Below are 57,671 nucleotides of genomic sequence, written 5' to 3'. Positions count from 1 at the left end.
TGTTTTCGCAGACGAATACGACGGGGAATTTATAAAAAAATGGCTGTCTGTGTTTTACCGCCGTTTCTTCGCGCAGCAGTTCAAACGCAGCTGCATTCCCGACGGTCCCAAGGTCGGTTCTGTCGGTCTGTCACCCCGGGGCGACTGGCGTATGCCCAGCGACGCGGACTCCGCCGTCTGGCTGGCAGAACTGGAATAGGCCGGCCTGATCAGGCCGCGAAAAGAGACCGCCTGCGTACAGGGAAAGGGCGCCGTTTTGCGACGGCGCCCTTCTTTTTTTATTCTCGTGCACATCCAGTCTCGTGTGGAAAAGCGATCCACGGCTCGCACTTCACTTCCAGCATCTTTTGTATGTCACAATAATGAGCTTCACCGGCAACTCGATAATGAAGCCAACCGCCATCGCCACAGGGGTATTTGCTGTCGATACATTCCTGGGTCTCTTTTTCCAGCTGGTCGTATACCAGATGAAATTGTTCATTTGACAATCGTATCATGACGGTAAAGGCGCCATCCTCCGCAAACACATTGCAGATCAGCTTATTCTTCTTTCTGTGAGCAACTGCCCAGCCATAGTTGTTTCCGTAGGGAAATGAAATTTCCTGCGCAGTATTACATACATCTGACAACCATTTATTTATCCGGATAAACAACTCCCTGCCATTGCCACAGTACGCGGCCATGTCATCAAATGCCGGCCTGTTCTGCTTATCAAGCATTCTGCCATACATAGCAACCTCCCCACAAACCGGCGATCTGCCGATTACTCTCTCCGCCGAAGGCTGGCTTTCGCCAATAAGCCATAGCGGCTCTACTTTGTAAAAACGCCGCAGATCGTTTCGCCATCGTCCGTCAATTGTTTTCCTGCTGCGTCGCCATAGAATTCAAAACCGTTAAAATCTGCGGTCTGGATTTCCAATAACAGCTTTTCTTTGGAGAAGAAATGGTCCCATATATTGTAGCAATCTATGGATTCGTCGGTCAAAACAATACATTGACGAAGCTCTGTGGCGTCCTCATCATCGTACTGGTATACAGACTCCAGACAGATATGCGGCTTCTCACACCAAAAACCGCCCTCCTCGTAGAATTGCCAAGTACGGCTTTCATTTTTTCTCATACTCGGTGTAAAAACGTCAACGATAAACTTTCCGTTTTGTCTCAACGCCTTATAAATCTTATTTAATAAAACAAGCCTGTCCTCTTTCGGCAGCACTGCATAATCGCAGTAGATCAGCGTGACGACATCAAATTGATTTTCGTAATCCATGGTCAGATAATTTTGATAATGGTACTCAATATCTCTGTTTTGCTGTATCGCCTGTTCTTTTGCATATGCAATCGAACGTCTGGAAAAATCCACGCCTATGACGGAATAACCGGCCTCGTGAAACCGCTGTGCATAAAGGCCGGGGCCGCAGCCTAAATCCAGCAGGTATTTATATTGGGCTGGCGGTGCAATTTTAGAGATCCATTGAACCGACCGGTCAAGAAATTCATGTTTTCGGGTCGCCCCATCCTCCTGCGGATCGAGATGTGCCTCCAGCATCCCTTTGGATATATGCGCGTCATCCCAGAACTCTCCAGTGCCAGACGCATATAATTGCGGTTTTCCAAGAAAACCGCTTAACTGTTGAATCATAAATATTCCTCCTGAAATTTCTCCCCCTACCGGTCCAGGCGGGCCCGGACGGCGTCCAGATCGAAGGATGCGCAGATCCGCTCGTCCTCCTGATTCAGAGCCCTGTAATGCTGGGACAAAATATTCTGCTGGATCTTGCAGCCGCCGTATTCCTCCACGGTGCGCCACCAGACCTTTCCTCCCATGGTCTTCGGATACTGGGGCTCGTCGCCTTCAAAGGCCAGCGCGAGAATAATATCCGAAGCCTCTCCGCCCAGCACACCGGCCAGCACCTCGCTCTTTGGAAAAATGGAACAGAGCACCACGGCTCCAGACCAGCCCAGGGAGGACCTTCCCTTTTCGATCTCCACCAGAGTCTTCTTTGACATACCCAGGATCTGCGCCATTTTCTCCTGCGTAAAATCGTATTCCGTCCGCACCAGCTTAACCTGCTTATTCATCTTGGATATAAATTCGTTTCTCTTCATCGACGTATCCGCCTCTCTCCTCTGTGCAGCCGCCACGCGAACTTCCGTACCCCCATGACCGCGGCTTCTTTTGTGTAATTCTACACCCGTCTCCTTTCCTTTGTCAACAAAGGATGCTCTGTGGCCGTCTTTCCTATTTTAAATCCACCGGCAATACGTCTGACTGTATAATTTTTCATCTCAAAGGGCAAAATGAAACTGGACACAATTACCTGCGCCGGTCTGCCGCGCCGCTATTCCAAGGGCGGCTGCGCCGCCGGCCGGCGGCCGTTGTGTACTGCTCTGCGGCCCATACGGCTCTGCCGGAGATTTCCCTCCGCGCCAGGCCGGAGGACGGCCGTCAGAAATGTATTACCGAATCTATCCAGTTAAAAGGAGACCCTCATATGATATTTGAAAGAACCGCGATCAAAAAGTTGCTTTCGCAGCTGGACCAGATCCCATTCAGCGTTTGTTTCGAGAACAACGATACGATGAACGTTGGAAAGGGCGAACCTCTTTTTACCGTCAGAATCAACGAGCCCATATCGAAAAAGGAACTGATGACCAGTACCTCTCTGGCTCTGGGAGAAGCCTACATGCGGCGCTCCATCGAAGTGGATGGCGACCTGTTTACCGCGCTGAATGTAGTGCTCTCCCAGATCGACAAATTCTCAGTGAACGCCCGGGCGCTGGACAAGATCCTTCACAGCTCTACCAAGGCGAAACACCAGAAGGAAGAAGTGGGCTTCCATTACAATATTGGAAATGATTTTTACCGCCTCTGGCTGGACGAGACTCTGAACTATTCCTGCGGTTATTTCCCCCGAGGCAACGAAACCCTCTATGAAGCTCAGGTAAAGAAGACGCACCATCTGCTGCAGAAACTGCATCTGCAGCGCGGCATGCGCCTGCTGGATATCGGCTGCGGCTGGGGCTACCTGCTCATCGCGGCGGCAAAGGAATACGGCGTCTCCGGCGTAGGCATCACGCTCAGCGACGAACAGTACAAAGAATGCCGCCGCAAAGCCAGAGAAGAGGGACTTGAAGACCGCGTAAAATTTCTGCTCATGGACTACCGCGAACTGCGCAAATCTCAACTTCTCTTCGACAGGGTGATCAGCGTGGGCATGCTGGAACACGTAGGCCGGGATAATTACGATCTCTTCTTTGAGAACGTGGACGCCGTACTCAAGCCCGAGGGGATCTTCCTTCTCCACTTTATCAGCGCGCTGAAAGAAAACCCCGGAGATCCCTGGATGAAAAAATACATTTTCCCCGGCGGCGTCATTCCCAGTCTGCGCGAGATCCTGCACATCGCCGGCGACTATCATTTTTATACCATCGACGTGGAAAGCCTGCGCCGCCACTACGTAAAGACTCTGCTGTGCTGGTCCGAACGCTTTCAGCAGAACAGAGGGCAGGTCCTGTCCATGTTCGACGATCAGTTCGTGCGCATGTGGGAGCTGTATCTCTGCGCCTGCGCCGCTTCCTTTAATAACGGCGTTATCGACCTGCATCAGATCCTCTTCAGCAAAGGGATCAACAACGATATTCCCATGATCCGGGAAAATTACCGCTGATCATTTCCCGACGTTTTCCCACGAAAAAAAACGCTTCGCAGAATTCATTCCGCAAAGCGTTTTATTTTTTCTCTCATAGGATCAGCGGTGGAAAAGCGCTATTCCTTCTCCTCGAACTCATCCTTGCCTACGTAGCAGAGAGGGCATTCAAAATCATCGGGCAGATCCTCCCACTTGGTTCCGGGCGCGATCCCGCCTTCCTCGTAACCCTTCTCTTCATCGTATTCCCATCCGCAGACCTTGCATACATAAACCATAATCATTCCATCCTTTCTTTTTCTAATCTGATGTAGCTGCGGTCCCCCAGGACCATCTGATGGAACTATTTTACCCGGCTTTTCCAGTTCTTAATCGCCGTTATACCTGCTTTGAAGTGGAAATACCGTATTTTTTCATTTTCTGGTTCAGCGCCTGCCTGGTAATACCCAGGCGGTCCGCCAGCGCCGTCAGATTTTTCGTCTTGCCCAGTTCGGACAGTATAATATGTTTTTCGTAGTCGTCGATGGATTTTTTCAGAGTCTCCCCCATGGCCAGCGGCGCCGGTTCCGGCTCTCTGGCTTCAAGCTCCTCGAATATATACCGGGGCAGATCCTCCTTCTGAATGATCTTTCCGTCGCAGAAATTGAAGGCCCCCTCGATGGCATTCTTGAATTCCCGCACGTTTCCCGGCCAGTCATAGCGCGGGAGCAGCTCCCGCACCTCTTCGGACAGGCCTTCGATGGATTTGCCCATCTCCTTATTATACTGATGGATAAAACATTCCGCCAGAACGTCGATATCGTTGCTTCTCTCCCGCAGCGGAGGGATCTGGATCATCACGCTTCCCAGCCTGTAAAACAGATCGGGCCGCATCTTCCCCTCCCGTATGCACTGCATGGGCGGTTCGTTCACCGCCGCGATAATCCGCACGTCTACCTTCTTGGACTCCAGCCCGCCGATCCGCGTGATCTTTTTCTCCTCGATCACCTTCAGCAGCTTCGCCTGCATATTGATGTCCATGGAATTGATCTCATCCAGAAAGATGGTGCCGCCGTCGGCTATCTCAAAGATGCCGGGCTTGTTCTCCGCACCGGTATAGCTTCCCTTTGTGGTACCGAAAAAGATGCTCTCCAGCAGGTTTCCGGGAATGGCCGCGCAGTTCTGCGAGATGAACAGCTTGCTCTTTCTGTTGCTGGCCGTGTGGATGGACTGGGCCACCAGTTCTTTTCCCGTCCCCGTCTCCCCGTAGATCAGAACGGAGGAATGGGTCCGCGATACCCGCTCCACCTGGGTCCGCAGCGTCAGCACCTGGGGCGAACGCCCCACGATATCTTCCATTGTATATAGATCCTTGCGGTACTTTTCTTCAAAATCAGATATGCTGATCTCCGGCTTGATAAAATCCGGGTACCGGGCGATGCTCACGGCTCCGATGATCTTGCCGCCCTGACGGATGGGAAACGTATTGTCAAGGAGATTCATAGTCATTCCGTCGTAGGTAGTCATGGGTTCCAGCTTGTTGATGGTGGACTCTCCGGTGCGCAGCGCCTTATAGATGGTGCTGGTCTCCTCTGTCAGGTCCGGATAGATCTCAAGTATGTTCTTTCCCACCACTTCCTCCCGCAGCAGAGGCGTGATCCCTGTCCTGTAATTGCGAAAGTATACCACGCGGGCTTTATCATCCACAACCAGTATTCCGTCAGCGAAATTTTCCATGCTTGTGATGACATCCAAATATTCTTCCAGCACGACCCGCTTCACATCCTTTCCCGTTCTTCTTACTTCCCCTTTATTCTAGCATGGCGCCCGGAATATGTAAATTTTATTTTCGCCTGCGGAAACTTTGATTTACAGGAAGCGGCGTCTTTTCCAGTCCCGTCGGATCCGGCTGCCGTCAAAGCCTTGAAACTCATGGGCTTTTGTTTTTGCGGCGCCGTTGGCACACTATTTGCTATTTAAATCTACAACAGACGCTCCGCCGCCTGCCGGCGGAAGGGAGCGGCCCCCAGACTCCGACGTCAAAACATCAGTGCAGCTCAGCAAAGGAGAAGCCAATGAGCCAGATATCAATCAGAGACATTTTATATCGTCTGATCGCCGTGCAGAGCGATACGGGCACCGAGATGGAATGCCGCATGGCGGAGACCATCGCCTGCTGCATAAGCGACGATCCCTACTTCCAGATCCATCCCGATCACTGGGGCTGTGAAACTGCGGGGGACATCATGGGACGGCCTGTGATCTGGGCGCTGAAAGAGGGAAAAAGCAGGAAGACCGTCGTTCTTTCCGGTCATTACGACACCGTGGAGACCGACTGCTACGGTCCTCTGAAACCGCTGGCCCTGAAGCCCGACGAATTGAAAGAAAAGATCCGCACGCTTCCACTGACGGACGATAAGCTGAAGAGAGAACTGGACGGCGACTGGATGTTCGGACGGGGCTGCGGGGACATGAAGGCCGGTCTCGCCGTGGATCTCCACGTCCTCCTCACCGAGGAGGAGCCCCAGGCCTCGATCCTGTTCACCGCAGTCTGCGACGGAGAAAACATCTCGGCAGGGACCCGCCGGTCCCTGTCTCTCTACCGCCGGCTCAGGGACCAGTTCGGCCTGGATTATCAGGCCGTACTCATCGGCGAGCCGCAAATCTGCAGCAGCCGTCAGCCCTTCACCGTCCACTGCGGCGGCACGGGAAAATTTTTGCCCGTCATCGTGGCCAAGGGACAGCTCGCTCACTGCGCGGAGCCGCTCAAAGGCCTGAACGCCGCCCACATCATTTCCGAGATCGCGCGAAATCTGGACCTGAATACGGATTTCTGCACGGATGATCTGGGCGTCTCCACACAGCCCCCTATCGTTCAGCTGGTCCGGGACCTGAAAACCACCTGTGACGCCTCCATCCCGGAATACGCGGCTGCCTGCGTCAATATGCTGTTCTTGAACAGCAGGACACCGCCTCTGATCCTGGAAAAGATCAAAGCTCTCTGCAAAACTTCCGTCTGCTCTGTGATCGAGAAATACGAGACCAGCTTTGCCCACGCCAGATTCCGGGGACTGGTCTCCGACGACTGTTACCAGACATTCGCTCCTGTAGTGGTGGATCTTCGAGAGCTGGAAGAGATCGTCAAGGCCAACAGAGCCGATTTCGACAGCTTCCGCTCAGAACTGGAACAGCGTCTCACCGCCGAGGTGGCGGAAAAGACGCTCTCCCTGCAGGAGGCCAGCCTGTGCTTCATGAAAGCAATGATCGAGGCTTCCGGCCTGCGCTTTCCGCTGGTAGCCGTGGGCGTGGCGCCGCCCTACTATCCCTCCGTCTCCTGCGAATATATGGGAAAAGATCTGACCTCCGTTTTAGGAAGCATCCGCCAGGTGGTGGAAGGCGAATATGGAATGCAGTTCCGACTCTCTCCCTACAGCCCAGGCATGGGAGATATCAGCTATATGACCTGTATCAGCCCGGAGCGCGAGCGGGCGTTTCTCCGCAATATCGCGCTGCCTCCCTCCCTGTACGATATCCCCTTCGAGGAAGCGGCGGCGCTGAATATCCCCTGCCTCTGCATGGGTCCCCGCAGCGAGGATGTGCACCAGTGGAGCGAACGCGTCTATCTCCCCGATGTGGAGCACGTGATCCCCGACGCCATCCGCCGGGTGATCGCAGATATCCGCTGACTTCCTGTTTTCCCACCCTCGCAAACGGGCGATTGCCGCCAGTCTTCCCTGGGTATATAAAGATCTATCTTGTTTTATCCCCGCAGCGCCGAGACGGATAAAGGGTCCGGCCCGCCGCTGGCTGAACTGAATCTGAAAAGGAGACGATCATGGATCAGATATTTTTTAACGGTACGATCAGAACGCTGGATCCGGCCATTCCCCTGTGCCAGGCTTTAGCCGTAAAAGACGGTGTGATCATGCGCATGGGCACGGACGGTGAGATCCTGTCTCTGGCCGGTCCAGAGACAGCGAAGATCGATCTGAAGGGCCGGCTCATGCTGCCGGGCTTCTGCGACTCGCACATGCACCTGCTGCATTACGCCCAGGTAAAGAACTGCCTTTCCCTGTTTCACGCCACCTCTCTGTCAGAGATCATGGAACTGTGCGCAGGCGCTGTGGCTGCGGCGAAGGAAAAGGGTTCCTGGATCATGGGACTGGGCTTCAATGAAAACAACTGGGACGATAAAACGCTGCCCACCCGAAGGGATCTGGACCGCGTTTCTCAGGACGTCCCCATTGTCATCCGCAGAGCCTGCTTTCACATGATGATCGTCAACACGAAAGCGCTGGAACTTTTGGGATTGACCGGAGAAAAACAGGAGACCACGACGCACCGCATCGGATTTTATCCCGACGGAACGCCCAACGGTTTTCTACAGGAGGAAACACAGAATCTGGTACAGCTCTCCATGGGCACGCCCCCTCTGGAACAGATCAAGGAATTGATCCTGTCCGCCGCCTGCGACGCCGCGGCCATGGGCATCGTCCAGATCCACAGCGACGACTTTGAAGCCTTTGCCGGGAATCAGGCCGAACTGATCATCCAGGCTTACCGGGAACTGGCGGAAGAAGGAAAGCTCCCCATCCGTATCTATCAGCAGTGCCTGCTGCGGGATCAGGCGACCCTGGACGCGTTTCTGGATCACGGCCACAGGACCGGCGAGAGCTACGGCGCCGGACTCTTCCGGGGCGCTTACACCCTGGGTCCGCTTAAGATCCTCACCGACGGTTCCCTGGGGGCCAACACCGCAGTTTTGAGAAAACCCTATTGCAACGCACCAAATACAAAGGGCATACATATATATGAAAAAGCGGTACTTCAAAAGCTATTTGACACCGCTCACAGAAACGGAATGCAGATCGCCGTCCACTGTATCGGAGACGGCGCTATCGAACAGACGCTGGACTGTCTGGAGACTGCCATGGACACCTGCCCGCGGGCAAATCCCCGTCACGGCGTGGTCCACTGTCAGATCACCGACATTCCCCTTCTGGAACGTTTCCGCAGCCTGAACGTAATGGCCTATATCCAGCCCATCTTCGTCCGCGGCGATATGGATATCGTGGACGACTGCGTGGGCCCGGAACTGGCCGCCACCAGCTACAACTGGCGGAAAATGGAGGATCTCGGCATCCATGCCAGCGGCGGCTCCGACTGTCCCGTAGAACCCTTCGACATTCTCCCCAATATCTGCTGCGCCGTGACCCGCACCGATCTTGCAGGATCCGCGCCGTGGTATCCGGAGAACGGAGTCACCGTGGAGGAAGCCGTGAAAATGTTTACCATCGAAGGCGCTTACGCCTCCTTCGAAGAAGATATCCGCGGGTCGCTCACCGTAGGCAAACTGGCCGATCTGGTGGTGCTGGACCGGAATATCTTTCAGATTCCCGCCGATGAGATCAAAGACGTCTCGGTGGACATGACCGTGGTGAACGGCCGCATTGTCTACGAGAGGACGCAGGCGAAAACATTTTCAATATAAATTTAATGAAACAGGTATAACCTTTTCATAATATGCTCATACTCATAGTGCAAATGATTGTGCATGTTTAAACCTCCGGAAAGTGAACTCTTGCCGGGGGCAACTCTCACGGGCGCGCAGATGTGGCGCGCGCCCGACTCCTTAAGAACGGCAAAGCCGCCCCCCATGGGGCGGCTTTGTTGTTTTTCTGCGGTTTTCGTCGCGGCTATTCTCCACGATCAAGATCCTGTGCCCCGGATCAAAATCCCATCTTCTCGTTGATGAGCACGATTTCCATATCGACGCACTCCATCTTCTTATAATGGATGATCAGTCCATTGCAGATCCGGTCCGGACTGGAACAGTCATAACAGCGGTCTCCCCGCACCGCACAGGGCGTTTTCAGCTGGAACCGCCGGGCGTTCAGCGGCGCGGCAACGTTACGCGCTCTCCAGACAGCTTCCTCCAGCGTGGGGGCGATCTTGTTGACCCCTAGCACGAAATACACCTTGTCGTGCCCGAACAGAGATCCCGCTATCCGATTGCCCTCGCCGTCGATGTTGACCATCTGACCGGTCTCGCTGGCTCCGTTCACAGAAGTGAGGAAGATATCTGTGGTCAGGCACTCCTTCGCGGTGTCCGTAAACGACCTTCCCTCCGCGCAGTGCTGCGGGTCGGCCACCCGGTTATGCCTGCTCAGCCGCTCAAAAAGTTTCATTTGAAGGAGCGTCTGCGAGTCGCCGAAGCCCACATGTCTGCCGTCGATGGCGCCGTCTAAATAATCCGCCGCCTCCGCTGCCGTTTCAAAACAGGAAACCTTGTAACCGTTTCGTTCAAAATTTGAGATCACTTTCTGAATGTCCATCCTGACTCTCCTTTTCTGTCATCCTTTCACCATCATGGCCGCTCCGGCATCCGTCCCGCCGCACGCCTGTTTTCTTCTCCATTATATCCTCAATCGAAACCTCCTACAAGGATTTACGCCTTAGCAGCGCCCGCTTTTCAAAACGCTTTTGTCCGTCTACTGCGGCGCGCAGCGGCACTGGACTGTCGCTGCATATTGATCAGTCTCTGAGGGCAACTTAATGATGTGCGGACATTGAAGATCCGGCCTGACGCTCTGTATCTGTCCGGGTCTCCACGCAGTTCGCCTATATTTTTTATAAAAAAGGATGTGCCTTTGATGAAAGATACGCGCCCCTCGGCCAATACGCCGTCCACAACGCAAAAGCCCCGTGCGCCCCGCGCCTTTATCGGGACGCTTCGGTCAACATGGAAGACCGGCAGCCGAAACTGGACCACGCTGCTCTGGTTTGAGATCATTTACAAGCTGGCGGGTTTTATTCTGCTTCAGGAGCTGGCCTACCGGATCACTCCCGCCGTCCATCGTCTCAGCGGAACGAGTCTGATCGGTCAGGAAAACATCGGAGTGATATTTACCAATCCTCTCTCCCTGCTCCTTCTCCTGATCGGACTTCTGGCCCTGGTCTACTGTTCATATTTTGAGATCGCCGCCCTGATCCTCTGCTGCGAGGCCGGCTGGAGAGGGGAGACCCTGGCCGTCCGCAGTCTGTGGAAAGAAACGTTTCTTCGTTCGCGTTCTTTTTTTCATTACCGGAATCTGCCCCTTGTTCCCCTGTTATTGCCGCTCCTCGCTCTGGCCGCTTTCCCACTGGCCGACGGTCCGTTGAGAAGCATGGGCGTCCCGGAGTTCATCCGCGATTATCTGCAGTCAGACCCGGCGCTGAAGGCTCTTTTTTTCACAGGGATCGCCCTGCTGAACATCCTGTTTTTTTTCTGTCTGTTTGCGCTGCCCGAAATGGTCCTCCACGGAAAACACCTGACTGCTTCGCTGGGCTCCGCCTGCCGGATCCTGCGCGGTAAAACGGCAAAGACAGCCGTGAGGCTGCTGGCTGTTCTGTGCGCTTTCGCCGCTTTCTCGATCCTGTTCTATTCTCTTTTCACTCTGCTGCTCTGGTTTTTCAGCAAGCTGCAGCCAGCATCTGACGGCGGAATGGCTTTCTTCCAGTTCTACTTTCTGAAATGGAGCGGCCCCGCGACTTTGGCGCTGAACATCTTCGGCTCGGCCGCTCTGTGGGCCGTGGCGGTGGTCCTTTATCATCAGTGCAGAAGTGAAGAACGCCCGCGCGGCGAGAGTCTTCGCAGGACGCCGAAGCGGATTCTGCGCCGGGCTCTGGCCATCACGGCTCTTTTCGTTTTTCTCGTTTTTTTCAGCGAAACGGAACTGGGCAGTAATCCGCCCCAATACCTTAACCCTCAAACGCAGATCATCGCCCATCGGGCCGGCGCGCTCTTTGCCCCGGAGAACACCTTGTCCGCATTAAAAAACGCCATCGCCGCGGGAGCGGATATGGCGGAGATCGACGTCCAGCAGACGCGGGACGGGGTGCTGGTGGTCCTGCACGACACAAATCTGCGGCGCATCACCGGTGTCGACCGGAATATCTGGCAGCTGGATTACGACGCGGTCCGGTCCCTTGACGCCGGCTCGTCTTTCTCCGCTGCTTATAAAGGCGAACGCATCCCTACTCTGGAGGAAATGCTTGACGCCGCCCGGGGACGGATGCCGCTGATGGTGGAATTGAAATCTACCGGACACGAGCGGGAACTGGTAGCGTCCACTGTGCGCCAGATCCGGAAGGCTGGAATGGAAGACCAATGCTCCGTGGCCTCCATGAGCATGGAGCTATTGCGGGAAAGCAAACAACTGGCGCCCGAGATCGCTACCGTTTATATTACCGCTGTTCTGTCCGATCAATTCTCTGATATTCCCTATATCGACGCCTACAGCGTGGAGACCTCCTCCCTCACTGCGGGAATGGCCGTGCAGGCTCATGCGAAGGGGAAAAAGCTGTACGCCTGGACTGCCAACAGAAAGTCCGGTATTGAAAAGATCCTGCGTCTGGGCGCGGACGGACTGGTCACGGACAACCCCGAACTGGCCCGGTATTACCTTGACCATATAGGCGAAGATCTCCTGTTGGAGACGTTGACCGAACTCCTCTATCCCTCTGACGGAACAGTGGGGCCCTCATGATCCTCATACGGAGCAGGCAGCAGTTTTCTCACTTCCGCCAACTCCACGGGAGGACTGTACAGATATCCCTGATACTGAAGGCAGCCCACCTGTTCCAACATCTGACGCTGCTCCTCTGTCTCCACATACTCGGCCAGCACGGAAAAATCCAGCGGCCGCGACAACTGGACGATCGAGCTGATGATCTCCTGATTTCTGCTGTTGGTGATCAGATCTCTGACCAGAGAGCCGTCCAGTTTCACCAGTGAAAACTGCGATCTCTGCAGATATTTTAACGAGGTGAAACCCATGGAAAAGTCGTCGATGCTCAGGCGGAAGCCCAATTCCCGGATCCTCTGAAACTTTTCGTCCAGCTGCTCCGAGAGCAGGGCGGACTGTTCGGTGATCTCAAGAGAGACCTCGATCCCTGTCTTTTCTCCCACCCCGAATCGCTTTGCCTGCGCGTCCAGAAACTCCAGAAATTCTTCCCGTACGATGCTCTTGGCCGTCACATTCACGCAGAAGCGGAAATGATCGCCCCAGCCGCCTTCCATGGTCTCCACCTGCCGCAGTACGTGACTCACCACATATTCCTCCAGCTGAAGCAGCTGATCGGATTCGTCAGCCAGCGCCACGATCAGCGGCGGATAGACGCTGCCTGTCTGCGGATGATCCCACCGCAGCAGCGCCTCCGCTCCGATGCACTGCTTCCGGCTGTCAAACTGAGGCTGGTAAAGGAAATACAGCTCCTCGTCTTCCATGGCGTACTTCAGATCGGCAGCCAGCATTTTCGCCGTCCGCCCTCCCAGCCCGGGGATCTGAAGCAGGGAGACCGGCCGGTTGTTCTCCTCCCCTTCCATGAGCAGATCCCGGAGACGGTTCATCCATCTGGCGGCGTTTCTGTTTTTCTCAAGATCATACTGGAGGACAAAGGGCCGGTAGATGGCAGTCCCAACCGCCAGATTAAAGATCTGCAGCGCCGCTCCGCTCACCGATCCGGAGGCTGCGTATCCGCCCCAGAGAATAGGCGTCGTCCACTCCACAGTCACGGTGGGAATGGGCACCAGTCCCAGAGAAAACGCGGCGTAGGACGTACAGGTACAGACCAGCGGGGTTATCAAAAAAGGGATAAAAAAGAAGGGATTCAGGACTACCGGAAGTCCAAATACCATAAGTTCGTTGATATTGAACAGCATGGGCACAGCCGCCATTCCGGCCAGCCGTCTGCTGCTCCTGTGTCTGCCAAACAGAAACAGAGCGAGAAGCAGGCACAGCGTGGAACCGCAACCTCCCATAAGGACGAACACATCAAAAAAAGTCTTGGTGACGATCTCTGTGGGCGGAGCTCCCGAAGCCAGCAGCTCCGCGTTGACGTGGATCCCCTCCGCAAAGAGACTCTGCGACACATTGTCCAGCACGTCGCTGCCGTGAACGCCGAAGAACCACAGCAGGCTGGAGACTGTCACAAACAGCAGGCCGCTGCCCAGGCTGCGCCCCAGGCCGTGAAAGATATATTCCGCACCGCGAACGAAGACTTCCTGAAGACCAGAATAGCCCAAGATCTGAAAGATCAGCAGATTGACCGCCGAGAAAAACAAAATGACCGATGCGGCGGGAATGACCGCAGACGCGGCGCTGTCGAAGTCCAGATCCGCTCCCTCGCTGAACAGCCGGCGCTCTCCGCGCCGCCGCGATTCCAAAGCCCCGTAAAGAGCCGGGGCGCTCAGGCCGCAGAAAATAGCCAGAAACATTCCCTTCACGCCAAAGGCGCCGGCCGTAAATCCTTCGGTCAGAATTCCGCAGCTGACGGCAAAACAGGCCAGCGCCGAAATGACCGCGTTGTAATCGGCTTCCGCCGCCCTCCTGCTGTTCTGCCTGTAGCTGAAGCTGATCGCCAGTACCATATAGATGGACAGCAGACCGAACGTTCCATTATAGACCAGATCGAATAAGACACGCAGCAGACCTCCCGCAAAGCCGGACACAAATGTCTGCCATGGGCCCAGCGGCAGGGAGCGCAGCACCAGAGAAAAAGAACCCAAAAGCAGAACAGGGATCATCGTGATCAACCCGCTTCTGACCGTCTGTACGATGAAACAGCTCTCCATTCTCCCAAATACACAGGCAAGCCGCCCCCAGATCGCTTCTCTGTCCTTCTCCACTTTACCGCCCCCACAACATTTCCCGCACATTTCCCAAACAGATCCCCACATCGGTTTTATTCTATCACAAATTCATACTACAGGACCACCTGCATTCTGAACCATCCGTCCTCCGCCTTGTAGGAACACACGGCGCCGTGATTTTCACAAAACGCCGCGATGGAACGCGTGCCGATCCCATGCCCCCGGCCTCCGGCCACGGGCATTCCGTTTTCATCCAGCGGGACTTCCCCCGCGCAGGTGTTGGCGACCTCAAACATGAGCCGCGGCTGGTTGATGCACTTGCAGATGATCTTCCGCTTCTCCTCCGGCAGCCCGGCGCAGGCATGAATGGCATTTTCCAGAGCGTTGGCAAACACAGTAGACAGCTCCGCCGCGTCCACCGGCAGCTGGTCCGGTATGGCAAGGGCCGCTTCCACCTGGATCCCCTGCCGTTCCGCCTGACTGAAGTAGGAGGCTAAAATGGCGTCCAGCACCGGGTTTTGGCACCAGCGCACCGGTTTCAGTTCGTCCAGATGAGCCTGGGACGCGCCGATATAGGCGAGGGCTTCCGTCTTTTCCCCCTTTTCCACCATGGCGGCCACCGCCTGGAGCTTGTGACGCAGGTCGTGGCGCTCAATGCGGACCGCCTCGTCGGCGGCGCGGACAGCCTCCAATCGACCCTGCAGAGCGGACACCTGCGTGATCAGCAGGTCATTGTTCCGCTGACTGTCATACTCCTGCTGTACCTTATTGAAAAATAAATAGATCAGTACATAAGAATAGACGCACACGATCAGAAAACCATACATCACCGCCATGATCCCCATCGGATCCGTGCGGATCTGGTGATTCGTGATATACACCAGCGTGAAAAAGGTGGTGGTGGGGACCATGCACAGAACGCCCCAGCCGCGGTCCAGCACCCGGAGCATGCGAAGGTACGGTTGTTTCAGTTCGCGCAGCAGCAGGTAAAGCAGCAGAAAAGAAACCGCTCTGGTCAACGGTTTTATCAGCGCAAAGCCAGGGAGCAGCGCCGCCGCCAGCGCCCCGTTGGTATTTCCGATACAGCCGATGGCAAGGGAGGTCAGAAGATTGAACAGCACCCGCAGACCCTTATAGCGGGAACACCACATCGTCAGCAAAACATAGGGCAGCGTCATGGTGACGATCCCCGCTCTGGTGTAGACTTCCCAATAGCCGCAGCTCAGGATCAGCCCCACGTTGGCAGCTACGACAATGGAAATGAAACAGATCCACCGCTTCCGCCACGTCTGCACCGGCTCCCGGAAGTCAAGCAGCAGCGTGACATAGAAGCCCAGAAAAATCTGCGTCACCACAACGGTGAACGCGTTGAGAACATCGCTGTTCATGAAGCGCCCCCATTCCCACCGCACGATCCTGCGGCGTGGCCGGATCCTTTCCACACGCCGCAGATAACTGTTTTTAACATTACAAGATCTTCAGTCAGGGGGCGTTTCCGCGTAGTGCGTAAATTGCACACAAAAGATACCGATCCCATCCTTCACCCCTCAAACAGATTTTTTACACTAAAATAACAGTAGCAAAAGGCCCGGGGGCTGTCAAGCCTTCGGGCCAAATAAGAAATTGGCATGCAGACAGGAGCTGCACCTATGTGGATCTCCTGCAGAACTCCATTTGACAGAGCGGATTGCTTGTGACACAGACAACCGCCGGAGGGATCGGGAGACGCTTATTCAAACTTGATGGTAACATTTAATGAAATATCTGTATTTGCAGCTGTCTGAAACGCTTTGTCTATTTCAGTTAAAGAAAATTCATGGGTGATCAGCTTTTCAATATCCCAATTTTTGCTTTTCATTATGGCCATTACATCTGCAACATCCTCCGGCATATATCCGCCAGAGCCGATTATGCTTTTTTGAGAATATGTCAAATGCAACAGGTCAAGGCCGCGCACTGCCTTGTTAACAGCAACGGAAACAAAACGGCTTTCAATTTTACCCTTTTCCATGAATAACGGCAAAATCTCATCGGCACCGCTGGCGTCGATAAAACAATCCACATCTGCTGTCGGTCCCTTCAATGAATATGCCGTGCCGAAATAACCGACTGCATTTTCCCTAAAATCGTTTACTGAAGTGTCGCATACCTCAAAACCCAAATCTTTTGCTATTTTCAACCGAAAATCAGATATATCACATATCATCACCTTTTCGATCCCAAAATATTTAAGAGCCACCGCACTGGCAAGGCCGATGGTCCCACAGCCAAACACGACGAATTTTTCTCCTTTTTTCGGCTGTCCACGTCTTGCGGCTCTGCAGCCAACAGTAAAAGGCTCGATCAGACAGGCTGCCTTGTCGGAGATCTCACTGTCAACCTCATATAACGAATCGTTTCTTTTGGCATCAGGAATTTTGATATATTCAGAAAATCCTCCGATGGCCCCGGCTCTGTCCACATCGTTCAACGCATAAAGAGGGTATGGGTATACCCGTTCGCCCACAGAAAAATCAGTATTTTTTTCACCCACAGCGACGACACGCGAAACTGTTTCGTGTCCAAACGCCTCACCGATCCTGATGCGGTGTCCCGTATCTGCTCCATGACGGTATACGGCAACGTCCGTGCCGCAAATACTGGAATAAATATTTTTAATCAATACATCATAGCTGTCTAATTGGGGTATGGGCGATTCTTGAATTTTTATATTTTCTTTACCCAGATAAATTGCTGATTTCATAATTTAAAACGCTCCTGCAGACCATCCTATTTAATTCCCCTGCAAAGAGGAATAAGACTCAGAAGCAGGACGATCCCTGCGATGCCTGTGACGATGCCTTGAACCAGAAGTCCTTGCCAGACTACTGTCATACACATACCTATACCAAAAATGAGCGCGCCCGCCATAGCCAGAACTACCGTGCCAACTGCTTTTACACTCAGTTCAACAGCAGGTCTGCCCTGCATCTTTCGACGGACAGCGGCCATGACCAGCAAAATGATCAAACCAGCCGTCCCTGTTATGACGCCTTGCGGAAACGCGTTCCATTCTCTAATCATGCACATACACATTCCGATCGCAAAAAAAAATGCCGCCGACCGTTCCCATAACCATAGATACAAAATTTTCTTTTTTCATTATTCAACTGTCTCCTTCTTCATTTTTGTAAGTATTGTAATATCTCTTGCAATTCTTATTATGAGCTCATATAATGGGAGGATCAATCAGCAATAATCCAATTTGTGTTGGAATAATAAAAGGAGCGAAAACCTGTGAATAAAAAGAACAATCAGCGTTTCCATGAAACAGAGATCCGCATGGAATCAACTATGCTTGAACTAATGAAAGATACTGAATTTGAAAAGATAACCGTGAAAAGAATATGCGAGAAAGCGAAGGTCAACCGTTCCACATTCTACGCTCATTTCATAGATATTTACGATATGTTGGATAAAATGGAAAGGGAGCTGCGAAAAGAATTACTTGATAGCTATGGCGATAAAAGCGAACATCAGATCTTCTCTGAGGAATCGTTTATCCAGTTTTTGAAACACATCAAAAAACATAAATACTTTTACAGAATCAATCTGCAAACGAGAAAATCATTTCCGCTCAAACAGGGGTATGAAGAATTATGGAAAATCATAAAACTTCGTTGCGAACAGGCCGGTGTCAAGGCGGATGAAGAAGTTATGTATTACTTTATCAATTTTCAAGCAGGTTTTACCATGGTATTAAAGCACTGGGTAGATACAGACTGTAAGATCAGCGAATATGCAGTGGCCGCGATTATCAAAAATTGTATTCCCGTTGTTTTAGCCAGACATTAACCATAGATCTTCCGGTGGCGGAGATAAAAAGATACTGCGGTCCATACATGAAATGAGGACGAAGTGCCTCCTCTGCAGAATGTTGGGCCGCAGTATCTTTCCCGCTCATTTAAACGATGTCATTTGTTTTATTCGCGCTCACCAGCTCGATGGCTTCTTTCCCGGTCAGATGATCCACCGTGATCTCTACCATGCAGACCCTGTCGATCTGCCTGTCGATCTCCTGCAGCCGCCCCTGCTCCTGATCCGGCGAATATCTGGCGGCCAGCTTTTCCAGCGCGGCCCTCTTCTCTGTTTCATCCTCCAGAACGCGGGCCTTCCCGAATACGATCACGCTGCGAAAATAAGTGGTGTACTCCTGAGGCACCACCTGATCCTTATCGATCACGCAGAATGAAACTTTACTGTTCCGCGCGATGGCGTCCAGCTTGTGACCGGTCTTCGCGCAGTGAAAATAGAGCTTTGAACCGTCATAGACGTAGCTCAGCGGCACAGCGTAAGGATAACCCTCGTCCCCGAACACAGCCAGGACCCCTGACGTTCCCCTTTTCAGCACCGCGGCGCAGTCCTCCTCAGACAGTATTTGTTTGAAACGGCGCATGTCTCTGAACATACAGATACTCCTTTCTTCCATAAAGCAACAAAACGTCCCGCGCTCATTCCTTCAAAGGCCTAATGGAATGGACACAAAGACGTTTACCCGGCGGCAAATTCGATATATTCCTGTGACTTTCTTCGTTTTCATATTATCATATCGTCTGTCCGATGGCAATATGAAGACCGCGATCCATCCGGCCGCCGCAGACTATCAGGACCACGAGCTTCCCATAACCTCTTTACCGGGTTTAAGACAGTATCTCCTTTGCGCGCCGTGTTCTGATCAGGCCAAGAACGATCCGAAAAATCAGCAGCAGAAAAACAGGCGGGAACACATAGAACAGAATCAGTACATAGTCCGTCAAGCTGTAAATAGGATCGTATGCGCCAAATGGAACCGTAAAAACCATGGCTCCCATCACAAAGGCAAACACGGCCCAAAGGCACTCTTTAATCGGCGGAAGACGCTTCTGCCCTGTAAAAAGGACCGCCATGATGAGACAGCCCACGGCCGAAACGATCTGCGCGGCCCCCTGCAGCGCCGTCCGGATATCGAGGATCGCAAAGCGCAGTTCGATCAGCGGTCTGGTCAGATCCGTCACCCCCACGCCTTCGGGTACGGGAAAAAGCGTATTAGCCGCAAACAGCAGGCCGGACACGGAGAATATCAGAACCAGTATCGCCGCAAATACAGCGACGGCCCCGATCCTCACCGCCCGCGTCCTCCTCTGTTCACGGCCGCGCCCGTATAGAATATCGGAAACATCAGCCTGGTAAAGCTCCGCAAACCGGACGATCATATCCAGATCAGGCTGCGTTCTGCCGGATTCATAGCCCGAGATCGCCTGCCGGGTCAGGCCCACATGGTTCGCCACTTCCTCCTGCGTCATCCCGGCTATCCCACGGAGATCGCGCAGATTCTGATTGATCCTCATTTATATCACCCCCGGTTCCAGCGTATTAAATCTCGCTGCAGACGTCAAGACACGATTTGTTGCGCGTTGATCTTACAGGGTCTCCGGGACTTGCGATCAAGAGAGAGCTCGCCTGCTCACCTTGTTATTTATTGAAGCCTGATCGTAATCAGAATATTATCAAGGTTTTCTTCCTCTTCATCGTACGGCTGGTCTATCTTTATTTCTTGAAAGAACGTTCCTCCCTCATCATTACTGATGGGATATAAACGGAAAAACTGCTCTTCGTCAGTATCTTTTACCTCAAAGTTCTGAAAGGAGCCGATCCATCCAGAAAAGCCATCAATGGTAAATTTATAGGTATCCATGTCCTCCGTATAATATGACACTGTATTCTCTGTTTTCTCAACACGATTATTTTCAGACGTAATGGTTATGCAATTTTCTGCACCTTCCAATCTGACATCAGCAAAATGCTCTTTTTCCGTAGAACACGAGAATGTCTTCAGGAGTTCCCAGGTATGATCATCCGTATTCGAATGATAAACATTGAACTCTATACTCTCATAGCCTGCACCGCTTAGATCATAACCCAAATTCCCGTAATAAGTAAGCGCCTTATTAGAGCATCCATTTAAAGCAACAACCAAAACTAACGTCAATACGATCGCAATTACTTTCTTCATACATACACCTCCGCCACTTCAGATACGCCTGTTTATATTATATCTGTCAACTCTTCCTGTGTAAACAGGAAGAGGGAATACAGGCGAGCTGTGGTTTCGTTTCGGTATGTTTCGGCGGAAAGGCTGTACGGGTATATATCAAGTTCTATCGGAATGATCTTCATGCCGGCGTCTCATTCAAGGTTTTCGTTGATAAATTCCATAATATATTGATGAAGATCTTCCAGAGCTTCCGCTTCGATCGGGTAATGGCTGCCGTTTCTTAATTTTACTTTTCTGACGGTTACTTTTTTGATCTTATTAAGCACGATATCACTTAAAAATTCCGGCGTCCAGCGGTCGTTCTCCGGCTGCGTCAGGATAATGGGGCATACATCAAACTCCTGCGGCTCAACTTCGGGGATATAGCTCATATAATCAGACAGGAATTTCATATTGACTTTATTTCCAGCTGAAGTTTTATCTTTCAGCATCGTTCTCAATGCGTTTTCATCGTTGCACAGGGTGTCCATCTTTGAGCATACGCTCATTTTCATTTTGAATTTAGAAAGTCCCACGAGACAGGACGTTTTGGCAAGCGCCGTTCCACATGTACCCCAGAACCAGTTTTTTGCGGTGGTCATTCTTACCGCTTTTTCTCTCTGGTCGAGGAACGTCATTCCAATGATCCCCTTGACCCTTTTGTTCTTTGCCGCAACAAAATAGGTCTCCATGCCTCCTGCAGATAGGCCGTATAAGAATATCGGCCGGTCATCTCTTGATCGTTCATGATTCACATAATCGTTACCGCACTCGACCCAATCAGAAAACGATATCGTCATCGCTTTATTTATGACGGTCTCCCCATAGATCGGCATATCAAGCGCGATCACCTCAAATCCGTCGTCCGCCAGAGGCCTGCCGATGATCGTTGTCATCTGTCTGCCATTGGTTCCAACACCATGAAATAGGATAATTTTCGCTTTCGCACTCGGATTGCGGTAGGTGTCCAAATGTATCTGGTTCCCTTTCCAATCCCAGCACTCTTCTTTGGGCATAGTGGCATCTGTTAACTGATAGCCCTGAGGAAGAAAACTTTGGATCTCTCGCCAGCTGCCTTGGTTCTGATAGCTTACACTCATATTTTGCTTTTTACCCATGGTCACATGCTCCCCCCGATTAAATGTTTAGACTTATAAACGCATAAGATCGAATATAACGCCTGATCTGTCAGGCGTTAATATCAGCTTCGATCGACAAGAGCAACTCTTTTAACTGTGCCATGGCTTTTTGAAGATCCAGGCTGTAAATTCGCTCTTTGCCATTCTTTTTGACAGAAAGCAAGCCGGCATCTAATAGTAATTTCAAATGATGTGAAACAGCCGGACGGGACAGCTCCAATTTTTCAGTTATTTCATTGACCGTCATTTGTTTGTGATCAAATAAAAGCACAAGGATCTGCTGCCTGTTTTCGTCCTGGAGCATCGTAAACATCGGAATACATTCAGAGAGAATACCCATCGTTCGTTTGCTCATTTGCACCTCCAAAACAAGTTTAAAAGTTTAAACATATTATATAATCTGGATCTGCAAAAGTCAAGGAACCATAAATATCATCGTTCATATTTCATTGTAGTAAAAAATCAAAATACTGTTCATAAATTCAAGCCTTTATCGCCCGCCCCGGCCAAAGGAACGAAGGGCCGCTTACAGCCTTTCTCTGCCTGTTCCCGTTGGCTTTTGTTCTCCACCTCCCGGAGACCAAAAGCCCACTCAACCCCCTCATATTCGGCGAGCTCCGCCGCAGTGCCTTGTTCTCCAGCTTCACTTCCATGAAGCGCTCAGAGACATCCGGGCGCTGCCCTTCTCCGTCCCGCTAAGAATACAGAAAATCCCCCAAATCCCTGCGACTGCAGGGATTTGGGGGATCGAACATTTACTCCCACTCAATAGTTGCCGGCGGTTTCGGCGTGACATCGTACATGACCCGGTTCACTCCGTCCACCTCCGCCACGATGCGGCATGCGATCTTGTTCAGCAGCGGATAGGGGAGCTCGGCCACATCCGCGGTCATTGCGTCGCTGGAGAGGATGGCGCGGATGGAGATGGCTTCCTCATACGTGCGTTTTCCGTCTTTCACACCCACGGAACGGCAGCCGGGACACACGGTGAAATACTGCCAGATGCTTTTCTCCAGTCCGGCGTTTTTGATCTCTTCCCGCAGGATCGCGTCGGATTCTCTTACGTACTCCACCTTCTGACGGGTGATGGCGCCCACCACGCGAACGCCCAGCCCCGGTCCGGGGAAGGGCTGTCTCCAGACCTGCTCGTGGGGAAGGCCCAGAGCCTCGCCCACCTTGCGGACCTCATCCTTGAACAGCCATTTCAGCGGTTCCACCAATTCAAAGTCGATGTCCTCCGGCAGTCCGCCCACGTTGTGATGGGACTTGACCACTCCTTTGTTGGAGACGCTCTCGATTATATCCGGGTAAATGGTCCCCTGTACCAGATAGTCCATTTTCCCCAGCTTGGCGGACTCTTCTTCAAATACGCGGATGAATTCTTCACCGATGATCTTTCGCTTCCGCTCCGGATCGTCCACGCCGGCCAGCTTGTCCAGAAAACGATCCACCGCGTCGATGGAGATCAGCTTCATATTGAACTGCTTTCCGAATATATCGGCCACCATTTCCGGCTCGCCCTTTCTCATCAGCCCGTGATTGACGAACATGCAGGTCAGCTGGTCGCCCACCGCTTTGTGGACCAGCGCCGCGCATACGGAACTGTCTACGCCGCCGGACAGTGCGCAGAGCACCTTCCGATCTCCCACCTGGGCCCGGATCTGTTCCACCATATCGCTGATGAACGCCTCCGTGGTCCAGCTTCCTGAAAATCCGCAGTCGTCAAAGAGAAATTTCTTCACTTCCTCTTCCGTCTTCTGATTTCCCAGCTCCATGACCCGCGGTCCGTGAACAGCCGACTTCTTTATACGCTCCGCCGCAGCGCCGGCGTCCTTCTCCGCCGTCTCTTCCTCGCCGATAAACACGATCCCCTTCGGTTCGAGGGCGTTCAGCTCCTCCTCCGAAATGTTGTATGGCTTCACTTCACAGTAGACGCCGGCCTCTCTGGCCATCTTCGCCACCTGCTGATTGTTGTGAGCGCCAAAGTCCAATATCAACAGTAATTCTTTTTCCATTTCTTCCTCCGTTTCGGCCGGCAAAGTCTGATTTTACGATTCCGGCCCATTATATGCCCAACGTTGTATGTGACCGTATAGGGCGCGCATCCTCCGCCCTTCTCTTTATCTAAATTACCATAAAATACTCGGAAAGTCTACTGGCTTGCGGCAGTCCAGACACAATACTCACATACAACCTTCGACGGCTGCTGATACAGGTGCGGCTGCAGATACAGGTGCGGCTGCAGATACAGGTGCGGCTGCTGACGCAGACCGTTTCGTTTTTTCAGCGGAGATCTGCCGCGCCTCCTGGGAAATTCCGATAAAGCTGCCGATGGCCCGGCAGGCTTCTCCTGCCTGACCGCTCTGAAAGATCTGATGTCCACCCTGCGGAAGTTTCAGCAGTGTCCGGCTGCCCCGCATGCGACGCAAAATATAGTCTCCGCTTGCAGGCCGGACCGTATCGTCGTCGGCCAGCTGCAGGATCAGCGCCGGACAGCACAGCTGCCTGTACAGCCCTTTCGATCCGGAAAGCAGCAGCTGAAATTCAGCCATTGCACGCAACGGAAGACCCCGGGCGCAGGAAAGATAACGGTTTCTCCACTGTTCCCTCTGCGCCTTATCGCCCATGGCCTTCAAAAGATTGGCTGCGATCTGGCGAAAGTTCCAGTAATAAACAGGCGTATTCACTGTGACAAGACCACTCAGCGCTTCCTTATGCTCATTTTTTTCCCAAAGATCACCGGCCAGAAAATGTACGGCCAGTAGTCCTCCCATGGAAAAACCCACTACGTAGACTTTGGAACAGCCCGCCGCCAGCTCCGCGTAGGCCGCCGCCGCTGCCGCGATCCAGTCCCGCCGGGAGACTCGGCTCAGTTCCCGCTTATCTCCGCCGTGTCCTGGAAGAAGCGGAGCAGAGATGCAAATACCGGCATCCTTCAGATAGGCGGCCAGTGCGGCCACCTCCCCTGGATCTCCTCCGAATCCGTGCAGGATCAGCACTCCGGTGCCGGCGGCAAACTCGCTTCTGTCATTCCCCATCATCCGTCCTCCCAATCGCCGCATATTTCAGCGCGCCTAAAACAAGAAAGCTCCATTCAAGTGTAATTTTACACTTGAATGGAGCTTTCGTCAATCACAATCTGCTTTCTATTTTCTTTCTGAAACGGTTTTCTCACTGCGCCGCCTTTTCGCCATGCGCCCGTTTCCTGCGTCCCGCACCCTTCCCGATCCGGAGGGGGGACTATTCCACAGTGATCTGTTTGGCCGTGGGCTGCTGCGGCGCTTCCTTCGGCAGCTTCAGGGACAGCACGCCGTCCTGATAGGCCGCTGATATACTCTCTTTGTCGATCCCGTTCAGATCGAAGTTTCTCACAAAGGAACCGTAGCGTCTCTCTCTGCGGACATAGTTCTCTTTCTTTTCTTCCTTATCCTCCCTGTGCTCCGCGCGGATGGTCATCATATCTCCGTTGAGGTCGATTTTGATCTCTTCCTTGCTGAATCCCGGCAGATCCGCCTTCAGCTCATAATGGTCGCCTTTGTCCAGCACGTCTGTCCGGAACTGTGAAACGTCCCTGGACAAATCTCCGAAGAAATTCTTTTCCAGATCATCCAGATAACTGAAGATACTGTTTTCATTTTTTCTAAACGGCATTAAATCAAACATAAGTCATACCTCCTTTTAACTTTTGCTGATCTCTGTTTTTTATATCTCCCGTGGGCTCTTCCTTTCACGCCCTCGTTCGTACACTTATATTATACCTCCAAGTCATCTCTTTAAACAGAAAAATTAGCACTCTTTCTATTAGAGTGCTAATTATTTCATGTATTAACTATCTGACAGTCAAGCAGGCCTATTTCTCCCCCCGGATCTACATTTGTCCGTATGCGTGCCGGGCTTCATAGCGGGCAAAGGACGACGGTCTTTTCTGTGTGACGCGGATCGCCGCCCGGATCACTTCAGGCAGGAAGCAGTCATATTTGATCTCCATGATGACCGCCTCCTTCTGCTGTTTCAGGCTGTACCCCAGACCGTCTCCCGTCACAGCGCTCTGAGCCGGCGCTGTATCCGCCGCGTTCTGACGGCGCCAGTCCAGATCCAGAAACCGCTCCGCCGGAATACCGGTCTCCAGGCGGCTGTCCATTGTGATACGCACGTTGCAGGGCCGGTAAACGAAGGCTTCCCGCCGAAAATCCGCCACAGTCTGCGCCTTCAGCTCCCCACTGCTGATCCTGGCATAAAATTCTTTCATCAGCGGTTCCACGGATTCGGCCATCCACTCTGTGTCGCCCGCGAGGATCCGCCTGCATTCTTCTTCCGACAGCGGCACAGACTGTTTGTTCGTCTTACCCCCCACCCGCGTCTTCTTTTCAAGGCGGATATAGTCCGTATTTTCATTATAGTACCTGATACGAAAGCTTTCTCTGCGTCCGATGCTTGAGAGCAGATCCGGATGGCGGTCCCCATCCGTCTGGGTAAAAGCCAGGTTTCTCACCCGGTACATGCCTCCCAGTCCGGCGTACATACTATCGCCGGCGATGGACGCAAGCCTGTTTCTGATCGTGAGATAGTCGGTCTGGTCCATGCTGTGTTTCCATTCGTTTCTAAATATTAACTGTTCTCTCTTTTCTTTCTTCATTGATATTCCCTCCCTTTTCCGTCTTCCCTTTTGTACATTCCGCCGGACGGCGCCGCGGCTCCGGTCCTTCCGGCTCTCCCCTGTTTCTATGGTCTTATTCTAACCGCTCTGTGTGATCACTGTTTGAAGAGACTCTGACAAATAAAAGTATTATTTCTTAAGAAAGCATGATGAACTCTTAAATCGATCCCTGATTTTCATAACTGTCCTCACTTTTTTCTTTACATAGGGGACCCCGAATGGTATATTAAACGCGATGGACAGTATTCCTAGGGAAACTATACCTCATATCAGGACTTTTACCGACGTCCGGCGCAAACGCCCGTATCTGCAGGAGAATCACCGTATTCCCAGAAGAACGGGACCAGACCGGGGCCGCCGGCGGCTCTCGCAGGGTCTCCGAAAGGACGCGGCCAGTTATAGAAAAACCGCGCTTGTTTTACAGCAGCCAGCGGTTATTATATTCTGCGGTAGAAAACCATATGACAGGAATCGATCCATCCGGGGCATACGCCGAAGTGCAGTCTGCATTTAGGCGCGGTGCGCGGATATTTTTTTGTTTAGAGGAAATTCCGACAAACGGCGGATTTTATGCCGGGGTGCGGCATTCCCACAAAGGAGGATCGTCGATGAAACCTATGACCGAAGATGAAAAGAACCGGCAGATCAAAAAAGAAGCGCTGGCCACCATTGCGCTGTTTCTGATCTGTTTCGCGTGGCACGTGGGCTTTGGCTACGCTTTAAACAGCTGCGGCATATACTTTATGAATCTGCCGCTCTGGTGGATCGTCAGCACTCCCGGCGTGTTCGTGGTAGGCGTAGCAGGCGTAATTTTTCTGCTGAAAAAAGTATTTGTCAATTTCAGCCTGGAGGCAGAAAGCGAGGACGGCCATGTCAACTGAACAGATCGTCATTCTGGTAGTTCTCATCGCCTACATGGCGATCAATATGTTCCTCGGTATTTACATGAGCCGCAGATCTGCCAGAGAGCATGCTTCCAGCGGATTTATGCAGAACTATTTCATGGGCAGCCGTTCCATGGGCGGTCTCGTGCTGGCCATGACGCTGGTAGCCACCTACACCAGCGCCAGCTCCTTTCTGGGCGGCCCTGGTCTCTCCGCTTCCTGGGGATTGACGCAGTCTTGGGTGGCGGCCATCCAGATCGGCACGGCTTTTCTGACGCTGGGCGTTCTGGGGAAAAAGTTTGCCATCATCTCCCGAAAGATCGGCGCTGTCACCGTCACCGATTACTTTAAAGCGCGATACAACTCCCCCGCGGTAGTCATCCTCTGCGGCGTCTGTCTGGTGGTCTTTTTCCTGACCCAGATGATCGCTCAGTTCATCGGCGGAGCCACGCTGGTATCCTCCGTGACGGGTATGCCTTACTGGGCTGGGCTGGCGCTCTTTGCCGTGGTCGTCATCCTCTACACCTCCATCGGCGGCTTCAAGGCTGTAGTGATCACGGATACCTTTCAGGGGATCATCATGACGCTGGGCACCTTCCTGCTGCTCTTTTTCGTGATCCGCGCCGGCGGCGGACTCAGCGGCATCACGGCGCAGCTGGACGCCATGAACCCGGGCTGGGACATTCTGGGCAAGGGTGAATTCAGCGGCGGACTCACCGCACTGTCCCCCGGCTATATGATCTCTTTCTGGGTCCTGGTGGGCGCGGGGACACTGGGACTTCCCCAGACCGCTGTCCGCGGCATGGGCTTTAAGGATACGCAGTCCATGCACCGGGCCATGCTCTACGGCACCGTGGTCGTAGGTATCCTCATGATCGGCATGCACTTTGCGGGCGCTCTGACGCTGCCTCTGCTGCCGGCGGAAGGCATTGCCAGCACCGATCAGGTCATTCCCTACGTGGTACTGCGCTACATGCCTGCCTGGGCCGCCGGACTGTTCCTCGCCGCGCCGCTGGCCGCCGTCATGTCCACCGTTTCCTCCCTGCTGATCCTTGCCTCGGCCACCATCATCAAGGATCTGTACCTGACCTATATCGCTAAGCCCGCAAAGACCGGGACCGAACCTGAAATTCAGAAAGCCGCCGAAGCTGAAGCTGCTGAAGCAGCGGCGGTGCAAAAGCTGCCTGTGCTCAGTCTTCTCATCACGATCCTGCTGGGCCTGATCGTATTTCTTCTGGCCCTGTCCCCGCCCGACATTATCGTGTGGATCAACCTCTTTGCCATGGGCGGCCTGGAAGCGACTTTCTTCTGGCCGCTTATCGGAGGACTTTACTGGAAAAAAGGCAGCGCCCCCTGCTGCATCGCTTCTATTATCGTGGGCGTTTCGACCTTCGTCTTTTTCAATCAGGTGAAGATCGCTCCCTTCCATATTCACGAGATCGTCTTCGGGCTGGCCGCCGGAGGGATCGCTTATTTCCTCGTCGGGCTCCTGAGGCCAGAAGAGCCGGACCCTGAAATGCTGAAAAAGTGCTTCTAAAGTGCTTCTGAGGATGAAAATCGGATCAAAACAAATCGAAAAGCCGCCGCCCTTTTTACCATGGGCCGCGGCTTTTCCTGTCTCTCCCTCGCGAAACACGTAGTCGTTCTTCTATCTGTAATAAAACAGATTGCCGAGATTCTCTTTGTAGTAGCCGTAAATATTTTTTACACGGGTCCACACCTGATCGTCAAAGCGAATGTGCGGATCTCTTCCGGCAAAGCTCCGGGCGTAATTCTCCAGATCAGTATAGATCAGATCGCTGACCTCATAGCAGAGGTACCGGTCATCCTCATATACCTTATACTCCTCAAGTTCCCTGAAGCTCAAAATCTGCCCATGGATAAAGGCGTGATCGTCTTCACCTGTGATCTGGGATCTGTCGTAGGTAAAAATGTAGAACAGCGGCAGATAAGTGCCCGCGTCGTATGTCTCAAGCGGCAGCTCAGCAGAGAGTACCAGAGCGCTTTCCGCTTCCGATGCCATCAGCTTATAGTTCACATCGTGGGTATGCCTGTGCTGTCCGATGAGAAGATACTGCTCGTCGGACGGCAGGCTGCTGTCCAGGATCACTCCGGGAGCCGGATCGTCCACTAACAGGGCAGGGGAAACGGAGGGAACGATATTCCCGTCGAATCGATCGAAGAGCTCTGTGTATGCCTCAATATACTGGGCGTCCATGGCACGCCGTTCATCCGTGTCCCAGGAGATCGTTCCAAAGTAAAAGCGAAGCTCTTCTTCCACTCTCTGTATCACAGCGGCGTCAGACTCAGCCGGCGGCGCCGGTATTTCAGATGTTTCAGGTGTTTCCAGAGGATCTGCGAACCGGACGTTACAGATCCAGTCCTGACCGAATGCAAAATTATTGTTTGTCAGGATAAAGTAATACCAGTCGTTGTCGAGAGGTTCTTCCAGCTGTTCCACATCGTAAGCCCCGGACAGATCGATGGTCATGGCTCCGTCGGAATGCGCCGGTATCTCCGTGTTTTGAAAGATCACCCCATTCGAATGAGGTTCCACTTCTTCACCGGTCGTCCAGCGCATCAGCCTGAGCCTGGGCTGAAAGCGCAGGTCTTTATTCGACAGATTTTCCACCTCCACGGTGACAACGCCGTTTCCCTCGTAGACGGCGCGGAAGCTCAGATCATCGCCGGACAGCGACGAGAACATGCCGGCCGCAAAGGCAGTCATGATCAGAAAGCAGGCTGCGGCAGCCGCCAGCACGACGATCCTGCGGACAGAGCGGCGTCTGGCCGGACCGACGGAGGGCAGATCCACCCCGGTCTTATCCATGAAGATCGCTTTTATATTTTTCAGGTTATCTTTATCAAATGAATTCATCCGTATCCCTCCCGTTTCAATTGGCGATCATTTCCCGCAGCTTCCGCTTGGCGCGGTAAAGACGGTTCTCCACGGTCTTTACCGGCAGGTCGAGTGCAAAAGCGATCTCTTTAGGCTTCTGATCGTAATAATATCGTCTCACCAGAATTTCCTGATCCGGCTCTTCCAGTTCCCTTACCGCAGCGGTCAGCGAGCGTTTGGCGTCCTCTTCCAGGATTCCTTCCATGACGCCCAGCTGCCGGGCAAACATCTTGTCGTCCAGGGGCGCCTCGTTGTGCTTCGCCAGCAAGCGATACCGGTTGATCGCCTGCGTTTTGGCGATCATCGAAAGCCAGGACTTCAATCTGCCCCGCTTCGCATCATATTTATCCGGATTTTGCCACAGGTAGATGAAGACATCGGCGACGCATTCCTCTATATCCTGCCGGGATGCGGCATTTTTCAGCACCGTGCCGGCGACGGACCACATGAGTCTGGAATATTTTGTGATCACCTGATCAATGGCGGCCGCGTCGCCCTCTTTGATCGCCTTTATGATCTTCTCGTCGTTCAATCATTTCACCTCTTTCCGCTGAAATAAACATCTCACCTATAATACGGCGAAAAAGAGAAAACCACTCAGATCTTTTTTCTTTGTGCCGCAGGCCCTATGCCGCCTTCTCTCTATTTTAGAGTTCCCCGCGTCAGCGCGCAAGACCCTGTGGGACTATCCAAAAAAGACAGAAAAACTGCCGCACAAAACTGATGCGGCAGTCCATTCACTATTTTAGTTATTTTACTTGTCTGTCTCCGCCTTTTCGCCGGAACCACTGCACTGCTCATACTTGTTGACCGGGCGAACATCCCGAAAAAATTCGTCGTACGGCACATTGTAGATCTCTTTCAGCACGATCAGGTCGCTGACAAAAATATTCCTCGTACCGTTTTCTATCTGTGAATAGGCTGACTGGGACATCGGTCTGCCCCTCAGCGTCATCTTGGCGCACAGATTCTCCTGCGTCAGCCTTCTGGCTGTGCGCAGCCTTTTCAAATTCGTTCCGATCCCCACATCCTGCAGCAGCTTTGTCATTTGTGTCCCTCCTGTGATGTCTTCGCTGTCCGGTCATTTTTTTCAGTTGATATTATCATCCAAAATAATCATAATTATTACCGAAAGGTGATAAGGCGAAGAATGGAAAAAAATACACACCGCAGGCGGATGTTTTATCCAGCCGCTCCCGTAGAAACAGCGAAGACCCCTGCGGAAGTTATTCCGCAGGGGTCTTGTTTTGTCTGTTTTGGATCAATCTGCGCCGCCGGGGACCTTTGATTCTTTGATACCATAGTACGCCATAAACGCGCCCACGGCGATCTCCGCGGCGCTGCGCGAGACGAGCCCTACGCCCAGAAACAGCCCTGCGGCGGCCAGTACGCAGTATACCTTCAGTCGGGCCCCGGTCCTGCCTTTTCCCACGGCCGTCCTCCCGGCGCTTTTCTCAGTCAGGCCTGCTGCGCCTTCCGCTGCACAGTCTCCAGTTCCGCCGGCTTCACAGTCTCCGGTCTCAGCGGCCGTAGGTCTGCGGATCGCTGCGGCCGCCGCGCCGGGAACGGCCGTTTTCCACAGGCCGCTTACCCCGAGCCAGAGCAGGGCTCCGGCGCCCATCAGCCCGATGACCGAAACGGACCGCAGGGCCGCATAAAGTATGACCGCCCCGAATCCCAGCTGCAGAGCGGAAGATATCAGTCTTCCTCTTCTGGCGGCGACGCTGTGTTCCGCCGCCAGAAGCAGCCGCGGATCTTTCTGTCTCATACGCGCCACAGCCTGTTTCTGCCTTACTGCCGCGTAAAAAAGGCAGGAGGCGAAGATCAGCGGTATGTAGTTTTGGATCACAAGCCCCACCGCAGCCTGGATCGCTCCCAGCACAAACAGTATCACCGACGCCGCCTGTCTTCGGCTCATGGATGCGATCGTCTCTTCCAAGGACCGCGGTCTTTCTCTTTTCTTCCTCTCCATCAGCTGTTCTCCTTTCCCCTGTAACTTCGCAGGCCGGCCCAGGTCCGTCAGACGGACGTCGGCTAGAAGGGACCGATATTCGTCATCGTGCAGTAAACGAGCAGCAGCACCGCGATCAGATTCCAGATCAGCCAGAGCGGCATGAGGAATTTCAGATACTTGTCGTAGCCGATCTTCGCCAGCCCCAGCGAAGCCATCAATGTGGGACTGGTGGGGAAGATACAGTTGGAAAGCCCATCTCCCATCTGGAACGCAAAGACCGCCGTCTGTCTAGTGATCCCCAGTATATCCGCCAGCGGAACCATGATCGGCATGGTCAGAGCCGCCTGCCCTGTACCGGAATTCACAAAGAAATTGATGATCGTCTGCACAAGCATCATGCCGATGGCTGTCAGGAACGGCGGCAGAGCGGAGACCAGACCAGCCAGATCATAGACCACGGTGTCGATGACCATGCCCTGCTGCAGCAGGACCACCATGGTCTGCGCGATGCCTACGATCAGACAGCCGTACACGATGGTCTCACAGCCTTTTACAAATTCCTCGCAGATACGGCTGGGGCCGAAGCCTCCCACAAAACCGCTGATAATGCCCATGGCCACGAACATGGCGCTCATCTCATTGATAAACCAGTCCAGATTGGTGAGTCCGTAAATAACTGTGGCCAATGTAGCCACGATGACCAGCAGCACGCCGATCTGCCGGCCTGACAGCTTTTCCAGGTTTTCCAGATCGATGCTGCCCTGTCCCGCCTGCTCTACTTCCAGGTCATGGACCAGACTCTTCGTGGGATCGCTCTGCACGCGCCTGGCATACCGCATCATATACCAGGAGGTGACTACCAGAAATACGATCCAGAGCACGAGGCGGACTCCGATGGCCGAGTAGATCGGCAGCTCCGCGATACCCTGGGCGATACCCACATTAAATGGATTCATCCAGCCGGCCTGGAATCCCACCTGCGCGCCGATGAGCACCATGCACATTCCCGTCATGGCATCGTACCCGAAGGAGCGGGCCAGCATGATGGCTATGGGAACGAAGACCAGTCCTTCCTGGGACATTCCGAAAGTGGCGCCGCCGATGGAAAACACGAACAGCAGCAGAGGGATCGACCAGATCTCCTTGCCCCGCATGGCTCTCGCCACCTGCCCGATGGCCACGTTCAACGTGCCTGTGGCGATGACGATCTGAAACGCACCCACGATGATAAAGATAAAGAATATGATGGACGCCATGTTGATCAGGCCTGTGGGGACGGCCAGAAGCAGATCAAATACATTCAGATAGGCTTTTTCCACCAGATGAAACGATTCCGCATTTACTACGGTCAGCCCCGCGTCATTTAAATAGCGATCGTACTCGCCGCTGGGCAGCACGAAGGTCAGGAAAAATCCAAAGAGGATGAATATTCCCAGAATCACATAGGTGTGAGGCATGACAAATTTTTTCTTTTTTATATTACCCTCCATTTTGCACTCCTTTTCGTCCGCTGGTTTTAACGGTCAGTCCGCTTTTTTTACATCCCGCCCCAGCAGATAGGACCAGGACCTGGGATTGATGATCGAATAGGCCAGGAAGCCTACCACCACTCCGTCGTAAGGGGAAAGGACACGGTCTACCTCCCGGCCGAACACGTCCGTGATGATCGACAGCGTTTCTCCCTTCCTCACCTCTTCGCCCTCCTTCTTCAGCGGCTTGTGGATCCCGCCGTGACGGCTGTAGATATATTCCAGATTGACGTAATACTGATCGTCGAAGGTCTTTACCTCTCCGTCCAGAATTTTGAAAAGCCGAAGTACATTCATGATCCCTTCTCTGATCCTGCCCACTGTTTCCTCTCTGTGATGCAGACGGGTGGCCTGACCGCCGATCTCCGGAGTAATGGCCGGCACTCCGTTCAGATAAGAGACCTGATCCTCCATGCCCTGCTCTCCGCTGCATTCGTCGTCCCGCCAGAGCACCTCAAAACCGAACGCCCGCGCCATAGCCTCCGACATTTTGCTGGTCTCGTCTCCCATGTGCTGAAAATTCGTCACAGGACTCAGATACAGATAATTCCCGCCGCCGTGCAGGGTGATCAGCCCGTTTGCATGCTTTATGAAATTATTGAAGTAGAAATGGGCCAGAGAGCTGGTGAAGTAACCCTCCTCGTTTCCGGGAAACGTCCGGTTCAGATCCACCGGCACAAAATCATTGCCGTTGTACCTGCGCATCTCTCCGAAGGCGTCCAGATTCAGCGCCGGCACTCCCACAAAGGCTCCGCTCATCTCGCTGACGTCCAGAGCGTCAAAGGCGGCGATAATGCCCTCCGTCCCCTCATATTCATCGCCGTGGCAGCAGCCGTCGGCCAGAAGCACCGGGCCTTCCTTCTTTCCCACCGCCAGCATTACGGGAATGCTCACCCAGGATCCGTTGGCCTTTTGGGCGAAGGGCACATAGCCGATCTTCTTCGTTCCCCGTTTTTTCAGTTCTTCTTTCAGATTAAAGTTCTCAAGCATGTTCATTTCCATCGAATTTCTCCTTTCACTGCAAGCGCATTGCTTTTATAAGACGTTCTATTAAAAAAGCAATATCCATGCCAGTCGAAATTCGGTATATATTGACGAAACAGAAATAAAAAGCGGGATCATTTCATCCCGTTTTTATGTTTTCATCCCGTTTCTTTTACTTTTTCAATTCTATCCCTTTCCGCCCGCTTCCCATCAGGATCAGCCCCTGCTTTTCCATAAGACTCAGAAGCTTTCTCACCCGATATTCGGAGATACGAACGCCGTTTTCCTGAAGTATTTTCGTCAGCATCCGACGCCCCACGCTGCGGACGCGAAGCACATTCAGTATGATCTCCGCCGCTTCCTGCTCCCGGTCCACGAAAACGGTCAGTTCCTCCGCTCTGTGTTGCGGACCGCGCCCCGGTCCCTCCGATCTGTGCCCATCTGCATATTCCTGACGTTCCAGAGGAAGATCGAAGATCTCCAGCACGCTGCCCCCCATAATATGCATGTATTCGATACAGTTTCTCAGTTCCCTGGCATTTCCCCGCCATGGTATGCTGCTCAGATAGCCGGTCAGCTCTTTCGACAGGCGCTTCCCTCCCATCTCCTTCAGAAAATGTTCAGCCAGCAGCGGGATGTCTTCTGTTCTCTCTGCCAGCGGCGGTATGTGGATCTGCGCCGCATTCAGTCTGTAGAACAGGTCTTTTCGAAACTTCTTTTCTTCCAGCAGCTCCTCAAAATCCACATTGGACGCTGCGATGACCCTGATATCGATGGGGATCAGCGACTCGCCGCCAATGCGCATGACCTCCCGCTCCTGCAGCACCCGCAGGATCTTTGCCTGAACGGACAACGGCATCTCCCCGATCTCATCGAAGAAGATGGTTCCTCTGTGGGCCAATTCCAGAAGTCCCCGCTTCCCGCCTTTCTTCGCTCCCGTAAACGCGCCGTCCGCATAGCCGAACAACTCGCTTTCCAGCAGTTCGGCTGGAACCGCCGCACAGTTCAGCGCTACGAACGGCATGCTCCGCCGGGGCGAGCCGTTGTGGACCGACTGGGCAAAGAGCTCTTTTCCCGTGCCGCTGTCACCTGTTATGAGAATGCTGATATCTGTTCTGGCAAATTTCTTGCAGATCTCGATGTTCTTTTCCATCAGCGGGCTGCACGTCACGATATCATCAAAGGTGTAACGGGCGGGAAAGTTTTTCTTCCTTTCCTGCAGCCTGAGTCTTGTCTCCGCCAACTGCACTACCTTGGCGTCCTTCAGCAGGAGCAGAAACCCCTTCAGCTCCCCATAGGTGAGGACAGGCCGTTTGGAGACCAGAACGGTCTTTCCGGTGGCGGCCAGTTCGATCACTTCGTCGGTCATCGCGTATCGTCCCATGGCCGCCTCCCGCACCTCCGGACAGACGAATCCGATCCCGTCCTCCCCCCGTGTGACAGCGCCCTGTTTTTCCGCAAACACATTGTGTCTCAGCAGAACGCCCGACGTGTCCACCAGAACGATGCCCTCGTCGATCATATCGGAGACGGTGTTCCAGATATCCTCCAGCTCCCAGGTCCCTTTGATCACCTCGAAGACTCCGGGATTCAAAAGGTGAACTTCCTTGGAATACCTGTAGATCTTACCGCTGATCTCCGGGTCCAGAATATCCAGACGCTTTGCGATCTCCATGTACGTGGTTGGGGCGATCTTGTACCATCCGATATTCACCACGCGTTTGATCTGTCTCGAATCCGGATGATCATCCCGGATCGTCACCACGCAGCAGGCGTCCCCATGCCGTTCCATTTCTTCTTCCGTAGCGCAATAGATATAGTTTACGCCCTTGCTGATGCTGTTGAGGATCCCCAGCGTCTCTGAGGCGATCACCTCGGAATAATCGGCAAACAAGACCACCGCCCCCACCGGCAGCTGCGTCAGCGGAATGGTCTTTTCACGCTGAAACGTCCGTGAAATGTAGACAGCCGGCACATTTTCATCCAGTTTACTCATGCCTACGGGTATCACATCCGGCATGGAAGCCACATATAGATCCGCTTTCGGCACTCCCGGAAAATCATAATCCTCGATCTCGGGAACAGCATAGGGATAGATGCTCACCCGGTCCTCAAAAAATGCCTGCATCTGCTCCGTGTACCTCTTGAGCGCGTCTCTCTCCGTAACAAAGAGCACGATCCGTTTTTTCAATTGCTCCACCTCATTCCAATTCCCGCATTCCGCAGCAGTTTCGTCATTCGCAGCCCTCCCCGGATGATCCCAGTCCCCAGTCCGCTGATTTTTCGTTGATACTACCATCCAATATAATGATAAATATTACCGTTTCGTGATAACTTATTAAATGGAAAAATTTCGTGCCAGAAAATGATCCCTGGACCCGCGGCAGCCGGCCGCAGACAAGACTGCCCTGCAGCATAGCCCGGTCAGAACTGCGCGGCAGCCGGCCACGGTCCCCAGTCCGGCGGAAGTTGACAAGGGAACCGCCACAAAGTAATATTATAATGATAGAAAAGAACATGGAAGCCCGGACTGAAAAAAATCCACGAATGATCTCGTGGATTTTGCTGATCGTCCGCCTGTTGCCAGGGCTCCTGTGAGGAGGAATTCATGAAAAACGAACTTGACCCGCAGGTCGCCGCATTTTACGGCGACAGGCTGAAAAACGCTCCGGCCCACGCCGCCACGGTAAAACAGGCGCGGGACGACGCCGACGCGGCGTTCAACGATAAGGATAGCTGGCGCATCCCTGTTTTCTGCACGGAAGACAGACAGGTACCCGCCGGAGCATGCCGCAGGATCCAGGAGCAGCAGGGCCTCCGGTTTTTTTCCGCCCGATGCGCTTCCGGCGACGGCAGCCATGAGATCCCTGTGCGCGTCTATTTTCCCTTCTGCCCCGACGCGCCTGAAAAACCTGCGGACGTTCCCGGCTGCCGCGGCGGATCTGCCGCAGTGCGCACATCATGCGGATCTTCCCTGCCTCTGATGCTGTACTTTCACGGCGGAGGTTTTATCATGCACAACATTGCCAGTCACGATTCCCTCTGCCGAAAGCTGGCCCTGGAATGCGGCTGTGCAGTGGTCTCCGTTGGCTACCGGCTTGCTCCTGAATATAAATATCCGGCCTGCATGGAGGACGGCTTTGACGTTCTCCTGTGGGCGTACCATAATGCCGCAGCCCTTGGCTGCGATCCCGGAAAGATCATTCTCGCCGGCGACAGCGCCGGCGCTTCCATCAGCGCGGTCCTCTCTCTGCTCATCCGGGATCTGCGCCGGACTGCGGAACGACTGCCGGCCGGCGGCCGACAAAATGGTCTTTCTTCAGGCGCTTCCCGCCAGGATGCGGTCCCTGCAGCCGGCTCCATACCAGCCGGGGACCTTCCCGTCGTCGGTCTGCAGATCCTGTGCTACGGTCCGGCAGGCTGTATTCCCGACGATGAGTCCCCATCTGTCCGCCTGTTCGGGCAGGGCGGATACGTACTGCCCCGGACGATGCTGGACTGGTGCATGGAGCAGTACCTGCCGAAGGATGCGGATCCGTTGGATCCCTGTCTGAACCCCGGCCGTGCGGCGGATCTGACCGGCCTCCCTCCCACCCTGTGCATTACAGCTGAATGCGACCCTCTGCGCGACGACGGGGAAGCTTTCGCCCGCAGGCTGAAAGACGCCGGAAACGCGGTAACTCTCTATCGGGCGCCCGGAATGATGCACGGGTTTCTCCTGTACTGGCATAAATTTGACCGGGCGCTGGACGTGATCCGCCGGATCGCTGAGGAGGTCCGCACGGTCCTATGATCCTTCATACCTCCCCTCAGTCCCACAGGGGAAATACTGAAAAGAGCAGCGGCGGATCCCATCCACAGATCCCCGCTGCTCTTTTCTGCTCTTTTCTTCTCTTTCTATCCTCTTTATCCTCGCTGTCTTTCACTTTCAGTCCGACTGCGGCCCTGTCCGTCCCCAGAACCGTCAGAGAAGCAGCTCTACGGAACGGCGCAGCCGTACATCACCGAATGTGGGACAGAATTTGACGCTTATACCCGATAAATGTCTCGCTCATAGTGAACTCGCTGTCCCGCTCACCGCTGCTCTGAATACGGATATCCGCACAGATTTTTCCCGGTACCCCGGCGATGACATAGATCCGGTCCGAGAGCAGGATCGCCTCGTCGATATCGTGCGTGATGAGAAATGCGGATGTTCCGTGCTTTCTGCAGACGGACTTGTACCACTGGTGCATGGAGGATTTTGTGATCGCGTCCAGCGCCGAGAAGGGTTCGTCCAGAAGCATGATCTCCCCCTGAAAAAGGTAACTGCGCAGCAGTGCGGCCCGCTGCCGCATGCCTCCAGACAGCTGCGAGGGATACTTATCCTCACAGCCGGAAAGGCCGAACTCGCCGAAAAACTCCCGGGCCTGTTCTCTGGCCTTCTTCCGTTCCACGCCTCTCAACAAAAGCGGCACGCAGGTATTGTCAAGGATCGTGCGGAAAGGCAGGAGCAGGTCCTTCTGCTGCATATAACTGACGCGGCCCGGTTTGCCAGTCACGTCCTCGCCACGCAGAAAGACCCTTCCGCTGTCCGGCTCTTCCAATCCGGACAGAGAATTGAACAGCGTAGTCTTTCCCGTGCCGCTGGCCCCCAGCACGCTGACCAGCTGCCCCCTGCACAGCTCCACACTGATCTCTTCTATGATCGGCTCCCCTTCGTAACTTTTGGTCAGCCGTTCGCACCAGAGGACCCGTTCACCCTGTTCCCCATTGGCGGCGCCCGCCGCGCCGGCGTTACTGAGGCAGGTAGTCATTGGTAAATCCCTCGCTGCCCAGTTCCGCGGGGATCAATCCCTTCTCAAACATCCATTGGTTAAACGCTGTCCAGCGATCCTTGTCGATGGTTCCCCACGCGGGTTTTTCCGCCTGATACTGATCCGCCAGATATGCCTGAGACTTCTGCACCAGTTCGGGCGACAGCGTGGAATCCGCCTGACAGAGGATCTCGCCCGCCTCCTTGGGATTTGCGATGGCATATTCATATCCTTTGGCCGTGGCTGCAAGAAACGCCCTGGCTGTTTCCGGGTCTTCTTTGAGGAAATCGTTGTTGGCTATGATCACGGGCGTATAGAAATCCAGTACCGGCGAGGCATCGCTGAATTTGATGAAATTGTAATCCAGTCCGGCTACCTCCGCCATCATTACGTCCCAGGCCTCGTACACCCATACTACGTCCACATCGCCCGTCTGCATCAGAGAGAGCGCATCGGCTCCTGAATTGGGCACGGTCTTCAGCTTTGCGTAATCGCCGCCCTGATCCTCCATACACTGCTGGATGATCTCCTTCTCCGAAGGCGTGTCCCAGCTAGCGTAGGTCTTTCCCTCCAGATCTTTGAAGCTGGTTATATTCTTCTCCTTCATTGAGATCATACCGGATGTATTGTGGTCGATAATGGAAGCCACCGCCGTAATGGGCAGCGGATCGTCTGCGGTGAGCGCAGGTCCGATCGTCTCCTGGAATCCCACGCCGAACTGCGCCTTCCCCGTAGCCACCGCAATATTGGCCCCGTCTTCCGGCGGCTGCTGGATCTCCACATCCAGCCCTGCGTCTTTGTAATATCCCAGCGCCTGAGCCGCATACACCCCCGTATGATTCGTGTTCGGCGTCCAGTCCAGCACAAAGGTGATCTTTTTCAGTTCTGTCTGTTCCCCGCTGCCGTCTCCGCCCTCCGTCTGGCCGGAACCGCAGGCGGCCAGGGAAAACATCAGCGCCGCAGCCGCGGCTCCCGCCGCTATTCTTTTGATCGTGTTCTTTTTCATTGTCCCAATCCTTTCCTGTCTTTTTCTATTCTGTTTCTTTCGTATCTCATCTGTTTCTTTCGTATCTCACTGCTTTTTCCACGGCATGGCGCGCCTGTGCAGAATATCCACCAGCTTCATCAGCAGCAGGCTCAGCACGCTGATGAGTATGATGACTGCAAACATTTTATCGTAAGCGTAGGACTTCCGCGCCCGCGTCATGTACACGCCCAGCCCGTTGTTTCCGCCCAGCCACTCTGCGATCACCGCGCCCACGATGGAATACGCCGCCGAGACCCTCAGCCCCGAAAAAAAACTGTCAAGAGCCGAGGGAACCTTCACCTGCCACAGGATCTGATTGCGAGTAGCCCCCATCGAGTGATACAGACGCACGATATCCCGGTCCACCGACTGAAATCCTCCCAGCAGGCTGATGACCAGAGGAAAGAAGCAGGTGATGAAGATCAATACCACCTTCGGCAGAATGCCGTATCCCAGCCACAGCACCAAAATCGGCGCCATAGCGATGGTGGGTATCGTCTGGGTCAGGACCACCACCGGGTATACTGATCGGCGCAGAAACTCAAACCGATCCATCAATACCGACAGCACAAAAGCCGCCGCTATGGATGACCCCAGCCCGTAAAACGACTCCTGCAGCGATACCGCCGCGTGGGGCAGCATGTTGGGAAACTCCGTGATCAGCGTTGCAGCCACCTTCTGGGGCGACGGCAGCATAAATCCCGGCACCACGCCAAAAAAGCATACCGCCCACCAGAGAAACAGCAGCAGCGCCACGAAGGTGACCGGATACAGTTTAGAGATGATGCTTGGAGATTTTTTTGTCAATCGTCCACACTCCCGCTTCCGGGTTGAAAAAGATCTTCACATAGCTTTTCACGCTGGGCGCTCCCGCCTTGATACAGATCTCCTGACAGCCCTTAACAATTTCCATCAGCGTCTCATAGTCTCCCTCGACAGTGGTCTCGAAGGGGCCCACATACGTATTCAGCCCAAACGACTTGATGTAGGCGATCACCTCGTCTACCACGCGGATCACATCCTCGCCTTCCACATCGGGCAGTACCTGAATGGCCACGCTGGCCTCCGGCTGTTTTATCGTACTCATATGCATGTCCTCCTTTACTCTCGACGCGTTCTTTACTTCCGACGCGACCTTTACTCTCGACGCAACCTCTACCATACGTTCTCTTTTTGTCTCTTCCTTCACTTTTGCATTTTTCCCGCGCCCTTTCGGCATTCTTTATCCACGGGCCGTTTCCTCAAGACCAGCCCTGGTCACGCCCCCAGGACCAAACCTGAGGAGAGCCCGCGGTGATCCGCACTGAGGATAGGGCAAAAAACAAACAACGCAGGGCCTCTGTAAATGCCCTGCGTCTAAATATCCGTAAATCAATATTTACCTACGCCGGCATTATCCGGATCAGGTTGCGGGTCAGAGGTGAACTAACCTCAGTCTCAGCCGGATTCGCTCCAGCTCCCCGTTGTTTTTATATAATTATCGTCATTATTGTATGCGCAGCCGGAGTAAAAGTCAAGCCTTTTCAAAGACTTCTCCGTACATCCCGCGATGATTTATAAAACATGCCCTGCCGTGCCGGACCACCGCACCGGATCACAGCGCCGCCTCAGGAGCATGCCGGGGACCGACCGTCACTCTGTCTCAAGCCATGTGGGGGGACCGGCCGTCACTCTGTCGCAAGCCATGTGGGGGACAGACAGGTTGCCCCGGCGTCTCGGGGCATGCCGGAGACCGACAGGCCCTATCGTTCGTCGGGTCTAAGGCGCGTCTTAGGTAAAAAGTCAAAAAATAATGCGATATTACCGAAATACGAGCAGAAAATAGGCGAGATCCGCATTTATTTTGTGATCTCGCCTATTTTATTACAATATATTACAAAGCGAGAGCTTAAATCGCACCTTTTTAGACAAAATGGGATTTTTTTTGCGATTCTCACCCACGCCCACACAGCATGGTGTCAGCGAAAGGTAAACCGGACCGTCAGACTGCAAATAGCTGATACATAGAACGGCCCGATGCTTCTTTATGCAGATCCGCGAAAAGCCCCTGCAGCGTGTCGATCCGCCAGACCGCCCCCTCTCCCGGATTTCGGATCGTCAGACCGCCCTCCCGGCACGCACGCCGCCTTACTTTCCGCCTGCGGATCAGCTGCCCTTCGGAAAAGCGCTGACATAGCTCCTGGTCTCCGGATCGACGCCCTCTATTCTGCAGCTGATTTTGCAGGTACAGCCGTCGCCCGCCATATAAAAGATATTCATTCCCTTTTTCAGAGAGATGTTTTCAGTGTATGCAGCTTCTTCCCCGATCGCGCCGGCTCCCAGTTCAAAAGAAATGCGTTCGCCGCCGTCACCCGGATCAAATCCCAGTTCAGCGGCCCCTTCATCCTTTGTACATGTAAACTCCATCACCGCGTCTACATCGCGGTTCAGCTCAATAAAGAGAAATCGCCCCTCTTCTTCTGACAAATACACTTCAAAATCCGCACTGATCGTCTTGTCATCGCTTGCCTCCAAATGATCAAAAACTGTAGTTCTGGAGCCGAACAACGGACGATCCCCTTCAGAACCATACGTCCCGTTCTGCTGTCCCTGCTCTCCCTCTCCACCGCCTGCGCATGCACCCAGCCCGAAGATCACACAGACACAACACAGCGCTGCGGCAGCGCGCTTAATTAAGACCATCTTTTTCATACATCTCGCCTCCCTCTGCAGATAAAACGAGCCGGCACTGTCTTTTTCTTCAGATATCCAAAAAAGCGTTACTGCCACGGCCACGCCGGACCGGCTCCTTATGCCGTCCGTTGGGGAAGGCCAGGCAGTCAGGCGGACAGGTCAGGCAGCTCGACCCGCCTGACCTTCATGTTAGAGAAACAACTCGTTCTCCCTGCGCATCTCCTTAAACGGGGACAGCTTTTGTTCCATTGCCGCCATGATCGGCGCGGGCAGCGCTCTGGCCTTCTGCGGGCAAACGGAGACGCACCGCATACAGAGGATGCACTTGTCCGACAGCGTTTTCGCCGGGTCTTCTCCGGGTATGGCGGCCGTGGGACATTTTTTTGCGCAGAGTCCGCAGCGCACGCAGTTGTCCGACACCGCCGGGACCACGGGAAGCTGGCTCCATTGGCGATAGGGACGATCCCCCGGCACCTCCGCAGCTCGATCCGGAGCTTCCGCAAGTTTCTTCAAAATGGCTGCAGCAAACTCTCCCAACTGTACCCGGTCCTGCTCGTCGGGACGTCCTGCAGCCGCAGGGTGATAAATGGAATGCTCGGCCAGAAGGGCGGCTGAAGCTGCCACCCGGAAGCCCTGAGCTGCTACACAGTCGTTCAGCTCCAACAGCGCGTCTTCGTAAGCGCGGCCGCCGTAGACCGCGGCGGTGACGGCCACCGCGCCGTTTCCGCAGCAGGCTCTGATCCGTTCCACCTCATAGGCGGGTACTCTGCCGCCCCAGACCGGCGCCGCAAAGAGCACGCAGTCGCCGGACTGAAATTGGTATTCTGTTATCTTTGGAAACGACAGATCCAGTTCGCACACCTCCTCCGCCATGCCCTGCGCCAGAAAAAGCGCCGCTTTCCGTGTGCCGCCTGTGGGGCTGAAATATACCGCCGTAATTTTTTTCAACATTTCTTTCTCCTCTCTCACTATTTTGCCTGTTTTTCCGCAGACTCATATTGACTAAATCATTTTTCCGCTTTTTACCGTCCCCTTTTAATGGGCTAGGGCTTTTTCAAACTCTGCACCTTCCGCAGCAGCCGGATCAGCTCCTCGGCGTCCTCTGCACCCAGCTGCTCCATAATGCTGCGCTGCGTTTCCTCCCACAGCGGCTTCGCCTGATCCAGCAGACGATTTCCCGCCTTCGTCAGCCGGAATCGATGCTCTCTGCCGTCGGCCCAGTCCTCTGCCCAGCCATTTTTCAAAAGAAGACGCATATTTCGCACCAGAGTACTGCGTTCCAGTCCCACGTGCCTGGCCAGCTGCGTTGTATTCACAGGCTCCAGCCGTGACAGATTGATCAGCAGATAGTACTGGGCAGCAGACAGCCCTAATCCGCTGAAGTTATCGTCATACGCTTCCGTCATCGCTCCGGCCGCCCGGCGCAGGTTCGCGCAGTAACATGGGCTCATAAATGGCGTCGTCATCTCTTCCCTCCCATCATGTATTGGACCATCATCGTGTATATACACCCTTACTATAACACGCTCCCCTCATTTGTCAACAGGGACGCTATCTCAGCCCTATGGTCGGAACGTGGCGGCGCCTGCTGTCCGGCTGTCTTCAAAACACACTAGAACCAGCCCCGCGTCAGATCCGTTATTTTCATGATGCAGGCATAGTCCTGCAAGTCTCGCACACACGTCAAACGTGCAATGCCGTATACGCTCTCCCGGTTAAATAAAATGGAACGGCTGTCAATGACGGCGCATTTTGCGCTGCTCATCTTGACCGTGGACGGCCCGGCCGCTTTTGTCATCTCCCCGACAGATAGGGCATCTACAGATATCGCCGTATTATTTCAAAATTTTTTTCCACAGGTAAACTTCCATCCAACAAAATCAGTTGACACTGCAATTGTTTTTGCCATTCATCGTGTTTTAACCTGCTTCTCATGTCTAAGCCGCCATGATCGTAAGAAGCTGCCCAGTCAATAAAATCCCGGTGATTTTCATACATATCTCCGCCCACATCGATCCTGTTTCCAAATTGCGCCCGCTCTCTTTTTTTCAATCTGTCAATTCGTATTTCAGTATCTGTTTCCACTCGAATCGCCAATGTGATGAAAGGGATCAGTTCATCGCCCCAATCGACCAGTGAACCGGAAATAACTACTTTATCATGTTTTGCAATATCACTTTTCATCAGTGCGATTCTTTCAGAACTATTCCTTTTCGTCGTATAGGGAGGATCTGTTGATTCCCAAAAATAGTCATCCGTATCCATAAAAAAGTGTCCTGATTTAAAAGCAATAAATTTACCTATCGTTGAAGTTCCGGATCCAGAGGCGCCGTATATATGGACGACTTGTTTATTCATGATATCTATCTCCTGTTAAATAAATGCCATTTACCAGCTAAGATACGAACAGCAGCACACCGTATCCCTGCACTGCTCAGTGCAGCTTTCAAAAACACGGAACCGCCGTGGCGGGATGCGCCTTTCCATAAATCTGACCCGGCGTCAAAAAAACTGTGTATGATGAGCCCAACTACAGGAAATATCATACACAGTCCCTATTGATCCGATCCTCCGTCAAAACGTTGAATTTCCAGCGCGAACCCTATTCACACTCGCCAAGTCAACTATGGCTCTAAACGATATTGTTTAGAGGATTTGACTTCTATATTATACTGCCTGTATGACGGGAATTCATCAAATTCTTATCAGCGATGATAAAACCAATGGTTGCGAAAAAAGAATGATCGCAAGCGGATCTGCTATTGAATTTATTTTAATGATTATTTAAAAATTTTGCAATAGCAAATTTTAATTTCACGCACAGTTTGCAGAATCATGTGCGTAATTTTTATTGCACTTTCTAGAGCCTTCTACTATAATTAAATCCGTACACAATTAAATTTTATTGTGCATGAATTTATTTAAGAAATCGGGTGAATGCGTGAACATTCAAGAACTTGCCAAAGAAGTTATTATAAGCAAAGGTGGCATTGCTAAGTCTGCTGATTTCGTTGCTGCGGGACTGCGTGCTGTTGATGTAGTGAATATGTGTAATGCAGGGTATCTTGGCCGTATACGCCACGGCTATTATCAGCTTGCTGAACACACACCGTCTTCTGAAGAACAACTACTTGCCACACTCATCCCAAAGGCAATCGTGTGCGTAGAATCTGCCCTTTTCCATTATGGATATAGTGATTTTGCTCCCCGAAAATGGTCAATAGCTGTGCCACGCTCTATGTCAAGAACAAAACTGGATGTGGATGCTCTAGCTCTGCAACCTTACTATATGCAGCCTGAATTGTACGAGCTTGGAAAAACCACGGCTGATTTTGCAGGTGTTACCCTTTCTATATATGACCGAGAACGAACGATTTGTGATTGCTTCAAATACCGTTCAAGACTTGACAATGAAACATTTAACAAGGCTCTGAATGCCTACGCCAACGATGCAAAGAAAAACTTGCAAAACCTTTCCGTATATGCCAAGAAACTCAGAGTATATAAAAAGGTTACAGAACTGATGGAGGTGCTTCTCAATGGCTGATACAGTTACCTCCGTGCTTGCACGACTGAAAAATAAAGCAAAGGAAAGCGGAAGAAGCTATCAGCTTTGCCTGCAACTCTTTTGCCAAGAGGAATTCCTGCGTCGCTTGGAAAAATCCAAATATGCAGAAAACCTTATATTAAAAGGAGGATTGTTTATTTATTCGGTTACTGACTTTGACAGCCGAGTAACAGTAGATGTAGATTTTCTTCTTCAGAAAGTTCCCAATACACCCGAACAGTTAAGAACTGTATTAGAAGAAATCATTTCCGCCCCTACGGAAAATGATTTTATAACTTTTGAAATAAAAGATATTGCCCCAATTTCGGTTGCGAAAAAATATGCGGGTATTGGCGCTTCCCTTGTGGCGTGTATCAAAAACACAAGAACACCGTTCAGCATTGATTTCGGTGTGGGCGATGTAATCGTGCCAAAACAGGAAAGGAGAAAAATTCCAACGCAGCTTGATGATTTTACTGCACCAACTGTAAATACTTATTCTCTTGAAACAACCATTGCCGAAAAGATAGATGCCATCCTCACCCTGATGGAATTTTCAAGCAGAATGAAAGACTATTACGATATTTATTACCTTGCAAACAAGTTTGATTTTGACGGCAAGGCGCTGACCGAAGCACTAAAAATGACTTTTGAAAATCGTTATCATAATTTTACTATAGAACAGTTTGAACAGGTAATGACATTTGATAACGATTATGCTATGCAGAAAAAATGGAAAGCATTTTGCAGAAAGATTGATACTAATACGGATGATTTCGGCACAGTGCTTAAGACGATAAGCACTTTTCTTACAAAACCGTTTACGGCGGCAGTAGAAAACACAGAATACGCTTACTCCGATGATATTGGTAGTAAGTGATGATATGTTGAACAATATTTAAGCAATGTAAAGCACTCATCTTGGAATTATGAAAAAGAGTTCAGATACACAATGGAGACTATAGCTAACAGAAGCCTTTAAGGATAAAACTGAAATAACCATATAAACGACAAAACCCCGTACTGATTTTTTCTTCCGTCAGTACGGGGTTTACTGTTAATATGGTGTTTTGTGAGCCTTTAGAAATTACTTTTTGCCCACAAATCACTTGATACAGCGAATAACGCTGTTCAAGAATAGTCTTATCAACGAGGTTTTGAGATCCCGAAAAACGTTGGTATTATTGCGTTTTTCGGCTTTTTCAATTTATTCCCACTCGCTCCTGTTAGATGTTTTCTAAACGGATTTGCTTATGGAATTTATCTCATAGTATTGGTATTCTTTTCATTATTCAGATAGTAGAGGCTATCTGATTTTTTGTTGCCATGGTGTTGCCAGTAAATTGACAATGATTTGCACCTTACAAACCGATTATATCATACAATAAATTCTTCATCAAACCACACAACTAGTCTAGAACAATCCGATCTACTGACATGTCCGCGGACTTAACCTGAACACAGATTTTGTGACTTCCAAAACCAAGTGTACCAACATATCTACGCCCTTATCCGGTCCGGGGTGACATAACCTCATCGGCATTATTTTTTTCTCCCTAGTGCTCATAGCCAAAATGTTGCACTACGATCTAAAACTGTCTTACGTTCCTTCCAATCAGGCATTAGCATGGCCAAGAAACTATAAAAGTGCTTTGAATGATTTGGGTGGATAAAATGACAGAACTCATGCATTACGACATATTCAATACAGTTTCGAGGGGCTTCAAGTAAACGCTTGTTCAGTGTGATAACCCCTTTTTTTTCCAAGCAAGATCCCCACCGTGTCTCCATGTCACGAATCCGTAATGTCGGCATAGGTACTCCATATTTTTGGAATACTGGATAGATTTCTGAAATAATCTCTCCAAAAACAGTTCGACATTGCTCATCCAGGTAACGGCTTACCATCTTTTGCTTTTTCCTAAAATCCTCCGTGTCTTTCACACGAAGATGAAGATATATCCCGTCAGAGGAAATGGAGTCTCGCACATTTTTCTCCACTTTCAGGCGGACGCCTCGGCCCAACAGATAAAAAGTCTCTCCGCTGACATATTGCTTAGGTTGAGGGGCATACTGTGCCATCTCACGAAACTTTCTTTGCGCTGAGCGGATATAGGCCCCTTTGCTCACTACAAAATCGTCAACTTTTTCAGTAGGGACATCTGAATTAGCCGAAACATAAACCTTACAATCCTTATGAACCCGCAAATTCAGATTTTTCACCGGCTTCTGTTCCAGAAGATAGTGAATCTCGTTATTTTCGTATAAGACAGTTCTTTCCTGTACCATTGCTGTCAAAACCTCCGAAGCGCCACTGTTTTGACATTTTCAATGATTTTATCGATGGTGTCAAAAGACAGTTTTAATCCTCGCTTTTTCTCGTAGTCATAAAAAAGATCATCAATATCCTGCGAGATTCGGTCGTGGATTGTTTTGTTGTTGGTCCAGTCTACCTGACTGTGGTTGGCCACAATTTTTGTAATCTCTTCCGCAATCTCTGCAACAAAATCAGGAGAAACTTCCTCTTCTTTTGCTTCGTCAAACACCGCAGAAAGAACACCGTAAAATGCCTGGGCATGAACATTATTCTTGATGGATTCCGGATAGGTTACGCTACTCTTTCCAGCGTGATAATCTTCCATGATGGTACGCATCTTTGCTAGATATTCGGCATCCGATATCACCTTTTCCTTGTACTGATCCAATGCATCCTTAATCCGCTTGGAGAAACTGTCATAATAGGCAGGATTCTCTTGATACTTTTCGCTGATGCTACGGGTTAATTTGCTGGTAATAGCATCTGCCTTCGCTCGAAGAGATCCCAATTCCTCCAATTCCCGCTCAAAGTCATCCTTGTTCAGAATATCGATGGGGTTGGTAATTTGTTTTAGACCAGCTACTGAGAGGTGTGTATCCAGAAGATTTTGCATCAGCGGTTCATATTCCCGGTTATCAATGGCATCGCAATAACGGATTTTCACGCTGCGGCGTACCTTGGAGAAAAAGATAAATGTGTTTTGGTACTGCTTCAATTCATCTTTCGGAACGGCTGCATATGCCTGTTCCGCATTCAGCACCATATTCAATGCTTTACCAAAAGCACAGAGAAGATTATAAAAGTTCTCTCGCTTCTTATTATCAGCAAGAAACACTTCCACTTCTTCGGCGTCGCGTGGATTTTTCAAGTCTGCAAATAGTTCCGTCAACCGGGTATAGGCTTCACGGAGGCAAGACACAGACGACATGACATCTACCACGACTCCCTTCAGGTCTCCGCCGTCAAAGTTCTCCAGCCCGGCGCCGCTGTACAGATCCATAGCAGTATCCAGTTTTTCAATCAGTCCACGGTAGTCCACAATCAAGCCGTAGTCCTTGCCTTCATACAAACGGTTGGTGCGAGCAATAGCCTGGAGCAGTCCGTGTTCTTTCAACTCTTTATCGATGTAGAGTACCTGGCAGATGGGAGCATCAAAACCGGTAAGCAGCTTACTGCACACGATAAGAATATCGATGTCCCCTGCGCAGAACTGGTTCTTCATTGCCTCTTCATAGGCATCTGCGTCACCGTAGCGGTTCATCATTTTATTCCAGTAGGCAATGACCTTATCGTCGGCACCCTCGTCTATATCGTCTACACTTTCCCGCAGATCAGGTGGTGAAATCACCACGGCACAGTTCAAATCCCCAAATTGCTCAAAACACTCCAGATACCGAATCGCATCCCGCTTGTAGTTAGTAGCCAGCATAGCCTTAAAACCGGTATCTTTGTATCCATCAATAAAGTGCTCATTGATATCCAGAGCGATCCGCTTGATACGGGCATCGGTGGAGGTCAGGCGGCGAATACTGCTCCATTTTCGGGAAAGGTCATCTCGCTGCGCTTCCGTGAGCCGTTTGGTAGTCTGTTTAAACCAGAGGTCGATATTTGCCTCGTCCACATTCTGTTCCACAAAGCGGCCTTCGTAAATGAGCGGCACAATGGCTCCGTCATCCACACCGTCTTTGATAGTATATTTGTGGATCAGCTTTCCGAACTTCGCCATAGTGTTCTTCTCTTTTTTCATCAAAGGCGTTCCGGTAAATCCAATATAGCAGGCATTGGGAAACACCGCCCTCATTTTAGTGGCCAGCAGGCCATAGTTGGAACGATGGCTCTCATCCACCAGCAGAAACACATCCTGCGAATAATTCTTGTGCTCCATTTTTTCAGCGGTGTTAAACTTATTGATGACGGTAGTGACTACATCCGCCTTGCCGCTATTCAGCAGTTCTACCAGATTCCGTCCACTAGTGGCCCGAGCCGGATTGAGACGGGTGTGTGCAAAGGTGACTGCAATCTGACGATCCAATTCCTTACGATCAGTAACAACGACCACTTTCGGATTGCAGTCGGACAGTTCTATCAAGATATACTTTGCCAACATAACCATGGTCAGGCTCTTGCCGCTGCCCTGGGTATGCCAGATAACGCCGCTTTGTCGGTTTCCCTTTTCATCCTGCTGTTGAATGGCCTTGATAATCTCTTTGATGGCGAAATACTGCTGATATCGGCAGATTTTCTTTACATTGGCGTCAAAGAGCACAAAGTACCGGATCAGTTCCATGACCCGTTCTTTGCTGAACAGAGAAATCAAATTCCGATCCTGCTCCGTTGGGGTGCGGTCGATCACATGCTGGGCAAGTGCATCTTCCAGAAAAGCGGCGTCCTGTTCTTTCCACACATTCCAGAATTTTTTAGGTGTACCGGTGGTGGCATACTTCACAGCGTTTTTATTGGTCGCCATCACAATCTGGGCAAACTTGTAGAGCTGAGGAATGTATTCCTTTTGTTGGTTGCGGATGTTCTGCTCCACAGCCTGCTCTACACTGACTTGCGGGGCTTTACACTCGATGACGGCGAAGGGAATACCGTTGATAAACAGCACGATATCCGGCCGGGCATTGTGAAGCTTGTCCCGGCTGTCTGCTGCAAACTCCTCGGTAACATGGAACAGGTTGTTCTCCGGGTGCTCCCAGTCAATGTATTTCAGATTGAAACTGAGGGTTTTACCCTCTCCTACAGTCTCTGGATAGCTTTTGCCCAGCAACAGGGCATTATAGATTTTTTCACTGGAGCGGACCAGGCCATCAGTTAACGGCTCGTCCAGATCTTCCATAGCCCGCTCAATGTTTGCGGCGGAGAACTCGTTTTCCGCACCGGCGAAGGCGTAGCGGTTGAGTCTCCGCAGTTGCCCCCGAAGAATATCTTTCAGCAGCACATGGTACCGGCTGCCTCTCTGCACCTCGCAGTCCTCTGGGGAAATGTAGGTATAGCCCATGGACCGCAGCAGATCAATGGCCGGCTGCTGGCTGATATTCTTCTCTAAGTACAGGGATTTGTCCATGGTTGCCTCCTTTCGGAAATATCAGTAAAAGCAGTGATGGCGGGGCGGGAAATCCCGCCTCGCTTCATGCTTTTATTCCATACTTTTCTTCAATGCCTTTCAAAAAAAGTTCTTGTTGTTTCGGCTTAACAAAAATATAGTCAAACACTTCTTCTAACATATCAAGCATGACTGCCGATTCGCCTGCCTCTACTTCCACAATCTCGTTGCTGTTGGTACTCTTTTTCGGATGCGCGCCAAAATTAGCAACTCTGCGCATAACTTGGAGCATAGTGACAAGTTTAGTGGGAATATTGCTCCCACTCTCTAATTCCTTTATCTCATCTTCCAGGTTTCTCTTGTGAATATGTAATTCTTCGTGCAAAAGCATTTGCAATAAGTATCGGCTAAGAGTCGCACTGGCACGGGGGCTGATGGTATTGACTTCCTCACTCTCATAGAATAGTTGAGCATATTTAAGGGGAATGGATGGATCAAGTTTTCTACTTGCTGTATAATGTGGGTAGATAATATGTTCTTCGTCAATCTGATCAATCCAATATCCATCTTCTCTATATCCACCTCGAAGGCCATGCTGAAATTGAATAACCAATTCTGCACATTCCGGACAGAATCCATATTGGATAGAGTAGCCATCCTGTTCATAAGTGTCTTCCCAGTGGACAGCAGGGAAAGATGTTTCTTCCCATTGAATGTGCACTGTGGTAGCGCAGTGTGGACATTTCATACTTTCACCCTCACAATGCCCGTCAGCAACATCTGCATCAGGGCTTTTTTCTTTTGTTTTTCCTGTTCGATGTCTTGCCGGAGTAGGTCAATTTCACGGTCAGCAGCAGAAAGAACTTCGACAATGGCCGCTTGTTCCTCTATCTCAGGAATTTGAACAACTATTGATTGCACAATGCCCTTGTTCAGATTGGGTTGCGAACTTGCCTGTCTAAAACTTTTGAAATACCCTTTGGAGTTACTTAACAAATAATAGAGAAATTCATTATTCAGCTTCGAATCTGGTTCAATACCCAAAATAGCTTGACTGCTACAGCATTCTGCTTCCGCAATAGAGCATACCCCTATAGATGCATACATTGCAAATAAAATCGTCCCTTTGGGAAACAGCCTAGCCGAGCAATTAAGAATCCCTGCCTCCGTCAGTCCTCGTTCGCTAGAGCAAATATATTTTCCTGCAGAAGTCATATCTTTTATAGAAATCCAAATATAATCGTTTCCATAATATTTCTCATTTTTAGTATCCGGAGTGCCTCCGCTACACATGGATGCGCATTTTCCTAATATTTCTTTTTTCCATGTACCGCTAAACCCCAACAGGCGCTTTTTGCCAGTCAACAGCTGCTGCATGAGATACTTTTTCTGCCGCTGCTTTTCCGCAAGGCGTTTTTCTTTCAGTTCAATTACTTTGTCCTGGGTGGTGAGGATAGCGGCAATTTTTTGTTGTTCTTCAATAGGAGGCATGGCTAATTGACGCCTCATCCAATCTTGTGTTTTAAAAAGTAGTTTTTCGATATGCACACCATCACTCATTAGGTGAAAAAGCCTTGTATAATGTGGTAGCTGCATCATAAGATTAAACATTTCAATATTTGTGCCTTGGTTTGGAACAAATACATTATATTCATTGGATACTACTGCACCATCTAAAGATTCTGGAACAACTCCGCAAGCTCCATGGGCAATCTGTCTTTTGGAAATAAGAAAGTCACCTTGTCGAACCCTAAAATAGTTCTTCACAAGAATATCTTTTCCGAGATACTCTCCACGCAGGTCAACCCCTCCAAATCCACGACGGACAGTTACCAAACGGTATCTCTTATCATCTTCAAGAGTGCCAGGACGCTCTGCCAGTGCAACCCACTGTTTCATTTTCTGAGTGTGCCAATCGGTTGGGAAGATACCATCTTTTGTTTTTTGATATCCCTCTGGAACATTTCCTTGCCGGATCTGCTCGATTATATCTCTCGTTCTTAATATCATCTCTGCTCACCATTCTCTTGGTTCAAATTAACAATAGTTTCTGCAATACTGTCTTCTTGCTTCTGATGCTTTCCCTTTCTCATTTTATAAAACCAATCTGGAATAAGAAAACCCCCTTCTCGTCTTTCTCGAATCTTATATTGCAAATCAATCAATTCTTGTTTAACAGATACAACATTATCTCCTGATAGCTTATTTTCAATTTGATCGCAAAAACTATTAATTTTTCGCAAAATTGAAATGCTCTCGAAGACATCTTTACAGACGGAATATGTATATTCTGCAAGTGGTGTTAACCACGATAAAATACATATCAGCTTTATAAAGTCAGGATTAACGATGAACATAGTTATAATCATAGCAACGACTGCAACCAGCAAAATGCCAAGCTGAAGACAGATATAAGATTTATGCAAACCATAGTCCCATCTTACATTTTCTCTTTGACAATGAAAAATCTGAGCTTCACCTGGCAAAGAGGAGTAATCACTATACCAGTTTTTCATATCAGAGGTATCTTCACCTGAAAATTCACTTATCGTCTCTGCAAGGTCGGTCTTATTCGGTAATTCGCCCCACTCAGACTCAGTTCCTCCTATAGCCAAAGCAAAAAGCGTCACATCAATATACTGTTGTATGGAAGCCGCGTGTTTTTTATGAGAGGAAATATGTCCATCTGAGTATTTGTTAAACACAACCAATCCTACGGCAAATAAACTGGATATGGCAGATAGTGTATCACAATCTACAATAGACGCAACGATAGAACAGATCGTGAATATAAGAGTCGCCATCGACTTTATCCGACTGGCTCTTTTTGCATGAGAATACTCGTTTCTTTGAGCTAACTGGCATTTGAGTAAAAATTCTTCATTCTGACAAACAAAAATACTATTATCCGTATGTCGGGAAGTCGCTTCCAAAAATTTCACCCCACTTTTTAATAGCCTCTTTATGGTTACCAGCCTGTTCTTGTTGCCAAGCTTCACATGCCTTATTGTAATCAGTCAATGCCTTTTGCTGAAGGCGCAATTTATCGTCTATGCTAAGATTGTTGATATCACCTTGAATTCCTTTCATGTCATACACTGGACTCAAAATATGTTCTGCTATATAACTCAACGCATTTTTAAAACGGAGATCTATCCACTGACTTAGTTCTGCTTGAGAATCCGCAAAATTTATAATCATGGTTTCGAGAAGATATGACGGCAGTGTTTTGGCACTCTTTACTTTATTCCATTTTTTGCAAAGGCGAATTAACTCCAACACACGTCCATCTTTACTTTGGTTTGTGCTTGTAACATGCCCTTTGTCTTTATCGGGTGCAGTCTTTTTCCAATTCCCATTTCCGTTTGGAATTAAATAGTATGATCTACCATCGCTTTCTTCTACCGTATGGAAACAAGGTACAATATCAAAAGCCCATTCCTTTGATTTGAGATTTAAAATAATCGCTTCGCCGTTTCTACGAATCTCAGAACGCGAATATTCTCTCACTGATTCTAACTTTTTCTTAAATTTATTAGATACCTGGGTACTGTTAAGTGTTCCATCTTCGCGTGTGCAATCTTTCTGTGCTGCATTGGTGGTACTTGCAGTTATTCTGACTTCGTCCCATGGATCATCGGAATAATATGTTGCACCGTTAGCAGCAATACCAATCATCAAATCCACATCATCAAGATCACGGCATTTAGTCTTTCTAGCAAATGAGCCAAAATGCACATTAAAACTATCACATAAATCAAAAAAGCCGTCCTTGTTATCAAATTCGGCGATATTATCAAGCAGGTTGTCTCGACTCGTTCTTGCTTCGGATACAACATCAGGGTCAAGATTGACAATATCCCTCATAAATTCAGCAAATGCATTATTAACGGTTGTAGCCAACTCTCCTACCTCCTTAGATTCCAAGTTCATCCAAGTATTTTTTCATTTGTGCTTGTACTTGAGCCAATTCCGCCTCGATATCAGCAATGTTTCGCTGCACTTCATCGATGTCCACCAGTTCTTCTTCCTCAAAGGTATCCACATACCGAGGGATATTCAGGTTGAAATCGTTCTCCTTGATCTCATCGAAAGAGGCCACATAGCTGTATTTATCCTCATTCTGTCGCGCTTGATAGGAGTTGACAATGCGTTCAATATCGCTGTCCCGCAGGATATTTTGATTCTTACTCTTTTCAAAGTTCCCGTCCCCAGAGGCATCGATAAACAGCACATCCCGGAAGGTTCGGTTCTTCTTGAATACCAGGATACAGGCAGGGATACCGGTGCCGTAGAACAGGTTGGCAGGAAGACCAATGACTGCATCCAGTAGATTCATCTCCACCAACTGACGGCGGATTTTTCCCTCGCCGGCTCCACGGAATAGAACACCATGGGGCAGCACAACCGCCATGCGGCCATTTTCTGCATCCAGGCTGGAAAGCATGTGCAGCACAAAGGCGTAGTCACCTTTGGAAGTAGGAGGAACACCCCAATTAAAACGGCGATAAGGGTCCAGTTCAGCGGACATTTTCTTTTTGCCTTTGCTGTCTGCTCCGGCCTCCGAGAGGAATCCGCTGTCCCACTTGTCCAGACTAAAGGGAGGATTTGCCACTACAACCTGGAACTTCATCAAATTATCATCCTCAACATTCTGAGGATTCGAGAGGGTATCGCCCTGCCAGATTCGGGCATCATCTACACCGTGCAGGAACATATTCATAGTGCAGAGAGCCCAGGTCTGTGCATTGAGTTCCTGGCCATAGATAGCCACCTTGCCACTGGGTACCTTCTTGTACGCTTTCAGCAGCAGACCGCCACTGCCGCAGGTGGGATCGTAGATTCGGTCGTTCTCCTTGGGCTGTACCAGAGAGGCTACCAGCTCAGAAACCTGGCTTGGCGTGAAGAACTCACCTCCCTTCTTTCCGGCATCAGAGGCGAACATGGCAATCATGTACTCGTAGGCATCTCCGATGATATCGGCAGAGCCCAGCTGACTGGGACGCAGATCCAGACCGTTGAAATCCTCCAGCAAGTTGTGCAGGGTAGCGTTCTTCTCTTTGGGTTCACCAAAGTCTACCTGAGAGTTGAAGTCGATGGCCCGGAATACATTGCGTAGCTTTCCACTGTTATGTTCTTCGATATGATTCAGTGCTACATTGATTTTCTGACCGATTTCAGCATCGTTCCGCTTGGCATAGAGATAATCGAATGTGGACTGCTCGTCCATTGAAAATCTCTCACGGCTCATAGCCCGTTCCACGCGACGCATATCGCCGTCATACTGTTTGATGTACTCCTCGCGCCTCTCTTTGGAGACATCGCTGAGGTACTTTACGAACAACATGGAGAGGATATAGTCTTTATAGCGGGAACTGTCGATCTTGCCGCGGAAACTATCACAGGCGTTCCACAGGACCTGGTCAATATCTTTTCTTGTTGTCATCTTCATTTCCCTTTCTTTGCTCTTTTGTACGCCTGATTCAGTACACCAGCATAATACTTTTCTTTTTCATCTGCCAACATCCTAAGTAATTGACGTTCTCTTTTGGCCAGCAGATTAAACTGGGAGATTTTATGCTGATCCTCCACAGAAAGAAGGGGCAATTCAAAGTCAGCTAAAAATCTTGCGTTAACTGCGCCAAGCATATTGCTGGTTGCATTCTCGTAAATTTTTCGTTTTATCTTTTCGGTATTCAGCAACCAAAAAAGATACTCTGGCAACAGGCTCTTATCTTCAACTCGAATCACTACAAAGTTTGATGAAACCACCATTCCAGATGTGGTTTCATCAATCAGAACTGCTGTATAGGGAGCTGTAAGGCGGACAATGATATCTCCGCTTTGTGAGAGGTATTCTGCTTTCAGCGGTTCTTTTGCTTCATAGATATCGGACTCATTTAAT

Annotated in this window: 53 protein-coding genes and 1 riboswitch (2 of these 54 only partly in view); of the genes, 11 read left to right on the top strand and 42 right to left on the bottom strand. The window is 51.2% G+C overall.

What is annotated here, in order from left to right:
* Positions 1-199, top strand: the end of a protein-coding gene (locus tag E0E37_RS04955) for an NAD(+) synthase (protein ID WP_130861874.1). 1,784 nt of this gene lie to the left of the window's left edge; the window shows 199 of its 1,983 coding nt (coding positions 1,785-1,983); its start codon lies beyond the left edge, outside the window; it ends in the stop codon at positions 197-199.
* A 79-nt stretch (positions 200-278) separates the two neighbouring features.
* Here the strand turns inward: E0E37_RS04955 and E0E37_RS04950 are convergent, their stop codons facing one another.
* The 3 genes from E0E37_RS04950 to E0E37_RS04940 form a co-directional block, all read right to left on the bottom strand.
* A complete protein-coding gene (locus tag E0E37_RS04950) occupies positions 279-731 on the bottom strand; it encodes a DUF3788 domain-containing protein (RefSeq protein WP_130861873.1) in 453 nt (150 codons plus the stop codon).
* 80 nt (positions 732-811) lie between these two features.
* The gene (locus tag E0E37_RS04945) at positions 812-1,642 is read right to left on the bottom strand and encodes a class I SAM-dependent methyltransferase (RefSeq protein ID WP_130861872.1); all 831 of its coding nucleotides are present in this window, start codon (positions 1,640-1,642) and stop codon (positions 812-814) included.
* 26 nt (positions 1,643-1,668) lie between these two features.
* Positions 1,669-2,109, bottom strand: a complete 441-nt coding sequence (locus tag E0E37_RS04940) for a helix-turn-helix transcriptional regulator (protein ID WP_130861871.1) — start codon at positions 2,107-2,109, stop codon at positions 1,669-1,671.
* A 386-nt stretch (positions 2,110-2,495) separates the two neighbouring features.
* Here E0E37_RS04940 and E0E37_RS04935 point away from each other — a divergent pair, with 386 nt between their 5' ends.
* The gene (locus E0E37_RS04935) at positions 2,496-3,671 is read left to right on the top strand and encodes an SAM-dependent methyltransferase (RefSeq protein WP_130861870.1); all 1,176 of its coding nucleotides are present in this window, start codon (positions 2,496-2,498) and stop codon (positions 3,669-3,671) included.
* A 98-nt stretch (positions 3,672-3,769) separates the two neighbouring features.
* Here the strand turns inward: E0E37_RS04935 and E0E37_RS04930 are convergent, their stop codons facing one another.
* Both E0E37_RS04930 and E0E37_RS04925 read right to left on the bottom strand, forming a co-directional pair.
* The gene (locus E0E37_RS04930) at positions 3,770-3,928 is read right to left on the bottom strand and encodes a rubredoxin (protein ID WP_130861869.1); all 159 of its coding nucleotides are present in this window, start codon (positions 3,926-3,928) and stop codon (positions 3,770-3,772) included.
* 100 nt (positions 3,929-4,028) lie between these two features.
* Entirely contained in the window at positions 4,029-5,399 is a 1,371-nt protein-coding gene (locus tag E0E37_RS04925) for a sigma-54 interaction domain-containing protein (RefSeq protein ID WP_130861868.1), read from the bottom strand.
* Positions 5,400-5,704: 305 nt separating this feature from the next.
* Between E0E37_RS04925 and E0E37_RS04920 the strand changes: the two genes are divergently transcribed.
* A complete protein-coding gene (locus tag E0E37_RS04920) occupies positions 5,705-7,315 on the top strand; it encodes a M20/M25/M40 family metallo-hydrolase (RefSeq protein WP_130861867.1) in 1,611 nt (536 codons plus the stop codon).
* 149 nt (positions 7,316-7,464) lie between these two features.
* Complete coding sequence (locus E0E37_RS04915; RefSeq protein WP_130861866.1) at positions 7,465-9,120, top strand: amidohydrolase; 1,656 nt, start codon at positions 7,465-7,467, stop codon at positions 9,118-9,120.
* Between the two features lie 238 nt (positions 9,121-9,358).
* Here E0E37_RS04915 and E0E37_RS04910 read toward each other — a convergent pair whose 3' ends face one another.
* Positions 9,359-9,964 (bottom strand): lactate utilization protein, encoded by a 606-nt coding sequence (locus E0E37_RS04910; protein ID WP_130861865.1) that lies wholly within the window; start codon positions 9,962-9,964, stop codon positions 9,359-9,361.
* 318 nt (positions 9,965-10,282) lie between these two features.
* On the opposite strand from E0E37_RS04910, the gene E0E37_RS04905 reads away from it, so the two are divergent.
* Positions 10,283-12,157 carry a glycerophosphodiester phosphodiesterase family protein gene (locus E0E37_RS04905; RefSeq protein ID WP_130861864.1) on the top strand — a complete coding sequence of 625 codons (1,875 nt, stop codon included), beginning with the start codon at positions 10,283-10,285 and terminating at the stop codon, positions 12,155-12,157.
* Here the strand turns inward: E0E37_RS04905 and E0E37_RS04900 are convergent.
* The 4 genes from E0E37_RS04900 to E0E37_RS04885 all read right to left on the bottom strand — a co-directional run bounded on the left by E0E37_RS04900 (position 12,124) and on the right by E0E37_RS04885 (position 17,325).
* On the bottom strand, positions 12,124-14,298 hold the full coding sequence (locus E0E37_RS04900) for a PTS sugar transporter subunit IIC/EAL domain-containing protein (protein WP_165445212.1): 2,175 nt from the start codon (positions 14,296-14,298) through the stop codon (positions 12,124-12,126). The genes E0E37_RS04905 and E0E37_RS04900 overlap by 34 nt on opposite strands.
* Before the next feature lie 77 nt (positions 14,299-14,375).
* Entirely contained in the window at positions 14,376-15,650 is a 1,275-nt protein-coding gene (locus E0E37_RS04895; protein WP_130861862.1) for a sensor histidine kinase, read from the bottom strand.
* 341 nt (positions 15,651-15,991) lie between these two features.
* Positions 15,992-17,005 carry a zinc-dependent alcohol dehydrogenase gene (locus E0E37_RS04890; protein ID WP_130861861.1) on the bottom strand — a complete coding sequence of 338 codons (1,014 nt, stop codon included), beginning with the start codon at positions 17,003-17,005 and terminating at the stop codon, positions 15,992-15,994.
* Positions 17,006-17,031: 26 nt separating this feature from the next.
* The gene (locus E0E37_RS04885) at positions 17,032-17,325 is read right to left on the bottom strand and encodes a hypothetical protein (RefSeq protein ID WP_330548540.1); all 294 of its coding nucleotides are present in this window, start codon (positions 17,323-17,325) and stop codon (positions 17,032-17,034) included.
* A 213-nt stretch (positions 17,326-17,538) separates the two neighbouring features.
* Here E0E37_RS04885 and E0E37_RS04880 point away from each other — a divergent pair, with 213 nt between their 5' ends.
* Positions 17,539-18,096 (top strand): TetR/AcrR family transcriptional regulator, encoded by a 558-nt coding sequence (locus E0E37_RS04880; protein ID WP_130861860.1) that lies wholly within the window; start codon positions 17,539-17,541, stop codon positions 18,094-18,096.
* A gap of 109 nt (positions 18,097-18,205) precedes the next feature.
* Here the strand turns inward: E0E37_RS04880 and E0E37_RS04875 are convergent, their stop codons facing one another.
* The 9 genes from E0E37_RS04875 to E0E37_RS04835 all read right to left on the bottom strand — a co-directional run bounded on the left by E0E37_RS04875 (position 18,206) and on the right by E0E37_RS04835 (position 26,089).
* A complete protein-coding gene (locus E0E37_RS04875; RefSeq protein WP_130861859.1) occupies positions 18,206-18,709 on the bottom strand; it encodes a pyridoxamine 5'-phosphate oxidase family protein in 504 nt (167 codons plus the stop codon).
* Positions 18,710-18,941: 232 nt separating this feature from the next.
* On the bottom strand, positions 18,942-19,628 hold the full coding sequence (locus E0E37_RS04870) for a helix-turn-helix transcriptional regulator (protein ID WP_130861858.1): 687 nt from the start codon (positions 19,626-19,628) through the stop codon (positions 18,942-18,944).
* Positions 19,629-19,756: 128 nt separating this feature from the next.
* Complete coding sequence (locus tag E0E37_RS04865) at positions 19,757-20,293, bottom strand: hypothetical protein (RefSeq protein WP_130861857.1); 537 nt, start codon at positions 20,291-20,293, stop codon at positions 19,757-19,759.
* 173 nt (positions 20,294-20,466) lie between these two features.
* Positions 20,467-21,432 carry an alpha/beta fold hydrolase gene (locus E0E37_RS04860; protein WP_207302922.1) on the bottom strand — a complete coding sequence of 322 codons (966 nt, stop codon included), beginning with the start codon at positions 21,430-21,432 and terminating at the stop codon, positions 20,467-20,469.
* A gap of 70 nt (positions 21,433-21,502) precedes the next feature.
* The gene (locus E0E37_RS04855; protein ID WP_130861856.1) at positions 21,503-21,808 is read right to left on the bottom strand and encodes a metalloregulator ArsR/SmtB family transcription factor; all 306 of its coding nucleotides are present in this window, start codon (positions 21,806-21,808) and stop codon (positions 21,503-21,505) included.
* A gap of 400 nt (positions 21,809-22,208) precedes the next feature.
* A complete protein-coding gene (gene guaA / locus E0E37_RS04850; RefSeq protein ID WP_130861855.1) occupies positions 22,209-23,468 on the bottom strand; it encodes a glutamine-hydrolyzing GMP synthase in 1,260 nt (419 codons plus the stop codon).
* 168 nt (positions 23,469-23,636) lie between these two features.
* Complete coding sequence (locus E0E37_RS04845) at positions 23,637-24,491, bottom strand: alpha/beta hydrolase (RefSeq protein ID WP_165445211.1); 855 nt, start codon at positions 24,489-24,491, stop codon at positions 23,637-23,639.
* A 202-nt stretch (positions 24,492-24,693) separates the two neighbouring features.
* Positions 24,694-25,116 carry an Hsp20/alpha crystallin family protein gene (locus E0E37_RS04840; RefSeq protein ID WP_130861853.1) on the bottom strand — a complete coding sequence of 141 codons (423 nt, stop codon included), beginning with the start codon at positions 25,114-25,116 and terminating at the stop codon, positions 24,694-24,696.
* A gap of 205 nt (positions 25,117-25,321) precedes the next feature.
* Positions 25,322-26,089 carry a VTC domain-containing protein gene (locus E0E37_RS04835; RefSeq protein ID WP_130861852.1) on the bottom strand — a complete coding sequence of 256 codons (768 nt, stop codon included), beginning with the start codon at positions 26,087-26,089 and terminating at the stop codon, positions 25,322-25,324.
* A 629-nt stretch (positions 26,090-26,718) separates the two neighbouring features.
* Here E0E37_RS04835 and E0E37_RS04830 point away from each other — a divergent pair.
* Positions 26,719-26,991, top strand: coding sequence for a YhdT family protein (locus E0E37_RS04830; protein ID WP_165445210.1), 273 nt, complete (start codon positions 26,719-26,721; stop codon positions 26,989-26,991).
* A complete protein-coding gene (gene panF, locus E0E37_RS04825; RefSeq protein ID WP_130861850.1) occupies positions 26,981-28,531 on the top strand; it encodes a sodium/pantothenate symporter in 1,551 nt (516 codons plus the stop codon). The genes E0E37_RS04830 and panF overlap by 11 nt, the downstream gene beginning before the upstream one ends.
* Before the next feature lie 111 nt (positions 28,532-28,642).
* Here the strand turns inward: panF and E0E37_RS04820 are convergent, their stop codons facing one another.
* The 7 genes from E0E37_RS04820 to E0E37_RS04790 all read right to left on the bottom strand — a co-directional run bounded on the left by E0E37_RS04820 (position 28,643) and on the right by E0E37_RS04790 (position 36,560).
* Positions 28,643-29,872 (bottom strand): hypothetical protein, encoded by a 1,230-nt coding sequence (locus E0E37_RS04820; RefSeq protein WP_130861849.1) that lies wholly within the window; start codon positions 29,870-29,872, stop codon positions 28,643-28,645.
* Between the two features lie 16 nt (positions 29,873-29,888).
* On the bottom strand, positions 29,889-30,425 hold the full coding sequence (locus E0E37_RS04815; RefSeq protein ID WP_130861848.1) for a sigma-70 family RNA polymerase sigma factor: 537 nt from the start codon (positions 30,423-30,425) through the stop codon (positions 29,889-29,891).
* A 222-nt stretch (positions 30,426-30,647) separates the two neighbouring features.
* Positions 30,648-30,941: a helix-turn-helix domain-containing protein gene (locus tag E0E37_RS04810; RefSeq protein WP_130861847.1), complete on the bottom strand. Its 294-nt coding sequence runs from the start codon at positions 30,939-30,941 to the stop codon at positions 30,648-30,650.
* 213 nt (positions 30,942-31,154) lie between these two features.
* Complete coding sequence (locus E0E37_RS04805; RefSeq protein WP_130861846.1) at positions 31,155-31,865, bottom strand: hypothetical protein; 711 nt, start codon at positions 31,863-31,865, stop codon at positions 31,155-31,157.
* A 62-nt stretch (positions 31,866-31,927) separates the two neighbouring features.
* Entirely contained in the window at positions 31,928-33,337 is a 1,410-nt protein-coding gene (locus tag E0E37_RS04800; protein WP_130861845.1) for a YfcC family protein, read from the bottom strand.
* A gap of 33 nt (positions 33,338-33,370) precedes the next feature.
* Positions 33,371-34,378, bottom strand: coding sequence for a succinylglutamate desuccinylase/aspartoacylase family protein (locus E0E37_RS04795; protein WP_130861844.1), 1,008 nt, complete (start codon positions 34,376-34,378; stop codon positions 33,371-33,373).
* A gap of 154 nt (positions 34,379-34,532) precedes the next feature.
* Positions 34,533-36,560 (bottom strand): sigma-54 interaction domain-containing protein, encoded by a 2,028-nt coding sequence (locus E0E37_RS04790; RefSeq protein WP_207302921.1) that lies wholly within the window; start codon positions 36,558-36,560, stop codon positions 34,533-34,535.
* 408 nt (positions 36,561-36,968) lie between these two features.
* On the opposite strand from E0E37_RS04790, the gene E0E37_RS04785 reads away from it, so the two are divergent.
* Positions 36,969-38,153 (top strand): alpha/beta hydrolase, encoded by a 1,185-nt coding sequence (locus tag E0E37_RS04785; protein WP_130861842.1) that lies wholly within the window; start codon positions 36,969-36,971, stop codon positions 38,151-38,153.
* Positions 38,154-38,361: 208 nt separating this feature from the next.
* Here the strand turns inward: E0E37_RS04785 and E0E37_RS04780 are convergent, their stop codons facing one another.
* From E0E37_RS04780 to E0E37_RS04745, 8 genes are all read right to left on the bottom strand, one after another.
* Positions 38,362-39,156, bottom strand: a complete 795-nt coding sequence (locus E0E37_RS04780; protein WP_130861841.1) for an ABC transporter ATP-binding protein — start codon at positions 39,154-39,156, stop codon at positions 38,362-38,364.
* A complete protein-coding gene (locus tag E0E37_RS04775) occupies positions 39,137-40,162 on the bottom strand; it encodes an ABC transporter substrate-binding protein (RefSeq protein ID WP_130861840.1) in 1,026 nt (341 codons plus the stop codon). The genes E0E37_RS04780 and E0E37_RS04775 overlap by 20 nt, the downstream gene beginning before the upstream one ends.
* Positions 40,163-40,228: 66 nt before the next feature.
* On the bottom strand, positions 40,229-40,990 hold the full coding sequence (locus E0E37_RS04770; protein WP_130861839.1) for an ABC transporter permease: 762 nt from the start codon (positions 40,988-40,990) through the stop codon (positions 40,229-40,231).
* Positions 40,959-41,270: a thiamine-binding protein gene (locus E0E37_RS04765; RefSeq protein WP_246019634.1), complete on the bottom strand. Its 312-nt coding sequence runs from the start codon at positions 41,268-41,270 to the stop codon at positions 40,959-40,961. Before E0E37_RS04765 ends, E0E37_RS04770 begins: the two co-directional genes overlap by 32 nt.
* 274 nt (positions 41,271-41,544) lie before the next feature.
* Positions 41,545-41,656: riboswitch (TPP riboswitch) on the bottom strand.
* A 672-nt stretch (positions 41,657-42,328) separates the two neighbouring features.
* Complete coding sequence (locus E0E37_RS04760) at positions 42,329-42,874, bottom strand: hypothetical protein (RefSeq protein WP_130861838.1); 546 nt, start codon at positions 42,872-42,874, stop codon at positions 42,329-42,331.
* A 171-nt stretch (positions 42,875-43,045) separates the two neighbouring features.
* On the bottom strand, positions 43,046-43,807 hold the full coding sequence (locus tag E0E37_RS04755) for an EFR1 family ferrodoxin (RefSeq protein ID WP_130861837.1): 762 nt from the start codon (positions 43,805-43,807) through the stop codon (positions 43,046-43,048).
* Between the two features lie 92 nt (positions 43,808-43,899).
* The gene (locus tag E0E37_RS04750; RefSeq protein WP_130861836.1) at positions 43,900-44,322 is read right to left on the bottom strand and encodes a MarR family winged helix-turn-helix transcriptional regulator; all 423 of its coding nucleotides are present in this window, start codon (positions 44,320-44,322) and stop codon (positions 43,900-43,902) included.
* 352 nt (positions 44,323-44,674) lie between these two features.
* Entirely contained in the window at positions 44,675-45,214 is a 540-nt protein-coding gene (locus tag E0E37_RS04745; RefSeq protein ID WP_130861835.1) for an AAA family ATPase, read from the bottom strand.
* A 583-nt stretch (positions 45,215-45,797) separates the two neighbouring features.
* On the opposite strand from E0E37_RS04745, the gene E0E37_RS04740 reads away from it, so the two are divergent.
* Together E0E37_RS04740 and E0E37_RS04735 are read left to right on the top strand one after the other, a co-directional pair.
* Positions 45,798-46,403, top strand: a complete 606-nt coding sequence (locus E0E37_RS04740) for a type IV toxin-antitoxin system AbiEi family antitoxin domain-containing protein (protein WP_130861834.1) — start codon at positions 45,798-45,800, stop codon at positions 46,401-46,403.
* Positions 46,396-47,283, top strand: coding sequence for a nucleotidyl transferase AbiEii/AbiGii toxin family protein (locus E0E37_RS04735; RefSeq protein ID WP_130861833.1), 888 nt, complete (start codon positions 46,396-46,398; stop codon positions 47,281-47,283). Before E0E37_RS04740 ends, E0E37_RS04735 begins: the two co-directional genes overlap by 8 nt.
* A gap of 683 nt (positions 47,284-47,966) precedes the next feature.
* On the opposite strand, the gene E0E37_RS04730 is transcribed toward E0E37_RS04735, so the two are convergent.
* From E0E37_RS04730 to E0E37_RS04695, 8 genes are all read right to left on the bottom strand, one after another.
* Positions 47,967-48,692: a M48 family metallopeptidase gene (locus E0E37_RS04730; protein WP_130861832.1), complete on the bottom strand. Its 726-nt coding sequence runs from the start codon at positions 48,690-48,692 to the stop codon at positions 47,967-47,969.
* Positions 48,693-48,697: 5 nt separating this feature from the next.
* Positions 48,698-51,787 (bottom strand): type I restriction endonuclease subunit R, encoded by a 3,090-nt coding sequence (locus E0E37_RS04725; RefSeq protein WP_130861831.1) that lies wholly within the window; start codon positions 51,785-51,787, stop codon positions 48,698-48,700.
* Between the two features lie 64 nt (positions 51,788-51,851).
* Positions 51,852-52,514 (bottom strand): DUF4145 domain-containing protein, encoded by a 663-nt coding sequence (locus E0E37_RS04720; RefSeq protein ID WP_130861830.1) that lies wholly within the window; start codon positions 52,512-52,514, stop codon positions 51,852-51,854.
* Complete coding sequence (locus E0E37_RS04715) at positions 52,511-53,776, bottom strand: restriction endonuclease subunit S (RefSeq protein WP_130861829.1); 1,266 nt, start codon at positions 53,774-53,776, stop codon at positions 52,511-52,513. Before E0E37_RS04715 ends, E0E37_RS04720 begins: the two co-directional genes overlap by 4 nt.
* Entirely contained in the window at positions 53,773-54,708 is a 936-nt protein-coding gene (locus E0E37_RS04710; protein WP_246019633.1) for an S-4TM family putative pore-forming effector, read from the bottom strand. Before E0E37_RS04710 ends, E0E37_RS04715 begins: the two co-directional genes overlap by 4 nt.
* Positions 54,671-55,669 carry an SMODS domain-containing nucleotidyltransferase gene (locus E0E37_RS04705; protein ID WP_130861827.1) on the bottom strand — a complete coding sequence of 333 codons (999 nt, stop codon included), beginning with the start codon at positions 55,667-55,669 and terminating at the stop codon, positions 54,671-54,673. Before E0E37_RS04705 ends, E0E37_RS04710 begins: the two co-directional genes overlap by 38 nt.
* Before the next feature lie 13 nt (positions 55,670-55,682).
* Positions 55,683-57,218: a type I restriction-modification system subunit M gene (locus E0E37_RS04700; protein ID WP_130861826.1), complete on the bottom strand. Its 1,536-nt coding sequence runs from the start codon at positions 57,216-57,218 to the stop codon at positions 55,683-55,685.
* Positions 57,215-57,671, bottom strand: partial view of a restriction endonuclease subunit S gene (locus E0E37_RS04695; protein ID WP_130861825.1) — the 3' portion only. The gene runs 128 nt beyond the window's last position; only the last 457 of its 585 coding nucleotides appear in the window; its start codon lies off the right edge, out of view; it ends in the stop codon at positions 57,215-57,217. Before E0E37_RS04695 ends, E0E37_RS04700 begins: the two co-directional genes overlap by 4 nt.

It is taken from the genome of Bacilliculturomica massiliensis (assembly GCF_900605495.1).
GTDB classification, from domain to species: domain Bacteria; phylum Bacillota; class Clostridia; order Peptostreptococcales; family Anaerovoracaceae; genus Bacilliculturomica; species Bacilliculturomica massiliensis.
Note: the sequence above shows the minus strand (reverse complement) of the source record. Positions and strands in the feature narration are given on the sequence as shown.

What these genes read in the sequence shown, in the direction of transcription:
- E0E37_RS04795 (WP_130861844.1), bottom strand. Translation starts at nt 34,378, where the DNA reads ATGGAAATGAACATGCTTGAGAACTTTAATCTGAAAGAAGAACTGAAA.
- E0E37_RS04885 (WP_330548540.1), bottom strand. Translation starts at nt 17,325, where the DNA reads ATGATTAGAGAATGGAACGCGTTTCCGCAAGGCGTCATAACAGGGACG.
- E0E37_RS04890 (WP_130861861.1), bottom strand. Translation starts at nt 17,005, where the DNA reads ATGAAATCAGCAATTTATCTGGGTAAAGAAAATATAAAAATTCAAGAA.
- E0E37_RS04905 (WP_130861864.1), top strand. Translation starts at nt 10,283, where the DNA reads ATGAAAGATACGCGCCCCTCGGCCAATACGCCGTCCACAACGCAAAAG.
- E0E37_RS04935 (WP_130861870.1), top strand. Translation starts at nt 2,496, where the DNA reads ATGATATTTGAAAGAACCGCGATCAAAAAGTTGCTTTCGCAGCTGGAC.
- E0E37_RS04870 (WP_130861858.1), bottom strand. Translation starts at nt 19,628, where the DNA reads ATGAGGATCAATCAGAATCTGCGCGATCTCCGTGGGATAGCCGGGATG.
- E0E37_RS04800 (WP_130861845.1), bottom strand. Translation starts at nt 33,337, where the DNA reads ATGGAGGGTAATATAAAAAAGAAAAAATTTGTCATGCCTCACACCTAT.
- E0E37_RS04820 (WP_130861849.1), bottom strand. Translation starts at nt 29,872, where the DNA reads ATGAATTCATTTGATAAAGATAACCTGAAAAATATAAAAGCGATCTTC.
- E0E37_RS04780 (WP_130861841.1), bottom strand. Translation starts at nt 39,156, where the DNA reads ATGACTACCTGCCTCAGTAACGCCGGCGCGGCGGGCGCCGCCAATGGG.
- E0E37_RS04915 (WP_130861866.1), top strand. Translation starts at nt 7,465, where the DNA reads ATGGATCAGATATTTTTTAACGGTACGATCAGAACGCTGGATCCGGCC.
- E0E37_RS04910 (WP_130861865.1), bottom strand. Translation starts at nt 9,964, where the DNA reads ATGGACATTCAGAAAGTGATCTCAAATTTTGAACGAAACGGTTACAAG.
- E0E37_RS04785 (WP_130861842.1), top strand. Translation starts at nt 36,969, where the DNA reads ATGAAAAACGAACTTGACCCGCAGGTCGCCGCATTTTACGGCGACAGG.
- E0E37_RS04830 (WP_165445210.1), top strand. Translation starts at nt 26,719, where the DNA reads ATGAAACCTATGACCGAAGATGAAAAGAACCGGCAGATCAAAAAAGAA.
- E0E37_RS04720 (WP_130861830.1), bottom strand. Translation starts at nt 52,514, where the DNA reads ATGAAATGTCCACACTGCGCTACCACAGTGCACATTCAATGGGAAGAA.
- E0E37_RS04920 (WP_130861867.1), top strand. Translation starts at nt 5,705, where the DNA reads ATGAGCCAGATATCAATCAGAGACATTTTATATCGTCTGATCGCCGTG.
- E0E37_RS04755 (WP_130861837.1), bottom strand. Translation starts at nt 43,807, where the DNA reads ATGTTGAAAAAAATTACGGCGGTATATTTCAGCCCCACAGGCGGCACA.
- E0E37_RS04855 (WP_130861856.1), bottom strand. Translation starts at nt 21,808, where the DNA reads ATGAGCAAACGAACGATGGGTATTCTCTCTGAATGTATTCCGATGTTT.
- E0E37_RS04895 (WP_130861862.1), bottom strand. Translation starts at nt 15,650, where the DNA reads ATGAACAGCGATGTTCTCAACGCGTTCACCGTTGTGGTGACGCAGATT.
- E0E37_RS04715 (WP_130861829.1), bottom strand. Translation starts at nt 53,776, where the DNA reads ATGATATTAAGAACGAGAGATATAATCGAGCAGATCCGGCAAGGAAAT.
- E0E37_RS04840 (WP_130861853.1), bottom strand. Translation starts at nt 25,116, where the DNA reads ATGTTTGATTTAATGCCGTTTAGAAAAAATGAAAACAGTATCTTCAGT.
- panF (WP_130861850.1), top strand. Translation starts at nt 26,981, where the DNA reads ATGTCAACTGAACAGATCGTCATTCTGGTAGTTCTCATCGCCTACATG.
- E0E37_RS04865 (WP_130861857.1), bottom strand. Translation starts at nt 20,293, where the DNA reads ATGAAGAAAGTAATTGCGATCGTATTGACGTTAGTTTTGGTTGTTGCT.
- E0E37_RS04940 (WP_130861871.1), bottom strand. Translation starts at nt 2,109, where the DNA reads ATGAAGAGAAACGAATTTATATCCAAGATGAATAAGCAGGTTAAGCTG.
- E0E37_RS04835 (WP_130861852.1), bottom strand. Translation starts at nt 26,089, where the DNA reads ATGAAGAAAGAAAAGAGAGAACAGTTAATATTTAGAAACGAATGGAAA.
- E0E37_RS04930 (WP_130861869.1), bottom strand. Translation starts at nt 3,928, where the DNA reads ATGGTTTATGTATGCAAGGTCTGCGGATGGGAATACGATGAAGAGAAG.
- E0E37_RS04730 (WP_130861832.1), bottom strand. Translation starts at nt 48,692, where the DNA reads ATGGTACAGGAAAGAACTGTCTTATACGAAAATAACGAGATTCACTAT.
- E0E37_RS04810 (WP_130861847.1), bottom strand. Translation starts at nt 30,941, where the DNA reads ATGACAAAGCTGCTGCAGGATGTGGGGATCGGAACGAATTTGAAAAGG.
- E0E37_RS04700 (WP_130861826.1), bottom strand. Translation starts at nt 57,218, where the DNA reads ATGAAGATGACAACAAGAAAAGATATTGACCAGGTCCTGTGGAACGCC.
- E0E37_RS04735 (WP_130861833.1), top strand. Translation starts at nt 46,396, where the DNA reads ATGGCTGATACAGTTACCTCCGTGCTTGCACGACTGAAAAATAAAGCA.
- E0E37_RS04950 (WP_130861873.1), bottom strand. Translation starts at nt 731, where the DNA reads ATGTATGGCAGAATGCTTGATAAGCAGAACAGGCCGGCATTTGATGAC.
- E0E37_RS04860 (WP_207302922.1), bottom strand. Translation starts at nt 21,432, where the DNA reads ATGGGTAAAAAGCAAAATATGAGTGTAAGCTATCAGAACCAAGGCAGC.
- E0E37_RS04945 (WP_130861872.1), bottom strand. Translation starts at nt 1,642, where the DNA reads ATGATTCAACAGTTAAGCGGTTTTCTTGGAAAACCGCAATTATATGCG.
- E0E37_RS04745 (WP_130861835.1), bottom strand. Translation starts at nt 45,214, where the DNA reads ATGAATAAACAAGTCGTCCATATATACGGCGCCTCTGGATCCGGAACT.
- E0E37_RS04760 (WP_130861838.1), bottom strand. Translation starts at nt 42,874, where the DNA reads ATGAAAAAGATGGTCTTAATTAAGCGCGCTGCCGCAGCGCTGTGTTGT.
- E0E37_RS04875 (WP_130861859.1), bottom strand. Translation starts at nt 18,709, where the DNA reads ATGTTCAGAGACATGCGCCGTTTCAAACAAATACTGTCTGAGGAGGAC.
- E0E37_RS04765 (WP_246019634.1), bottom strand. Translation starts at nt 41,270, where the DNA reads ATGAGTACGATAAAACAGCCGGAGGCCAGCGTGGCCATTCAGGTACTG.
- guaA (WP_130861855.1), bottom strand. Translation starts at nt 23,468, where the DNA reads ATGGAAAAAGAATTACTGTTGATATTGGACTTTGGCGCTCACAACAAT.
- E0E37_RS04845 (WP_165445211.1), bottom strand. Translation starts at nt 24,491, where the DNA reads ATGGGGAATGACAGAAGCGAGTTTGCCGCCGGCACCGGAGTGCTGATC.
- E0E37_RS04750 (WP_130861836.1), bottom strand. Translation starts at nt 44,322, where the DNA reads ATGACGACGCCATTTATGAGCCCATGTTACTGCGCGAACCTGCGCCGG.
- E0E37_RS04725 (WP_130861831.1), bottom strand. Translation starts at nt 51,787, where the DNA reads ATGGACAAATCCCTGTACTTAGAGAAGAATATCAGCCAGCAGCCGGCC.
- E0E37_RS04775 (WP_130861840.1), bottom strand. Translation starts at nt 40,162, where the DNA reads ATGAAAAAGAACACGATCAAAAGAATAGCGGCGGGAGCCGCGGCTGCG.
- E0E37_RS04805 (WP_130861846.1), bottom strand. Translation starts at nt 31,865, where the DNA reads ATGGAGAGGAAGAAAAGAGAAAGACCGCGGTCCTTGGAAGAGACGATC.